General features: G+C 48.6%; 51 protein-coding genes and 1 riboswitch (2 of these 52 cut by a window edge). Of the genes, 18 read left to right on the top strand and 33 right to left on the bottom strand.

Going from position 1 to position 57,671, the window contains the following annotated elements; genetic code table 11:
• A protein-coding gene (locus BM334_RS09560; protein WP_092841169.1) for a S9 family peptidase crosses the window boundary here: on the top strand, positions 1-1,813 show its 3' portion. Its footprint begins 473 nt before the window's first position; 1,813 of the gene's 2,286 nt are visible here — the last part of the coding sequence; its start codon lies off the left edge, out of view; the stop codon is at positions 1,811-1,813.
• A 10-nt stretch (positions 1,814-1,823) separates the two neighbouring features.
• On the opposite strand, the gene BM334_RS09555 is transcribed toward BM334_RS09560, so the two are convergent.
• Complete coding sequence (locus tag BM334_RS09555; RefSeq protein WP_092841166.1) at positions 1,824-2,531, bottom strand: M48 family metallopeptidase; 708 nt, start codon at positions 2,529-2,531, stop codon at positions 1,824-1,826.
• Positions 2,532-2,684: 153 nt separating this feature from the next.
• On the opposite strand from BM334_RS09555, the gene gorA reads away from it, so the two are divergent.
• A complete protein-coding gene (gene gorA, locus BM334_RS09550; protein ID WP_092841164.1) occupies positions 2,685-4,037 on the top strand; it encodes a glutathione-disulfide reductase in 1,353 nt (450 codons plus the stop codon).
• A 32-nt stretch (positions 4,038-4,069) separates the two neighbouring features.
• On the opposite strand, the gene BM334_RS09545 is transcribed toward gorA, so the two are convergent.
• From BM334_RS09545 to BM334_RS09525, 5 genes are all read right to left on the bottom strand, one after another.
• Positions 4,070-4,744 carry a DNA-3-methyladenine glycosylase I gene (locus BM334_RS09545; RefSeq protein ID WP_092841162.1) on the bottom strand — a complete coding sequence of 225 codons (675 nt, stop codon included), beginning with the start codon at positions 4,742-4,744 and terminating at the stop codon, positions 4,070-4,072.
• Positions 4,745-5,008: a hypothetical protein gene (locus BM334_RS09540; RefSeq protein ID WP_092841160.1), complete on the bottom strand. Its 264-nt coding sequence runs from the start codon at positions 5,006-5,008 to the stop codon at positions 4,745-4,747.
• A 299-nt stretch (positions 5,009-5,307) separates the two neighbouring features.
• The gene (locus BM334_RS09535; RefSeq protein WP_092841158.1) at positions 5,308-6,795 is read right to left on the bottom strand and encodes a DUF3300 domain-containing protein; all 1,488 of its coding nucleotides are present in this window, start codon (positions 6,793-6,795) and stop codon (positions 5,308-5,310) included.
• A 119-nt stretch (positions 6,796-6,914) separates the two neighbouring features.
• Entirely contained in the window at positions 6,915-8,267 is a 1,353-nt protein-coding gene (gene gdhA / locus BM334_RS09530) for an NADP-specific glutamate dehydrogenase (protein WP_092841156.1), read from the bottom strand.
• A gap of 111 nt (positions 8,268-8,378) precedes the next feature.
• Entirely contained in the window at positions 8,379-10,892 is a 2,514-nt protein-coding gene (locus BM334_RS09525; RefSeq protein WP_092841153.1) for an ExeM/NucH family extracellular endonuclease, read from the bottom strand.
• 104 nt (positions 10,893-10,996) lie between these two features.
• Between BM334_RS09525 and BM334_RS09520 the strand changes: the two genes are divergently transcribed.
• Positions 10,997-11,437, top strand: a complete 441-nt coding sequence (locus tag BM334_RS09520) for a DUF488 domain-containing protein (RefSeq protein WP_092841151.1) — start codon at positions 10,997-10,999, stop codon at positions 11,435-11,437.
• Between the two features lie 2 nt (positions 11,438-11,439).
• A complete protein-coding gene (locus BM334_RS09515; RefSeq protein ID WP_092841149.1) occupies positions 11,440-12,135 on the top strand; it encodes a 2OG-Fe(II) oxygenase in 696 nt (231 codons plus the stop codon).
• On the opposite strand, the gene BM334_RS09510 is transcribed toward BM334_RS09515, so the two are convergent.
• Positions 12,124-12,573 (bottom strand): OsmC family protein, encoded by a 450-nt coding sequence (locus BM334_RS09510; protein WP_092841147.1) that lies wholly within the window; start codon positions 12,571-12,573, stop codon positions 12,124-12,126. The genes BM334_RS09515 and BM334_RS09510 overlap by 12 nt on opposite strands.
• Before the next feature lie 94 nt (positions 12,574-12,667).
• Here BM334_RS09510 and BM334_RS09505 point away from each other — a divergent pair, with 94 nt between their 5' ends.
• Together BM334_RS09505 and BM334_RS09500 are read left to right on the top strand one after the other, a co-directional pair.
• A complete protein-coding gene (locus BM334_RS09505) occupies positions 12,668-14,347 on the top strand; it encodes an NAD-dependent malic enzyme (protein WP_092841145.1) in 1,680 nt (559 codons plus the stop codon).
• Between the two features lie 68 nt (positions 14,348-14,415).
• Positions 14,416-15,411: a hypothetical protein gene (locus BM334_RS09500; protein ID WP_092841143.1), complete on the top strand. Its 996-nt coding sequence runs from the start codon at positions 14,416-14,418 to the stop codon at positions 15,409-15,411.
• 2 nt (positions 15,412-15,413) lie between these two features.
• Here BM334_RS09500 and BM334_RS09495 read toward each other — a convergent pair whose 3' ends face one another.
• Positions 15,414-16,622, bottom strand: coding sequence for an Nramp family divalent metal transporter (locus BM334_RS09495; protein WP_420849438.1), 1,209 nt, complete (start codon positions 16,620-16,622; stop codon positions 15,414-15,416).
• A 175-nt stretch (positions 16,623-16,797) separates the two neighbouring features.
• Between BM334_RS09495 and BM334_RS09490 the strand changes: the two genes are divergently transcribed.
• Together BM334_RS09490 and BM334_RS09485 are read left to right on the top strand one after the other, a co-directional pair.
• Positions 16,798-17,658 carry a universal stress protein gene (locus BM334_RS09490; protein ID WP_092841138.1) on the top strand — a complete coding sequence of 287 codons (861 nt, stop codon included), beginning with the start codon at positions 16,798-16,800 and terminating at the stop codon, positions 17,656-17,658.
• A 2-nt stretch (positions 17,659-17,660) separates the two neighbouring features.
• Positions 17,661-18,110 carry a methylated-DNA--[protein]-cysteine S-methyltransferase gene (locus BM334_RS09485; protein ID WP_092841136.1) on the top strand — a complete coding sequence of 150 codons (450 nt, stop codon included), beginning with the start codon at positions 17,661-17,663 and terminating at the stop codon, positions 18,108-18,110.
• Between the two features lie 15 nt (positions 18,111-18,125).
• Here BM334_RS09485 and BM334_RS09480 read toward each other — a convergent pair whose 3' ends face one another.
• A complete protein-coding gene (locus tag BM334_RS09480) occupies positions 18,126-18,623 on the bottom strand; it encodes a WYL domain-containing protein (protein ID WP_157981875.1) in 498 nt (165 codons plus the stop codon).
• A 218-nt stretch (positions 18,624-18,841) separates the two neighbouring features.
• Between BM334_RS09480 and BM334_RS09475 the strand changes: the two genes are divergently transcribed.
• The 3 genes from BM334_RS09475 to BM334_RS09465 all read left to right on the top strand — a co-directional run bounded on the left by BM334_RS09475 (position 18,842) and on the right by BM334_RS09465 (position 21,017).
• On the top strand, positions 18,842-19,138 hold the full coding sequence (locus BM334_RS09475) for a hypothetical protein (RefSeq protein ID WP_092841132.1): 297 nt from the start codon (positions 18,842-18,844) through the stop codon (positions 19,136-19,138).
• An 88-nt stretch (positions 19,139-19,226) separates the two neighbouring features.
• Positions 19,227-20,024 carry a hypothetical protein gene (locus BM334_RS13020; RefSeq protein ID WP_241970932.1) on the top strand — a complete coding sequence of 266 codons (798 nt, stop codon included), beginning with the start codon at positions 19,227-19,229 and terminating at the stop codon, positions 20,022-20,024.
• Positions 20,025-20,129: 105 nt separating this feature from the next.
• Positions 20,130-21,017 carry a MaoC/PaaZ C-terminal domain-containing protein gene (locus BM334_RS09465; RefSeq protein WP_241970931.1) on the top strand — a complete coding sequence of 296 codons (888 nt, stop codon included), beginning with the start codon at positions 20,130-20,132 and terminating at the stop codon, positions 21,015-21,017.
• Here the strand turns inward: BM334_RS09465 and BM334_RS09460 are convergent.
• The 6 genes from BM334_RS09460 to recC all read right to left on the bottom strand — a co-directional run bounded on the left by BM334_RS09460 (position 21,001) and on the right by recC (position 34,514).
• The gene (locus BM334_RS09460; RefSeq protein WP_092841128.1) at positions 21,001-22,281 is read right to left on the bottom strand and encodes an NAD(P)/FAD-dependent oxidoreductase; all 1,281 of its coding nucleotides are present in this window, start codon (positions 22,279-22,281) and stop codon (positions 21,001-21,003) included. The genes BM334_RS09465 and BM334_RS09460 overlap by 17 nt on opposite strands.
• 158 nt (positions 22,282-22,439) lie before the next feature.
• Positions 22,440-24,968, bottom strand: coding sequence for an acylase (locus tag BM334_RS09455; protein ID WP_241970930.1), 2,529 nt, complete (start codon positions 24,966-24,968; stop codon positions 22,440-22,442).
• Positions 24,969-25,042: 74 nt separating this feature from the next.
• Complete coding sequence (gene arfB / locus BM334_RS09450; RefSeq protein WP_092841123.1) at positions 25,043-25,459, bottom strand: alternative ribosome rescue aminoacyl-tRNA hydrolase ArfB; 417 nt, start codon at positions 25,457-25,459, stop codon at positions 25,043-25,045.
• Positions 25,452-27,392, bottom strand: coding sequence for an exodeoxyribonuclease V subunit alpha (gene recD / locus BM334_RS09445; RefSeq protein WP_092841120.1), 1,941 nt, complete (start codon positions 27,390-27,392; stop codon positions 25,452-25,454). The genes arfB and recD overlap by 8 nt, the downstream gene beginning before the upstream one ends.
• Positions 27,392-31,042 (bottom strand): exodeoxyribonuclease V subunit beta, encoded by a 3,651-nt coding sequence (gene recB, locus BM334_RS09440; RefSeq protein ID WP_092841118.1) that lies wholly within the window; start codon positions 31,040-31,042, stop codon positions 27,392-27,394. Before recB ends, recD begins: the two co-directional genes overlap by 1 nt.
• A 1-nt stretch (position 31,043) precedes the next feature.
• On the bottom strand, positions 31,044-34,514 hold the full coding sequence (recC, locus tag BM334_RS09435; RefSeq protein ID WP_157981874.1) for an exodeoxyribonuclease V subunit gamma: 3,471 nt from the start codon (positions 34,512-34,514) through the stop codon (positions 31,044-31,046).
• A gap of 168 nt (positions 34,515-34,682) precedes the next feature.
• On the opposite strand from recC, the gene BM334_RS09430 reads away from it, so the two are divergent.
• From BM334_RS09430 to BM334_RS09415, 4 genes are all read left to right on the top strand, one after another.
• The gene (locus BM334_RS09430) at positions 34,683-35,213 is read left to right on the top strand and encodes a protein tyrosine phosphatase family protein (RefSeq protein WP_092841114.1); all 531 of its coding nucleotides are present in this window, start codon (positions 34,683-34,685) and stop codon (positions 35,211-35,213) included.
• Positions 35,214-35,287: 74 nt separating this feature from the next.
• The gene (gene trhO / locus BM334_RS09425) at positions 35,288-36,217 is read left to right on the top strand and encodes an oxygen-dependent tRNA uridine(34) hydroxylase TrhO (protein WP_092841112.1); all 930 of its coding nucleotides are present in this window, start codon (positions 35,288-35,290) and stop codon (positions 36,215-36,217) included.
• A gap of 81 nt (positions 36,218-36,298) precedes the next feature.
• Positions 36,299-36,772, top strand: a complete 474-nt coding sequence (locus tag BM334_RS09420) for a Dps family protein (protein WP_092841110.1) — start codon at positions 36,299-36,301, stop codon at positions 36,770-36,772.
• A 74-nt stretch (positions 36,773-36,846) separates the two neighbouring features.
• The gene (locus BM334_RS09415) at positions 36,847-37,044 is read left to right on the top strand and encodes a DUF3185 family protein (RefSeq protein WP_055438931.1); all 198 of its coding nucleotides are present in this window, start codon (positions 36,847-36,849) and stop codon (positions 37,042-37,044) included.
• Between the two features lie 66 nt (positions 37,045-37,110).
• On the opposite strand, the gene BM334_RS09410 is transcribed toward BM334_RS09415, so the two are convergent.
• The 6 genes from BM334_RS09410 to ubiD form a co-directional block, all read right to left on the bottom strand.
• Positions 37,111-38,436 carry an MFS transporter gene (locus tag BM334_RS09410; RefSeq protein WP_177215076.1) on the bottom strand — a complete coding sequence of 442 codons (1,326 nt, stop codon included), beginning with the start codon at positions 38,434-38,436 and terminating at the stop codon, positions 37,111-37,113.
• A 23-nt stretch (positions 38,437-38,459) separates the two neighbouring features.
• Positions 38,460-39,200 (bottom strand): phosphotransferase, encoded by a 741-nt coding sequence (locus tag BM334_RS09405; protein WP_157981873.1) that lies wholly within the window; start codon positions 39,198-39,200, stop codon positions 38,460-38,462.
• Positions 39,201-39,223: 23 nt separating this feature from the next.
• The gene (gene pnuC / locus BM334_RS09400; RefSeq protein WP_092841105.1) at positions 39,224-39,790 is read right to left on the bottom strand and encodes a nicotinamide riboside transporter PnuC; all 567 of its coding nucleotides are present in this window, start codon (positions 39,788-39,790) and stop codon (positions 39,224-39,226) included.
• A 36-nt stretch (positions 39,791-39,826) separates the two neighbouring features.
• Entirely contained in the window at positions 39,827-41,911 is a 2,085-nt protein-coding gene (locus tag BM334_RS09395; RefSeq protein WP_092841103.1) for a TonB-dependent receptor, read from the bottom strand.
• A gap of 56 nt (positions 41,912-41,967) precedes the next feature.
• A riboswitch (TPP riboswitch) is annotated at positions 41,968-42,086 on the bottom strand.
• Positions 42,087-42,111: 25 nt separating this feature from the next.
• Complete coding sequence (gene fre, locus BM334_RS09390; protein WP_092841102.1) at positions 42,112-42,810, bottom strand: NAD(P)H-flavin reductase; 699 nt, start codon at positions 42,808-42,810, stop codon at positions 42,112-42,114.
• A 2-nt stretch (positions 42,811-42,812) separates the two neighbouring features.
• The gene (ubiD, locus tag BM334_RS09385) at positions 42,813-44,300 is read right to left on the bottom strand and encodes a 4-hydroxy-3-polyprenylbenzoate decarboxylase (RefSeq protein ID WP_092841099.1); all 1,488 of its coding nucleotides are present in this window, start codon (positions 44,298-44,300) and stop codon (positions 42,813-42,815) included.
• A 117-nt stretch (positions 44,301-44,417) separates the two neighbouring features.
• Here ubiD and BM334_RS09380 point away from each other — a divergent pair, with 117 nt between their 5' ends.
• Positions 44,418-45,407: an endonuclease/exonuclease/phosphatase family protein gene (locus BM334_RS09380; RefSeq protein WP_092841096.1), complete on the top strand. Its 990-nt coding sequence runs from the start codon at positions 44,418-44,420 to the stop codon at positions 45,405-45,407.
• 6 nt (positions 45,408-45,413) lie between these two features.
• Here BM334_RS09380 and rho read toward each other — a convergent pair whose 3' ends face one another.
• Both rho and trxA read right to left on the bottom strand, forming a co-directional pair.
• A complete protein-coding gene (gene rho / locus BM334_RS09375; protein WP_092841094.1) occupies positions 45,414-46,679 on the bottom strand; it encodes a transcription termination factor Rho in 1,266 nt (421 codons plus the stop codon).
• 232 nt (positions 46,680-46,911) lie between these two features.
• Positions 46,912-47,238, bottom strand: coding sequence for a thioredoxin TrxA (trxA, locus tag BM334_RS09370; RefSeq protein WP_092841092.1), 327 nt, complete (start codon positions 47,236-47,238; stop codon positions 46,912-46,914).
• 88 nt (positions 47,239-47,326) lie between these two features.
• Here trxA and rhlB point away from each other — a divergent pair, with 88 nt between their 5' ends.
• Both rhlB and BM334_RS09360 read left to right on the top strand, forming a co-directional pair.
• A complete protein-coding gene (rhlB, locus tag BM334_RS09365; protein WP_092841090.1) occupies positions 47,327-48,595 on the top strand; it encodes an ATP-dependent RNA helicase RhlB in 1,269 nt (422 codons plus the stop codon).
• 9 nt (positions 48,596-48,604) lie between these two features.
• Entirely contained in the window at positions 48,605-49,528 is a 924-nt protein-coding gene (locus tag BM334_RS09360; RefSeq protein ID WP_092841088.1) for a Ppx/GppA phosphatase family protein, read from the top strand.
• Between the two features lie 3 nt (positions 49,529-49,531).
• Here the strand turns inward: BM334_RS09360 and hemB are convergent, their stop codons facing one another.
• The 10 genes in view from hemB to ubiE are tightly spaced (at most 17 nt apart) and all read right to left on the bottom strand, a layout consistent with a single transcriptional unit that may run on beyond the window.
• Complete coding sequence (hemB, locus tag BM334_RS09355) at positions 49,532-50,539, bottom strand: porphobilinogen synthase (protein ID WP_092841086.1); 1,008 nt, start codon at positions 50,537-50,539, stop codon at positions 49,532-49,534.
• 13 nt (positions 50,540-50,552) lie between these two features.
• On the bottom strand, positions 50,553-52,352 hold the full coding sequence (locus tag BM334_RS09350; RefSeq protein WP_092841084.1) for a sensor domain-containing diguanylate cyclase: 1,800 nt from the start codon (positions 52,350-52,352) through the stop codon (positions 50,553-50,555).
• Between the two features lie 7 nt (positions 52,353-52,359).
• The gene (locus tag BM334_RS09345; RefSeq protein WP_177215074.1) at positions 52,360-53,139 is read right to left on the bottom strand and encodes a TatD family hydrolase; all 780 of its coding nucleotides are present in this window, start codon (positions 53,137-53,139) and stop codon (positions 52,360-52,362) included.
• Positions 53,139-53,660 carry a hypothetical protein gene (locus BM334_RS09340; protein WP_092841080.1) on the bottom strand — a complete coding sequence of 174 codons (522 nt, stop codon included), beginning with the start codon at positions 53,658-53,660 and terminating at the stop codon, positions 53,139-53,141. The genes BM334_RS09345 and BM334_RS09340 overlap by 1 nt, the downstream gene beginning before the upstream one ends.
• Before the next feature lie 3 nt (positions 53,661-53,663).
• Positions 53,664-54,398: a twin-arginine translocase subunit TatC gene (gene tatC, locus BM334_RS09335; protein WP_092841078.1), complete on the bottom strand. Its 735-nt coding sequence runs from the start codon at positions 54,396-54,398 to the stop codon at positions 53,664-53,666.
• The gene (gene tatB / locus BM334_RS09330) at positions 54,391-54,783 is read right to left on the bottom strand and encodes a Sec-independent protein translocase protein TatB (protein WP_092841076.1); all 393 of its coding nucleotides are present in this window, start codon (positions 54,781-54,783) and stop codon (positions 54,391-54,393) included. Before tatB ends, tatC begins: the two co-directional genes overlap by 8 nt.
• Positions 54,784-54,788: 5 nt before the next feature.
• Positions 54,789-55,004 carry a Sec-independent protein translocase subunit TatA gene (gene tatA, locus BM334_RS09325; RefSeq protein WP_092841074.1) on the bottom strand — a complete coding sequence of 72 codons (216 nt, stop codon included), beginning with the start codon at positions 55,002-55,004 and terminating at the stop codon, positions 54,789-54,791.
• Positions 55,005-55,021: 17 nt separating this feature from the next.
• The gene (ubiB, locus tag BM334_RS09320) at positions 55,022-56,659 is read right to left on the bottom strand and encodes a ubiquinone biosynthesis regulatory protein kinase UbiB (protein ID WP_092841260.1); all 1,638 of its coding nucleotides are present in this window, start codon (positions 56,657-56,659) and stop codon (positions 55,022-55,024) included.
• Between the two features lie 2 nt (positions 56,660-56,661).
• Positions 56,662-57,276, bottom strand: coding sequence for a ubiquinone biosynthesis accessory factor UbiJ (locus tag BM334_RS09315; protein WP_092841072.1), 615 nt, complete (start codon positions 57,274-57,276; stop codon positions 56,662-56,664).
• A protein-coding gene (ubiE, locus tag BM334_RS09310; RefSeq protein ID WP_092841070.1) for a bifunctional demethylmenaquinone methyltransferase/2-methoxy-6-polyprenyl-1,4-benzoquinol methylase UbiE crosses the window boundary here: on the bottom strand, positions 57,276-57,671 show its 3' portion. Its footprint extends 360 nt past the window's final position; the window shows 396 of its 756 coding nt (coding positions 361-756); the start codon falls outside the window, past its right edge; it ends in the stop codon at positions 57,276-57,278. Before ubiE ends, BM334_RS09315 begins: the two co-directional genes overlap by 1 nt.

Below are 57,671 nucleotides of genomic sequence, written 5' to 3'. Positions count from 1 at the left end.
ACTGGGCGGCCAAGCTGAACCCTCTACCTTGCAATTTGCCAAGTTTGACTCACAAGGCAATCGTGTTGCCTACGTGATGAAAAACAACATTTACGTGGAAGAGCTTGCAAATTCACGCATTACTCAGCTTACGCAAGACGGCAACGACACCATCGTCAATGGTACTTTTGACTGGGTGAACGAAGAAGAGTTTTTCTTACGCGATGGTTTTCGCTGGAGCCCTGACGGTAAGTCTATTGCTTATTGGCAGCTAGACACCGAAGGCACCCCGTTGTTTACCATGATTAACAACACCGACGCGCTATACCCAACGTTAAAACAGTTTCCGTACCCAAAAGTCGGTGAAACCAATGCAGCAATGCGTATTGGCGTCATGCCCGCAAGCGGCGGTAAAACCACTTGGATGAAGGTACCTGGCGACGCCCGCCAACATTATTTAGTGCGTATGCAGTGGGCGGGGAATAGTCAGCAGCTACTCATTCAACAATTAACCCGCTCGCAAGCGGTCAATAAGGCGTTTCTGGCCAACGCTAAATCAGGCGCCGTACGTGAACTTTTGCAAGAAACCACCGACAGCTGGGCTGAATATGTTGACGACGTACAGTTTATTGACCAAGGCCAAGCATTTACTTGGTTAAGCGAGCGCAGCGGCTTCCGCCACATTTATGTGGTGCAACGCGACACTGGGCGACTAAGCACCATCACCCGCGGTAACTGGGACGTCATTGAAGTACTACAAATTAATCCAAAAACCGGTTGGGTGTACTTTATTGCCTCACCAGAAACCCCACTTGAGCGCTATTTGTTCCGCGCTAGCTTAGACGGCAGTGGCAAGCTTGAACGCTTAACGCCAGACCAGCCTGGCACGCACAGCTATCAGCTTTCTGCAGACGCGAAATACGCCGTGCATACTTTTACCGACGTGAACACCATGCCGGTGGTGGACATGATTAGCCTGCCCGATCACCAAAGCATTCGGGTTATTAAAGACAACAACCAAGCACAAGATGCATTTGATAAGCTCAAACGCGGCGTGTTTGAATTTTTTCAAGTTGAAGCACGCGATGGCTTAAAGCTTGATGGTTTTTTGATGAAACCTGCCGACTTTGATCCCAACAAAAAATACCCCATTGTATTTTATGTTTATGGCGAGCCGTGGGGGCAAACCGTCAGCAACAGCTGGGGCGGTGAACGTTTTATGTTTCACAACTACTTAACCCAACAAGGTTATCTTGTTGCCTCCGTGGATAACCGTGGAACACGCTCACCCCGAGGCTTTGAATGGCGCCGTTCAATTTATAAAAACCTCGGTGTTGTTACCGTGCGCGACCAATACGATGCGCTGCAAGCCATGCTCGATCGCTGGGCATTTATTGATGCCAATCGTGTGGGTATTTGGGGCCATAGTGGCGGCGGTTCGCAAACCTTAAATGCGCTGTTCCGCTACCCAGACGCTTACCATGTGGGTATGGCGTTAGCACCAGTTCCTGATTTGACCTTGTACGACACCATTTACCAAGAACGTTATTCAGGCTTGCTACCCGAGTCAGCAGAAAGTTACCGCGAAACCTCGGCCATTACCCATGCCCAAAATTTACAGGGCGACTTGTTGCTGGTGCACGGCACCGGCGATGACAATGTGCATTTTCAAGGCTCAGAACGCTTAGTGAATGAATTGGTAAAACATGGCAAGCAATTTGATTATTTTGCTTACCCTAATCGCACCCATGGTATTACCGAAGGCGAAGGCACAACGCAACACTTACGAACCATGATGGTTGAATTTTTAAAGCAAAACTTACCGGCGAACTAAGCTCTTTGAGTTACACTTGGTAATCTAAGTAATCCGCGTTAAGCACGGTAATGCCGTGCTTGCGCAACCACACTTCCGCATCTTGAAAGTTTGGCGAATGCCGCTCAACTAACTGCCAAAACGCTCTGCTATGGTTAAACTCGCGCAAATGACACAGCTCATGAATAACCACGTTGCGCACTACCCATTCTGGCGCTATCCAGAGTTTCCACGTGAATTTTAATTCGCCCTGACGCGTACAGTGCCCCCATTTGCTACGAAAATCGCCCACCGACCAACCACTTGGGTTCAAGCCATGCTGCTCGGGCCACTGCGCAAAGAATTCATCAAGCCAAACGTGCGCCTGCTGTTTATACCAAGCCACAATCGACAGCCGTGGCTCTCGGTCGGCATGACTACGCGGCGTCATGGTAGCGATAAGCTGTGCGCCTTGGCGCGTTACCTGCTTACGGCTAGCATGCTCGACCACTAACTGCAGCGGCTCACTTAACCAACGCAGGCGCTCTCCGGTTTGCCACTGCCGACGCTGCAACCGACCTAATTGTTGCTGCTGCCGCGACAAGTGACGCTCCACCCATTCACGCTTCTGCTCTACAAACTGCAGAATGGTCTGTTCGCTCATGTGCCACGGCGCCTGCACCACCAGCTCTCCGTGTTGCACTTTTAAGGCTAAATGACGCCGCCGTTTGCTGCGATTAATGGTATAGCTTGAGGTCATAAATTAAGGTCATCGATTAAGGTCATCGTTTTTTTCGGCTCATTTTTGGTCACTTACCGCTCGGGTTGCATTGCACCGCGTGGCAATTTCGGCGATCATAGTCATCTTTATGGACTTAATTCAACACGCTAGCATGTCTTAGGAGTAAAGCACATGACTCGACATTACGATTACCTGGCAATCGGCGCCGGCAGTGGCGGCATTGCATCAGCTAACCGCGCGGCCATTCGTGGCGCTAAAGCCGCTGTTATTGAAGCAAAAGCGGTTGGTGGAACCTGCGTTAATGTTGGTTGCGTACCGAAAAAAGTCATGTGGTATGGCGCTCATATTGCTGAAGCAATTAAATACAGCTCGGCTTACGGCTTTAACGTTGAACAAAAAGGCTTTGACTGGGCCACGCTAGTGAAAAACCGCGAAGCCTATATTGAGCGCATTCATGGGGGCTACAAACGTGGCTTTGAAAGCAACGGTGTCGAATACATTGAAGGCTTTGCCCGCTTTGTTGACGCCAACACCGTCGAAGTGAACGGCGAGCACATTACCGCTGACCACATTACCATTGCTGTGGGTGGTCGAGCGATGATTCCTGACGTCCCTGGTGCCGAATATGGCATTGACTCAGATGGCTTCTTTGCAATGAATGAGCGCCCTAACAAAGCTGTTGTGGTTGGTGCTGGTTATATTGCGGTAGAAATTGCTGGGGTATTACACGCCCTTGGCAGTGAGGCGCACCTGCTGGTTCGTGGCGACCGCCCGCTGCGTTACTTCGACCATGATATTACTGACGCCCTGCTTGAGCGCTTAAAACAAGACGGCCCAGAGCTACACACGGGTTGTATTATTGATCGCGTTGAAAAACAGGACGACGGCTTACTCAGTGTCTATTGTGAAAATGGTCAGGTTATTGAAGGTATCGATTGTTTAGTTTGGGCCATTGGTCGTGAGCCAGCAACGGATAAAATTAACTTAGCAGCAGCTGGTGTGCAGGCTGATGCGCATGGATTTGTTCGTACCGACAAATACCAAAACACCAATGTAAAAGGCATTTATGCGGTTGGCGACATTACCGGTGAAGCACAGTTAACGCCGGTTGCTATCAAAGCAGGCCGTTTACTTGCTGAGCGTTTGTTCAACAAAGACATGCCAGACGCGCACATGGACTACAGCTTAATACCGACCATTGTATTTAGTCATCCAACCATTGGTACTGTGGGCTTAACGGAAGCTGAAGCACGTGAAGTGCACGGCGATGCTGTTAAAGTCTATAAGTCTCAATTTGCAGCCATGTATAACGCAGTTACACCACATCGCGCGCTCAGCACCTTTAAGTTAGTGTGCGCGGGCCCAGAAGAGCGCGTCATTGGTTTGCATGGTATTGGCGAAGGCATGGATGAAATTTTACAAGGCTTTGCGGTCGCCATGAAAATGGGCGCAACCAAAGCTGACTTTGATGCCACAGTGGCACTGCACCCAACGAGTGCAGAAGAGTTTGTCACCTTGCGATAACCACGACAGGCGTGCGGCTTAACCCCGCACGTCTATCCCCGTACATCTATCGACATCGACAAAATACGCGACAAATGGCTATATGGCATGCCGGTTTCAGCATGCCATTGATTAAACACGCGTTGAATTTGCTCAGCACCACGCTTGCTATAGGGCGAAGCATCTAACAAATTGTGATTGCGCAGTGCCGTTAAATTATCAGGTGTGAGTAAATATCCATCCCAGCCTACTCGACGCAGCACATGCTGGGCGGCGGTGCCACCTAAACGGGCTCCATGCTTTTTCAAAAAAGCCAATAACTTATGTTGTTCGGCACTCGGCCAGTTCGCTAAGAACTCTCCAAAACTGCCATGTTGCTCTGCAACCTCAACAATCATGCGTGCATTAAGCGGAACCGTAGCGATTTTTTGTGGGTTGCGAACAATCCGCGTGTCGCGAGCTAACTCGTCAAGCCGCTCTGGAGGCACCTGCTGCCAGTATAGCGGCACAAACCCGGCAAACGCGGCTTCAAACCCGGCCCACTTGTTTTCAATAACTTGCCATGCAAAGCCCGCCCGAAATACACAACGCGTAATTTCAGCAAGAAAACAGTCATCACCAATGCCCCGAATGGCATCACCCGTGGCAAGTACAGGCATCCGCTCCAGCACCGCTTTGTTGCTGCCGTGCCGAGCGATGGCTTGATCATAAAAATATTGAAATTTCATTTATTCTAAATAATAGGCGGTTGCATGAACAACCGGAGTGCGCTGTGCCGGAATAGAGCTGACGGTTTGGCCATCATAGAGCCCACCCGTGACCCCGCCTGAGGTGGTCTGTTGATACTCGACTTTGTCGATAACCAACACATTCGCACCGAGCCTTGCCGCTTGAACGCGCGCTCGTTCAATTGCATACAAGCGCTTGCTTTCATCGGTTTCACGTACGCCGTAGCTAAAATTTGTAGTGATCTTTGCAATCGGCTCAGCCATTGCGGGTGCTCTTTCAACGAGTTTGACGTGATTAGACTCTATGGCGGGACGTGATTGACCTATCATCTCTACACCGCTATTCGTGCTGCAGCCAGTTATGACTAGTAGTCCAAAAAATAGAGTCGATATGACTGCGGCTCTAACAACCAACATAGTGCCCCCTTTGGGTAAAGTCTCTTCGCTTGAGGCGCTAAAACCAATAAACGAAGTTGGAAAGCTAATAGTATTTAGCTTTCCAACCACAATAACAACCGAACTTAACGCATTGAATCGGTGGTTTAACCGATTCGTTGCGGCAACTAATGGTCACGATTATGACCGCGCACCGGAGTGACGCTATTTTGATTTCGTGACGGCCGCGATATTACCGGAGCAGCCCGTTGCACCGGCTTTGCCACCTGCGGCTGACGCACCTGCGGTTGACGTACCTGCGGCTGACGCACTTGCGAAGGGCGAGGGCTTGGGCGTACCACTTCCGGTTGGCGAACAACTGGATTACGAGCCTCTGGTTTACGGACACCTAGATTCCGAATTTCGGGTTTGCGAACATCTGGCGTCCGAATATCAGGTTGACGCACTACTGGCAAACGCGTTTCTGGCTGACGTACTACTGGGCGCTCAATGCGCGGCGGCTGTGTTCTTGGCTTCTCAATGCGCGGACGCTCAACCTGCGGTTGCTGAACAACGCGTTTATCAATTGGTTTTATCGACCGCTGCGGTTGCTTCATACGTACCGCCGGCTCGCGCAATTCACGTTTCACCGATGCAAATTTAGGCCGCGGCTTGGGGTCTTCAATTCGCATATTCGGTACCGGTGCATCTCGATTAACACCACGTGCACTAAGTACCGGTTGAACAACCTCGCCTTGCACCATATGGTACTTCGGTTGCCGTGGCTGCAAATCACGGTGGCGATACTCAACACCGCGACGATGTCGTGGATTGTGGTTCCAACGCTTACCGTCATGTCTGGTCATGTAATAGTCACGACGTTTTTTCGGCGGCGCCGTATAGTAATGATGATTAATCACTACATAACGTTGTGGCCAGAAAAAGTGACTAAAGTAAAAGCGCGATGGCACGTTATAACTAATACCCCAATAAATGCCAGAACCAATACTGACGGTTAGCGACGGCCGTGACCAATACACCGGAGGATGATTGTGCCACCACCACGAGCCATAAACGACACGGGTATCATAATGAGGAACATAAACGACTTCACGGCGAACGTTCTCAATCACAATAGTGCGCTCAGCACGCTCAACACTAACGTGTTTGTTCGACTTCAAATTGCCGGCATCATAAGCATGCTGACGCAAGGTTTGAACCCGATCGAGAACATCTTCTTGTTGCGCCAAAAATGCTTCGCCAATAGCTTGAGTCCAGGTTAAGTCTTCACTCATTTGTTTGAGTACATCTGGCGTCCCCACCAGCGCCTTAACGCTGTCATCCCATGGCTGCTCAGTTGCAAGCTCTAAAGCCTGTTCAGGTTGCAAATGCTTATGCTTCTGCGCCCACCGCTCAGCCTGAACTACTTCCAACGGATAGGTGGCAGCAATCAAAATGTGGGTTAATAAGCTATCAGGATATAACGCCACCGGGGCTAGTAAACGGTCAAGCTCAGCTTCTGAATAGTAAACAGCGTTTGCCTGTGCACTGTCTTGATAGGTTTCAGCGTAAGCAGGGGTTGCTGCGGTAGTTAATACCACCGCGCCAGTTGCCCATGACAGGGCTAGAGCCAAGGCCGACAGGCCGGCGCGTTTCTTCAATTGAGTGTTATGCATGCTTCATGCCTCCAAACGGCAGATAGCTACAACTGCTATCAGTTACTAGTTTAGTCGCTTTTTTAGCCAATATAGTTGCATGCACCACCAATATTTTTGTAAAGATTGCGTTAAACGCCCTAGACTAGGCCTTGTTCAAGCATGGCGTCGGCTACTTTTCTAAAGCCAGCAATATTCGCTCCAAGTACCAGCTGGCCTGGTTTACCAAACTCTTCTGCAGTACGTGAAATATCTTTGTATATGGTCTTCATAACCTGCTGCAAGCGCTCATCTACTTGCTCAAATGTCCAGCGCTGCATACTAGCGTTCTGCGCCATTTCAAGCTGACTAGTAGCCACACCGCCGGCATTTGACGCTTTACCCGGACCATAAGCAATTTGGCTTTCTTGCACCGTGTCAAAAGCTGATTCTGTGAGCGGCATATTGGCGCCCTCAGTAATGGCTATGCAGCCATTTTCGAGTAGGCATTCAATATCAGCACGCGTTACTTCGTTTTGTGTGGCGCAAGGAAACGCCAAGTCGACCTCATAGCGCCAAACTTGATGTCCATCAGACGGATAATCTTCGCGTGGGGTATAAGTTGCTGAAGAATGTGTTTCTAAATACTTTTCTAAGCGCTCGTTGCGTTGCTCTTTAAGCTGTTTCACTAGGTCTAAATCAATACCTTGATCGTGATAAATGGTGCCAGATGAATCACTGCAGGTGACAGGTTTGGCCCCTAGTTCATAAAGTTTTTCCATGGTGTAAATGGCCACGTTACCTGATCCTGAAACGGCACAACGTTTATCCTTAAGGTCGTGATCTCGATCAGCCAACATGTAATTGGCAAAGTAAACACAGCCATAGCCAGTTGCCTCCTTGCGAACAAATGAGCCACCCCACGCTAGGCCCTTACCTGTAAGCACGCCATCGAATTGATTTGCTAGGCGTTTATATTGTCCAAACAAATAGCCAAGCTCGCGAGTTCCAACCCCAATGTCACCAGCTGGCACATCCGTGGTTGGCCCTATATGGCGAAATAGTTCACTCATGAAAGACTGGCAAAAGCGCATAATCTCGGCATTTGATTTACCTTTAGGGTTAAAGTTCGCGCCCCCTTTGCCGCCCCCAATGGGGAGCCCAGTCAAGGCATTCTTAAAAATTTGCTCAAACCCTAAAAACTTGATGATCGACCCATTCACACTTGGGTGAAAGCGCAGCCCGCCTTTGTATGGCCCTAATGCCGAATTGAACTCAATGCGATAGCCTTTGTTGACTTGCACTCGCCCTTCGTCATCCATCCATGGCACCCGAAACATGATCTGCCGTTCTGGTTCTACAATGCGAGCAAGGATAGCTTGCTCGCGGTAATGTGGATTTTGCTCTAGCAGCGGCTCAAGACTTTCCAAGACATCTTCCACCGCTTGATAAAACTCAGTTTGTGCTGGGCTCGTCTGCTTTAACTCTTCGATGGTGTCGTGAATATACGTCATGTTGATTCCTTATCGGTAACGCCTACTTTCTTATACTCACGTTAGTCTTATTTAGCACAAAAAAAAAGCGCTTGGCCAAGCCAAGCGCTTTATCTCAACTATATTCTAGGCTTATACGCGACGGCGCACTAAACCTAAGAACAAGCCACTTAATACCAACCATAGCGGGAATGAACTGCTAGTGGTCGCATGGTCAATGTTCTCATGCTCTTCTTCTTCAGCAGGCGGCTCTTCCACGTCTGCATCACCGTCACCTTCGTCAGTAGGGTCGTTCGCTACTGTTGTGAATGCAACGATAACTGGGTCGTGGTCAGAACTACGATACTGATCAGGCGCGTAGTAAGTTTCTTCTAAACCGTTTTCTTTGTATTCAAGGTTATAGTCGAAAACTTCTGGCTCGTCAGCGTTAATGTGCCAAGCTTGTGCTGCCACAACTTTCTCGGTTAGTTCTGCTGATGCGAATGCATGATCCAAGCTACCTGACTCATTTTGGTAAACATAAGTATGTGTCGTTGCGCCATCAGCAAAGTCAGCTTTCAAATTGCTGAAACCACCAGCGACCATAGCAGCAATTGGGTCTTCCATGGTATACGCGTTCATGTCGCCCATAACCAAAACATCAGCAACAATACGACCAGTCGGATCACCAGCTAACCATTCTTGCATTTTCTCTACCGCAGCAACACGGGTAGCGTTCCAGCAGCCTTGGCCGTCATCAGCATCGGCATCACCACCTGTGGCAGAACCACAGCTTCCTTTAGAACGTAAGTGCGTTACCACAAAGGTAAACTCGTCTTCATTCACAAGGTCTTTGAACGTTTGTGCAACCGGTGGACGGTTACCATAGTCAAATGGTTCGGCAGTTGTGAAAACACCTGTACCAGTTGCTTCTACACGGTCAGTACGATAAACAATCTGGTTTGTGATTGCATCAGTACCAACACGGCCACCGAAGTCTACAAATGCCCACTCGCCTGAACCTTCAGCATTCAATGCTGCAGTTAACTGCGCAATCATGCTATTTTCGCCGTTACCGTCGTTTTCAATTTCGGTTACACCAACAACGTCAGCACCTAAACCGATAATTGCAGCAACAGCTTTTGGCAGTTGACGCTCATATTCCATCACGTTGGTTGCGCCACGCTCAGTTGGGAAACCACCGCCTTGGCCGTCACCGTTGAACAGGTTCAATACGTTGAATACTGCAACGCGTACATCGCCTTGTGCCGCTGCATCAGGCTCTGCCGTACGTGGGTTTACGTCAACAAATTGCAGGTCGACCGTTGGCAACAAGCGATATTCACTGAAGCCGTAGTGAATAATACCTTGGGCGTTGGTAATTTCAGTACCTAAACGCAAAGTATTTTCAGCGCTTAAACCACCTGGAGGGAATGGCACTACTGCTGGGCTTGCGCCACCTTGGGCGTCGTCAATTAAGAACTGACGGCTGTCTTTAAGCGCTGCGTAAGCATTCGCTGCATCGCCTGGCTCAGCAATTTCAGTTGGGCTCATGATGCGCTCATCGGCTACCCAAAACTCGCCATATTGCGCGATAGTTTCGTTACCCGTTACAACCAATGGGTTAGCAGAAGCAACCAACATGCCTTCAAAGCGCTCGAATTCATCGCGCGAGCTTAATGGCAACTCTAAAACCGCCGGCGTTACAGTCGCACCTTCAGAACACACCACAATTTCAGACACAAATGAAAGCTGAGTCGCGTTGTAGTATTCAGCCACTTCACCTTGTAGGCGAACAACTTGGCCAACAGTTGGTGCAGTGCCTTCTGGCAAGTATACAAAAATACCTTCTGAGCTATTTGGATCAGCATCGTTGTCCGCATCTTCTTCTTGCAAGAAGAAACCATTCAGCGGTTTTGCGCCATCTGTGTAAACGCCGGTAACAACGGCTTCAACAGTAACAACTTCGTCAACCAACGGACTTGCAGCACCGCTTTCAGATAAGCTACTGCCTTGCACTTGGTGAATAAATGTAGCTGGGTCGCCACAAGCGCCAAGCTCAGGTGATGGCTCTGGTTCTGGCTCAGGTTCTGGGTCTGGTGGCGTGCTACCGAAACCATTGTGAGAACCTAAGTTGCTAATATCGTCAATTGGGTATGCATCCCACTCAACATCAGGGAGAAATTCGTCGGTGACATCAGTATCACCAGCCGTAACGGTTGATTTGCGACGAATCGTTTGGTTCTGCATCGATACGCCATTGCTTTCCCATGCAGTACCTGGGTCAACACCGACTTGGCCCATGGCATCAACAACGTCTGCGCCATTTTTAAATACGATGGCATCATCGCCGTTGTAATATAAGTTGCCGGTTTGGTTTGCTAAAGCCAAAATATCAGCGTTAGCAGACGGGTGGGCAACAACATAAATGCCATTTGCGTCTAACGTACCTGAAAGCTGAATTGTCTGGCTAGCAGATGTGCCACCATTTGAATAAATTTCAATGGTATAAGTGCTCAAATCAACCGCAGTATCACCCGGGTTAAAAATTTCTAAAGCTTTATTATTACTCGAGCCTTCAATGTGCTCTGATAGAAACAGTTCTGCACTTGCCGTACCTGACACCAGCAGGGCCGAAAGTGCAATTGCTAGATTGTGGCGTTTCATAATCCATTCTCTTATTGTTGTGTAATCCCAAGACGACGGGTTGATCACTATAACTTATTTCAGTTAACAATTTAATGACTTTTTGTGACAGCAAGGTGACAAAAATGCAGAAAAATTACACAGTACTTTTCAAGCGCGCTTATGACAAGGCATGCGCAGAAGATGGTCAACGCATACTGGCCGATCGACTATGGCCTCGTGGTATTAAGAAGGACGATCTAAAGCTTAACGATTGGTGCAAAGAGTGTTGCCCGTCCAACCAATTACGTAAAGATTATCATGCTCAAAAGCTAGACTTTGAAAGTTTTGCAAGTGCGTATTTTCAAGAGCTTGAGAGTAATCCTGACGCCTTGATTCCGCTTATGAAGGCGGCCAGAAAAGATAAGGTAACGCTTATTAGCGCAGTAAAAGCGTTTGAGTATTCACACCTTCCAGTGTTAAAACATGCGCTACTTAAAGCATTAGAACAAGAAGACAACGAGGCCGACGGTGATGCACTGAGTTCACCAGTTTGTTTCGGGAACGACTTTAATTATTGGGGATAGATGTGAGTAACGATTTTATTGAAGTTTACGACGATGCGTTGCCCGCTGATTTTTGCGACCGCTTTGTCGAGCTGTTTGAACGCAGTCCACATAAACAGGCTGGTCGCACTGGGGGCGGCGTCGATACCGAGAAAAAACTGAGCGAAGATTTATACTTGAACCAACATCAAGATTACGCTCGTGAATTACAAACAATATGCGACGTCACCACCAAATATGCACTCGAGTATTTTAAAAAGTACCATTTTGCATTAATCGCGCCGGTCGCACTGAAAGTTAAGCATCCTAAAACCGGTGAGCCCGTAAATTTAACTCATGAAAACTTCAATGAAATTGCCGCCGGAAATGAGCAAGCTTACATGCAATTGTTATATCGACTTGGTCCTATTCAAGCGCAGAAATACCTAAAAAATCAAGGCAACTATAACTACTGGCACTGCGAAGTTTACCCCGAAAAAAACAGCGTTGAAGCATTACACCGTAGCTTATTATTTATGTTTTATTTAAATGACGTGGAAGACGGCGGAACCACTGATTTTTACTATCAAAACCGCAGCATTCAACCGAAGCGCGGACGCATGGTTATTGCGCCCGGCTATTTTACCCATACCCACCGAGGTACGGTGCCAAAGTCTAACGACAAGTACATTTTAACCAGTTGGATTCTGATGAACTCCGGCAAACAACTATTCGGGTGATTTGAGCACTTGCCCAGCATCATCCAATACGGTGACATCAACATGAATGCCGTTGCGGACGCTTTGGGTAACGACGCAAAAGTTTTCAAATTGCTCTAACACACGGTCGAGCTTATCAATGTGCTCGGCCGCTTGGCCTAAATTAAGCTCCACCTGCATCGCTGCAATACGCAAACGCCCATCAACACGCTCCATATCACCTTGCACTTTGGCGGTGACTTGACCTGGGTCACCCTTATATTTGCGAATAGCGAACATCAAGCTAGCAGCAAGACAATTGGCAACTGCAGCAGCAAGCAACTGGCTTGGCCCAGGCCCTTCGCCATGACCTACCGGTTCGTGTTCATCGGTAATGATTTGTCCAAACTCGCCAAAATCAACTTCGAATTTATAATGTTCGAGCAGTTTTAAATTCACCACAAAAGCCGGATTTTCCATGTCTTCCTCCGTTTAATCTGCAATAATATACAGTTCATTCAATGAGCAATTGCCCCTATTCAATACGTGACACCAAGCGCAAGGAGAATGATTCATGAAGAATCCGCTGTATATTCCTTATGCAGGCCCTAATTTGCTAGAAACACCGCTGCTTAACAAAGGTAGCGCGTTTACCCGTGAAGAGCGAACTGCATTTAATTTAACCGGTTTGCTGCCTCCTCGCTACGAAACGATTGAAGAGCAAGTGCAGCGCTGCTACATGCAGTATTCAAGCTTCGACACTGCCATTAACAAACATATTTATTTGCGCGCCATTCAGGACAATAACGAGACTTTATTTTATCGATTGCTACAGCAGCATCTTGAAGAAATGATGCCGATTATCTACACCCCAACTGTAGGCGATGCGTGCGAACAATTCTCTGATATATATCGTAGTTCACGCGGCTTATTCATCTCTTACGAAGACCGTGATCAAATGGACGATATTTTGCGCAACGCGACTAAGCGCAAAGTGAAAGTAATTGTCGTTACCGATGGTGAGCGCATTTTGGGGCTTGGTGACCAAGGTATTGGCGGTATGGGCATACCTATCGGCAAATTGAGCTTGTATACCGCCTGCGGTGGTATTAGCCCAGCTTATACGTTGCCAGTTTGCTTAGATGTCGGCACCAACAATGAAAAACTATTGAATGACCCCATGTACATGGGCGCACGCCACAAACGTATTAATCAAAACGAATACAATGCATTTGTTGATCGCTTTATGGTTGCAGTACGCCGCCGGTGGCCAGAAGCAATGGTGCAGTTTGAAGATTTCGCACAACCTAACGCGATGCCAATTTTACGTAAATATCGTGATGACTATTGCTGTTTTAATGATGACATTCAAGGCACGGCTGCAGTGACCGTTGGTACGCTGTTGGCAGCCTGCCGCAGCAAAGGCGCACAGTTGAAAGATCAAACAGTTGCCTTTGTTGGCGCTGGGTCTGCCGGTTGTGGTATTGCTGAGCAAATTATCCAGCAAATGGTCGCCGAAGGTCTTACCGATGAGCAGGCTCGTCGGCAAATTTTCATGGTTGACCGCTTTGGCCTACTTACCGAAGGTATGAGCGACTTGCGAGACTTTCAACAAGCCTTAGCTCAGCCTTTAAGCAACCTTTCGCATTGGCAGCACAGTGGCGACTACGCATCATTACTGGATGTTATGCATTGCGCTAAACCGGGTGTTCTCATTGGAGTCTCAGGCCAGCCGGGGCTGTTTACTGAACAAGTCATTCGTGCCATGCACCAGTACACCGAGCAGCCCATCATATTTCCGTTATCGAACCCTTCTCGACAAATAGAAGCACATCCAGCTCATGTGGTTGAGTGGACCAACGGCGACGCCATCATTGCCACCGGCAGCCCATATGATGCAGTTAAGTTTCAGGGCCAGGAATACCCCATTGCACAATGTAACAACAGCTATATTTTCCCGGGTATTGGGCTTGGCGTGATTGCGGTGAAAGCGCGAAGCATTTCTGACGAAATGTTAATGGCAGCAAGCAACACTTTGGCTGAAGCTTCACCGCGGGTGCTCGGCGAGAGTGATCACTTACTTCCTGGTATTACCAACATTGCCGAACTGAGTAAAAAAATCGCTTTCAATGTAGCCAAAGTTGCTCAGCAACAAGGGCTAGCACTAGAAGTGAGTGATGAAACCTTACAGCAGCGAATCGACGCCAACTTTTGGAAGCCACAGTACCGTCGCTACAAACGCGTTAGTATTTAACTTTTCTTAACTAGCCGAATTCGACTTTTCCTTGTATCTTCAATATATAACAGATGCAAGGAGGTCGAATGCGTTTGGCCATTGCACTGCTGCTACTGGCGGTTATACCAACAGCTGGAGCACAGTCTCAAGAGTCACCACCGCCATCACAGTCAACGTCTGAAGAGTCGCAAGCAAAAACGGACCGCGACGACGCAGCAATGATTGACGACTTTCGTGCGGGCTTAACAAATTCGGTCAATGCCACTGCAACTTGGCTTGACTCTTTCTTTGCCGATTCTATTAATCCTGACGACTATGACACAGCTTCAGGCAGCCTAACGTTAACGCCCGAGTGGGACGAACATGACGGCTTTGAGCTGGACTCAAGTTTTCGTGCACGGGTTGTTTTTCCGCATGCCGAGCGGCGTTTCTCCGCCATTATTGGGCGCGCCGATTTCGATGATTTTATTAACGACACACAACAAACGCGACCAACCGTCATTCGACGCGATCAATCTGACGAAGAATGGATGGTTGGGCTCGGCTTTGACCCATATGTGCAAACCAATCACAGTTTGTCTTTTGGCGCCGGGGTACGTGGCGGGTTGAATATGGACCCGTACGTTCGTGCTCGTTATCGCTATGAGACCATTGTTGACGACAATGCCGAACTACATATGCAGTCAGTGGCTTTTTGGCGTGATAGTGATGGCTTTGGCGTTGCACAAACCTTTGAATATGACACGGCATTTTCGCCCAAATGGTTCGGCAAATCATGGTTTCGTGGAACCTTCGCTGAGCGAACCGAAGGCGTACGTTGGCAAGCTTCGCAAAAACTGTATTACATGTACCACCACGAACGTGCGGTGGGTGCTGATGTTTGGTGGTACGGAGAAACAGAGAACGCTGTGCCCATGCGTGACTACGGCATTCGTGCACTGCACCGCAGCCGATTCAGCCGCGAGTGGTTATTTTTAGAAGGCTGGGTTGGCATGCACTGGCCGCGTGATACGTTGGCCGATGATCGTCACCCACGTTGGATTGTTGGCATTGAAATAGAAATGCTATTTGGCGGTGATTAAGCTTATAACCAGCCTAAGCCAGCAGCAATACTCCTTCCCCCTAAGCCAATAGCGACAGCGCAAACTATACTGCCCAGAATATTTTGTCGAAGCGAATTTCGGTATTCGCCCAAATCGCGATGATTGCACACCCAAACTAGGAACAGAGCCATAACTGGCAACAACAAACCGTTGGCTACCTGCGCAAACAATATAACCTCGATGGGCTTCAGACCTAACGACGCAATAATAACGCCAACACTTAATATACTAAGCCAAATGGCACGAAACTTTTTGTCTTGTAAGTTATTTGAGTACCCTAGCACGCCGCTAAGCGCATATGCCGAAGCCAACGGCGCTGTTAGTGATGACGATAAGCCGGCCGCAAATAAGCCGGTTGCCATAAACAGCGTGGCGCCATCACCAAACAAAGGCGTCATGGCTTTACCCAAATCTGCCGCACTTTCTATGTTTATTGCTTGACCAAAAAACGCTGAGGCGGCTGTTGCCACAATAGCCATCGAAATAAGCCCGCCCAACGGAATCGAAACATAGATATCCTGTCGTGCTTGCTGCAAGTCTTCTGGCGAGTGCCACTTCTGTGCACAACTCGATGAATGTAAAAACAAATTGTAAGGCACAACCGTAGTACCGATGAGAGCCACCACCATAAGCAGGCTTCCTGATGGAATAGACGGTACTAATAATCCGCTGAATAAATCCCCCCAATTTGGTTCGGTGAGAATAAAGGTCGCCAAAAAGGCAAGACTCATTAAAAGCACTAAACCAATCAATACGTTCTCAATGACTTTATAACTGCCCTGCCAGAGTACTATCGCAGCTAATACGCCCAGAATAAGTGGTATCCATTGGCCATCAATGGGCAACAAATCGGCTAATCCCATGCGGGCACCACTAATATTTCCGCCCTGATACACACTATTGCCAATAATAACCGCAGCAAAAATAAGCGATACGACTAACCATCGAAGCCCTGGGTGAGCGATTGCTGCACGAATATTCTCACCGAGCCCTTTGCCTGTAACAACGCCAAGTCGCGCCGCCATTTCTTGTAAAATCATGGTCGCTAGAACTGAAAACACCAATGCCCACAAGAGCGCATAACCGAAGTTAGCACCCGCTAACGACGCTGTAACCACAGTTCCTGGCCCGATAAATGCTGCCGCTACGAGGGCTGCGGGCCCCATGCTAAAGCGTGATTTCTGTTTCAAACTGCACCTTTTGGGTTGTTTCGGTTTGTTCTTTCAAAATAACTTGTTCGTTATTCGACTTCAAAGACATCAATGAACATGTCATTATCATGCATGAGTCAATGCACGAACTGGTTCAGTTATGCCAATATAAATGCCACTGCCAAAATAATGGGCTACAAGGAGAATAATAACAATGACAAATGTAGTTGCCTGTATTGATGGTTCACGGGCCACCGGTGCCGTGTGCGATTATTCCGCATGGGCAAGCTTACAAATGCAAGCGCCCCTCACTCTGTTACACGTCCTTGATGAAGGCCGTTACCCCGTTACAACCGACATGACCGGCAACATCGGTTTGGGCAGTCGCGAAATCTTGCTTGACGAACTTGCCGAACTAGACGCACAACGCAACAAACTAGCCCTGCAGCAAGGGCACCATATGCTTGAAGCTGCGCAAGTTCGTGCGCGTAAAGCCGGTATAGAGCAGGTTACTATGCGTCAGCGTCATGGTGATTTGAGTGACACGCTGCTCATGCTTGAGCACGAATCGCGGCTTTTTGTATTGGGTATTCATGGCCAAGACAGTAGCGAGCAAGAGCGTGAATCACGTCACATTGGCAGTCATCTTGAAACCGTTATTCGATCTGTTCACCGCCCCATTTTGTTAACCCCCGAAAAGTACCAAATACCGCAAAGCGTACTGTTTGCCTATGATGGCAGTAAAACAACCGAGAAGGGCATCGACATGGTGGCCAAAAGCCCATTGTTTAAAGGGCTGCCAATTCATATCGTCATGGTAGACGTCGACACTGAAGTCAATCAAAAGCTACTTCTTGATGCGCAAAAGACATTAGCAAACCATGGTCACGAAGTAACGGTTGCACTGATTGCTGGTGAGGTTGAGCCCGCGTTGCATGAATACCAACATCAGCACCAACTTGATGTTTTGGTCATGGGTGCTTATGGCCATTCGCGCATCCGCCAGTTTTTAGTCGGCAGCACCACAACGAGCATGATAAATAACAGTGAAACGCCGGTGCTGATACTGCGTTAATTATGTTTCAATCTACCTTGCAATCGCCTTTAGGGCCAGTTACAGCAACCAGCGAAAACGGTAACCATATTACCGATGTCTCTTTTTGTGCTCCCCTCTGCCAAAGGGCTTGCACCGTTACCGAGCAGGCTGCGCAGCAGCTTCTTGAATACTTTAATGGCAAGCGATTAATCTTTGACTTGCCACTTGCCCCTGCTGGAACGGATTTTCAGCAACAGGTATGGCAGGCATTACTAAGCGTTTCGTACGGCCATACCGCCAGCTACGGCGATATTGCTCGTTTGATAAAAAACCCGAAAGGAGTGCGAGCCGTGGGGCTGGCAAATAGCCGCAACCCAATCGCGATTATCATTCCTTGCCACCGCATTATTGGCGCTAACGGCACGCTGACTGGCTATGCTGGTGGGCTCGATAAAAAAGAATGGCTATTGCGCCACGAAAACGCCCTATAACAGCTCAGGGGGTAGTTATTTTTTGTGGCCATTATAGCTGGCATGCATTCGCCGAATGTGCCCTTCAATTTCATCGCGAAGTTGTTTGGGCTCCAAAACTTCCGCATGCTCACCACAACTTAGTATCCAAGCTACTAGCTCGTTGCTAATCGCCACTGTGGCGGTAACAATAAAGTGCTCGCTATTCATTTCAACAACTTGTTGCGGATGCAGAGGGTTGTTCGTTAACAGGTTTGATAGGCTTGCCGCACACTTTAGTTTGACTTGTGCGACCGCACTAGGGCGGGCGTGGTCGGCTAAATTTAAAAACGGTAGCTGCGGTGCACTTTGCGCAATACTCCAGCCATAAGGCTTAGAGCGCTCATCCGCGGTTAACGGGAACACTTCTGAAAGCTCAATCAAATTGCGCTGTATTGTGCGAACACTCACGTCAACGCCTTGTTCATAAAGGCGCTGTTGCAATGTCTTCGCGTCAATTTTGTGTGGCTGCCGAGGCACATGGCGTAACATCATTAGGTATCTTAATACGCTCTGCACTGACTTGCTCCTTGTCATCTGTGTCACTCGATAGCTTACCGCTAACTTGCGACAAATCTTGTCGCAGCAATTACTTTTTGTAAAACAACCGCAAAATAATACTATGCCACATTGTATAGTGACCGTGCTAAAGCTTTACTTACAACAGTAAAGCCTTAAAACTTAAATAACACGACTCACAGGAGTATTTCGCTATGACTCGCAAACTAACCTTATTATCGGCATTGGTCGCCACTACTTTTGTTTTAGCGCAGCCTGCACTGGCCCAGTCGCAATCGTCGCAACAAGGGCAACAAACCGCTGAACAGGCCAAACAAGAAGCAGCCAAAAAGAAAGCGGAGCGTGACGCGTTGCGTGAAAAAATGAAAGCCGAGAAAGAAGCACTGCAAAAACAGCGCGCTGAACAAAGTGAAAAATTAAAGGCTAAGTCATCGGATGAGAAGAAATCCGGCGCAAAAGCTGAAAAAAAGGACGATGATGGCGATAATTAACGCCAACTTTATGACAGGTTAACGTGGAACAATTAGCTTCACATGAGCAGCAATGTTTAAATTGTCAGCAGCCTTTGCAAGGTGAATATTGCCACCATTGCGGACAGCATCATCGGGTTTATATTCGCAGTATATTCGCCGTACTTGGCGATTTAATGGGCGAATTGGGTCACTGAGACTCGCGTTTTTATCGAACCTTGCGGGGACTATTTTTACGCCCGGGGTTTCTTTCGCTCGAGTTTATGCGCGGCCGACACGCCTCATATGTGCCGCCCTTGCGGCTATAGACAAGGGCATTATTACTACCGACGCTAATACCGCAGATGCCTTAAACTCAGATGCTGCCGTCGGTATTGTTGCCGCTGAAGACCTACGTATGGATTTGCCATTTTTGCCAGCAGAGGAACAAGCCCGCATTAATGAGCGGCTTCGGTTTTTGGTCAAAAACCCGGATATTTTCACCCAACGCATTATTCAGTTAACACCACAAATGATGTTGTTGATGTTGTTGATGCTGCCGTTTTGGGCTCTATTCTTAAAATTAATCTATGTATTCCGACGTCACTATTACTTGGAACATCTGACTGTTGCGCTACATACCCATGGGTTTATTTTACTGTCGCTAATGCTTGCTGTTGGCGCAGCAGAAGTGACAACCGCGCTTGCTTCATTAACTGGTATAGAATTCTTGAGTCGCCTTGGAAGCTGGATTGATTTTAGTATCTTCACTTGGATGTTTATCTATCTGTTTCTAACCCAAAAGAATTTTTATCAACAAGGGTGGTTGTTCACGGCCGTAAAATTTTTGGTTTCAGGCTTTGCTTATAGCCTTTTGTTGCTCAGTGTTTTCGTTATCACCGTGGTTTACAGCGTAATCACTGCCTAAGTAATCAATGTGGGCTGTTGTGGTAGGGTTTGTTCAACGACACAAGCGGTATATACTTAGCCTTAATGTGGTTTTATAGCCCGTATGTTTAAGGATGAAAACGTAATGCACGTGGATACCCCAGTCACGTTACCAAACCTTCCCGGCATGTTTGTGCGCTCACTATTTACAGTGGCGCGCAAAGACCAAGAAGCCGCAGAAGCGAATGTACTCAATGCTGAATTCCGCGCTCCGGCATTTCCTGCTGAATTGGTACAACGCTATCACGATGCATTTGGCGGGTTTATCAGCCCTATTCCTCTCACGCTGATTTATTGTTTAGCGCAGCGGGTGCACTTAGCGCAAATGCTTGGCGAACATTTCCCATGGCCAGCGCCTGGCCTAGTTCATGTTAGCAATCGTATCGAGCAATTACTGCCGCTCGACCCCGACGAGGGCTTTCACTTAAAAGCCTCTATTCAAGTGCCAGCACGCGGACCAAATGTGTCGCCACGTCGTTTACGCCCGGTATTTATCGTTGAGTTTTGGCAGTCGGAACAGCATGTTGCAACTTGCGTTAGTCAATATCAAGTTATGCCGAAGCAGCCGGAACGCCCTCGCAAACCAAAAGAGACGAAAATTGTTGATGCTCCCAACGGTGACTGGCACTGCATGAATACCTGGCAATTAGATGCCCAAACCAGTCGCAGTTACGCGCGTTTATCCGGTGACTTTAATCCAATTCATTTGCACCCATTTCTGTCGCGCTGGTTTGGTTTTGATCAGCCAATTATTCATGGAATGTACATGTCCGCTCGGGCTCAGGCGGAAATTGAACGCAGTATGAAACGGCCGATTACAGCTATCGATGTAACATTTAAGCGCCCAGTTGAATTGCCAGCTAATGTGTCTTTATGGTACTGCCAAACAGACGACAATACCGGCAAATACCAAGTGTGCGGTGCTGAAGACAACCTTCAGCGTCTTGAAGGGACGGTTACTTGGGCGGTTTAAGGCGCTCTATACCCATAAAGCGCAGTGAAATCTTCTCATAGATCGGCTCTGACGTGCCGCGCCAGACTTTATACATAAAATATTTTTCAAAGGCCACTTTCGCCCAATGAACCCAACGACCGCTACCCGTCCAATTGCGGTTACGCGGCGGGTTTTGTGGGATTGCGAGAAAAGCGGCACCGGTATTTCCCATGTCAGCCAGACACAATGCACTTAAGGTTGGTTCTACCAAGGTGTTGCTCTGGGCCATTAACGCTTTCATATTCTCGACAATGGCCGATGTCATCGACTCTATCATCAGCCCAGTTTTTGGTGCACCTACCGGCACTGCTGTTGCTTCGATGGGCGCGATAGCCACACATACGCCAGCCGCAAAAATATTCGGGTACTTTGGCGAGCGCTGATGCTGGTCGGTTATGACAAAGCCTTTTGGGTTACATAGATCAGGCACCGCAGCAACAGCTGGCGAACCTTTGAATGGCGGCAAAAACATCGCATGTTTATAGGCTAGTTGCTGCGTTGTCAGCACCTGCCCCTGTGCATCAAGTTCGTCAAAATGACAGTGGCTATCGGCAAATTCAGTGACTTTGGCGTTACAAATCCACTTAATACCGTGCTCGCGGAACTTGTGCTCCATAAAGCCTTTTGAGTCACCAACGCCACCTAACCCCATATGGCCAATATAAGGTTCTGGGGTGATAAAAGTGATGGGTACTTGATCACGAATTTTTCGTTTTCTAAGTTCGTATTCTAATGACAATACGTACTCGTATGCTGGGCCAAAGCAACTGGCCCCCGGTAACGCGCCAATAAGCACAGGCCCTGGTTGTTCATATAATGCTTGCACATCGTCATGGGTTTTTACGGCGTGGTCAACGGTACAAACAGAGTGACTACCTCCAGCCTCAGGGCCCGCGCCTGGTACATTTTCCCATGCAAGTTTAGGCCCCGTGCACAACACTAAATAGTCATAGTCTATGTGTTCACCGGAGTTCAGTTCTAAACTGTTTTGGTCAGCGTTTATGGTTTTTACGCCGGCGGCCGAAAAGTTAATATCACGCTTGTGAAATAGCTCGCCAATCGGCATCACGACATCTTCGCGCTTACGCGAACCCAATGCCACCCAAGGGTTCGAAGGCACAAAATTAAATTCACTACCTTCGCCAATCACCAGAATATCAGTGCCTTTAGCCAGTTTTTCTCTGAGTTCGTAAGCAACTGACACGCCACCAAGCCCTGCTCCAACCACGACAACTTTAGACATAACGCTACCTATTTGATGTTTTTTTGAACAGCTTAACTATGGTTGGAAGGTTATATTTCGTCAATAGCTAAAATAAGCTTTCGGTATGAAATTGTTCTAACGCAAAGAAAACCTTCTCCAATTAGAGAAGGTTTTTAGAAGTTAGTCAGCCACTGCTTTTAATTCAGCGAGTCGCCCGTCAGATTCAAGGTTGTTACCGCGTTCGCTTCAATATCGCTGTTGCTAAAGTGCAACGGACGAAGCTGCGGCTCAGATGAATACAGTAAAGTCTGATCAATATAATGATCTGAACCTATATTTGAGCTTTGCGAATAACTTAATAGACCGTTAGCAACTGGGCCATCTTCGGTAAATTCCATCGCAAACATCCAGCTTGAGCCATAGGTAATGTGATACCCGCCCGCTGCGGCACTCAAGTCGCTACCTGGCAGTAACGGGTAACGATGACGCGGTAACACGGTACCGTCATTACCCATATTGCTGCGGAACACATTGAAACCACCTTCGACATTGTGCGCACCGCCCCAAGGCAGTTTCTCCCCTGATGGCGTACCATCGGGTAGGCTACGCTCAACAAACTGTACGCTACCTAAACTAGCTGCAGGGTCTAAACCCGCGTTTATAATGCGCTGTTGCGCGGTTGCTAATTGCTGCAACACCGTATCGTTTACTGCAAGCGTATTTGGTGTCGTGGTTGGTTGCGCTGCATCGTATGCAATCTGCCACTGCGGATCACGATTAAATTCGAAGGCAAACTCACGGAACATCATGGCACCTTGGCTAGCAAGGTTCATGCGACCATCCCACAACCCTAGTGCTTGACACGCAGGAGTAATATCAACCGCACTGCCATCTGTCATCGTTACAGGTGTAGTTCCTTGTGCTTCGCATTGGGCCAATAAATCAGCTAGTACAGCTTCACCCAAGAAGTTTCGGTTACCAATAAGGCGATCAATCAAGTCTTCACGCGTGAAACGGCCATCAACCGAGCCGCCTTCGGCTAGCATTTTTTGCCCCAACCGCGAACGCAGTGACTGCTGATTTCCAACAGGGCCCCAAAGCGGCGAAACCCCACTAATTGGTGCTGCAGGGTTAGTTAACCAAAAACTATCGTTTGAATTCTGCACAAAGTCGGTACGCTCAAGCTGAGGAGCCTGCGCAAACGGTACTGTACCCTGTGGCATATAGAGGCTATCGTCACCAGGGAAAATAAACAATCCAGCCTGTTGTGTCAGGGCTTGATAGAGCGGATTGGCGCCCCACTCTGCTAGTGCTTCTGGCACGATATTAGGTACTGACGAGCCATCGGTAAAAAACGCTTGGCCATGTTTATCGACCGCCATCGCGTTGTTGAAAACAGTGCCGGTATAGTCCACAAAAGTTTGCTTATATTCCTCAATACTCGATGCCATATTCATGCCCAACCAATGGTCAAACAAGTCATAGTTTGGCAGGTTGGCATCATGCAACGCATAAGCAACGGCTTGGCCAGTTTGGTCGGTACCCCACGGCAGTGCATTTGGAATGACAATAACTGGCCCAAACTCACTGTAATAACTCGTTTTGCGCAGCGTCATGCTACTTTCAGCCCCTGTCGCCACCTGAATTTCGTGAGTTTTAGTGGTCATAGGTACACTTTCACCGTCGAGCATATAACTGGTGCCGCTTGCGTCATTTGGGTCTAACGTTAGGCGATGAACCGTAAAGCGTGACGCAGTCGAAAACGTATGCGTCCACGCCACGTTTTCATTAAAACCAATATTGATAACACCTGGCATTCCCGACAGCGAACCGCCCACCACTTTTAAGTGACCAGGCACTTCAATACCAAACTGCCAAAAACGCTGATTCCCAGTGTGTGGAAAGTGCGGGTTGGCAATCAGCATGCCCTTTTCTGACGCACTAAGGTCACTACCAATTGCCCATCCGTTTGAACCAGCTTCGGTTGGGTTGGTGTCTGGAATACCAACGGTCTCGGGGTCAAAGGCTAAGGTAACGGGCTGGCCGTCTTCCGCTGTGACGAAGCTTTGATTGCTTGGTACTGCCAAGAATAACGGACCGGTAAAATTAGCCGCACCTGGCAACAAAGCAACGCCTTGCGCATAGGTCATGAGGTCAATTGGGCTAATATCGCGCACCCAAGGTTGACCCGCGCAGGTTGGGTCCATATCAGCAACTGGCGTTTCGTTGATATATTTATTGTAGCCCGCCGCATAACCAGTCATTAACGCTTGTGCGTGCTCACTTATTTGTGCAAAGCCTGCTTCAGCGTTATCTCGAATACCGAGTGTCAAAAAGCCGAAGTCAGTGAGTAGATTCTCTGAATCGCCAGAGCCTGGCACCGCATCGGGCCCGAAGAAGCGCGCGCGCTGCGAATTAAACTTCACAATTTGGTCGGCCAAAATACACAAGTTATCTTGCGCAAACGCAAAGCCAACACCGAACCCTAAGCTCTCCATGTTATCGGCTTTAACGTAAGGCACACCGTAGTCGGTCCAAGTTACATCAACGTCCAAATTGCCATTTGGTGCAAATGCCACTAAGCCAGTTGGTTCGGTTGGTGGTGGTGTTCCCGTGGCAGGTGGTGGCGCATCGTCCGAGCTGCTACCACAGCCAGTTACAGCAAAGAGACTACCGCTGAGCACAAGCACCGCCAACGACGTGCGGGTAAAGTTGTTCTTTTTCATATGCATACCTACTTGTTGTTCGAATTATGTTAGCAGAGTATGGCTTGGACAGGTTGGAGCTGCAAGTTCAATAATTAATCAATCTTGCCACGCATGGCTTTAATTGAACTGCGCTTTTTCTTCGCATCAATGCGTTTTTGCTGGGCTGCCTTCGAAGGTTTGGTTGCTATTCTGCGTTTGCGCGTTACGGTGACACTCTTAACTAATGCGACGAACTGCTGCAACGCCAACTCTCTATTTTGCAATTGGCTGCGCGTTTCTTGGCTTTTGATGATAATTTTCCCACTTTGCGTAATGCGATGATCACGCAACACCAGCAGTCGGCTTTTATATAGTTCGGGTAGCGAACTTGCATTGATATCAAAGATTAATTGTGCAGCCGTAGACACCTTGTTGACATTTTGCCCTCCAGCCCCGGACGAGCGTATAAATTGCCACTCAAGTTCCTGTTCAGGAATAGTCACGCGTTGTGAAATAACGATATCAGGCATCGGTTAGCCCCCCGTTGCGGATGACTCGACGCTGCACAGCTTTGAGAACAAGTTGTGGCTGCGAGAAAATTAACGTGAAATGACTTTTCGCGCGCGTGATGCCGGTGTACAGCAGTTCTTTCGTCAAAATAGGCGCATCCGCTGGCGGCATAACCATCACTGTGTGGTCAAATTCAGAACCCTGCGATTTGTGTATGGTCATTGCATAAGCCGTATCTATGTTTGTTAAGCGGCTGGGCAAAATCCAGCGCACATCGCCTTGAGGGTTCAAAAAAGCCACCCGTAGCGGTTCTCCTGCGCCACGTTGCAAAACCACGCCAATATCGCCATTGCGCAAGTTCAAACCATAGTCGTTATGCGTCACCATGACTGGCCGCCCGATAAACCAACCGTGTTGCTGCGACTGGTCAGCGTGTAACCAGTAGGTCACGCGTTGATTAAAGGCATGCATACCCCAGTCACCTTCACGCACCGCCGTAAGTAATTGGAACGCCCCTAGCTGGGTCAACACCGCTTTGGCCCATTGATTCAACGCCTCGTCGGTTTGCTCTGTGGGCCTTGCGCTTATCAATTGCTGCAGTGGTGCGTAGCCATCCATCACTAGTTGTTTAATTACCGCGGCATCGGCACGGGAACATGGCAGTGCATGAATATTGTCGAACTCTGGGTATTGCTGCGCCATGATCTTGCTATCGCGCAACCATTGCTGCAGCCATTCGGCACGCTGCTGATTCACCTCAAATGCTAGCTTGCCAATGCCTTTTTCCGCATCAAAGCGGCGACTTTCATGAAACATTGTGGTGTGCTGCAAATACGGCCACTGCGAGCCGTTGTTATCTATTTTTTCAGCGGGTATTTGACTCGCTGCAGTGGCGTTAAGCCACTGCGCCAGTTGCGGCGCATAGTGACCATGCTCGGCGCCTTCACAAAGCTGACCTAGAATAGCGCCAGCTTCTACCGACGCCAACTGGTCTTTATCGCCCAGCAAGATCAACCGCGCCTGCGCTGGCAATGCCGCCACTACGGCGGCAAGCATTTCAATGTCCACCATAGAAGCTTCGTCAATAATCAACACATCGGTATATAACGGATTATGCGCGTTATGTCGGAACTGCCGCGTATTCGCAACCGTGCCCAGTAGTCGGTGTAGTGTCACCGCTTCAGTGGCTAAACCTTCTGCAAGTACATCAGCAACTGCTGGAATGGCCCGTAAATTTTCCAATTCTGTGCTAATCGACTCGGTCATTCGGGCGGCAGCTTTGCCGGTTGGTGCGGCTAATCGAATCCGCAACGGCTGTGGCTGCTCTCTGAGCTTTTGCAAGGTCGCTAATAGCCGCACCACCGTGTAGGTTTTGCCTGTGCCTGGTCCGCCGGTAACTATTGTGAATAAGCTACGCATGGCCATCGCGCATGCAGTGCGCTGCCAACTAATACGATCGGTAGCGCCGAACAAAGCATCAAGCACCTGCTGCAACTGCAGGGTATTTACCTTAGGCTGGGTTTGCATGCGCTGCTTCAGGTCATTTTTAATACGCTGTTCATAGTCATAATAACGGCGTAAATACAACCGCGAGCCAACGAGTACAAGTGGGCTATTGTTGGTGTTCACCGCAGCGCTTTGTTGCAGCTGCGTCAAGCACTGCTCAAGGTGACCTAGCTGCGGCTGTGCGGCAAATACTTGAGCGGGGTCGTCACAAGCCTGCAAGCTTTCTTGCTGGGCATGCTCAGGGGGCAAATTCAAAGTAGTCTTCGGATTGTGGTATAGCTGCGCAAGCTCTAAACATGGGTGCCCTTGGCCTAACTGAAAACTCGTTAGAGCCGCCATAAAAGCCACTGATTCAGGCTCACCTAACTGCTGCAATTGTTCAGCTAAGCTCAAGTCAATCGCGCGAATCCAGCCATGCTTATACCATAGTGACAAGGTATGCATCATCACAGACTCTCCTTGAGCTCAAACTGACTAGCCAACTCTTCAATAAGTTCTCGCGGTGGCCTATCGTAAAAGGCGCCAGCCTGTTCACTATGAACGCCTCGTAGAAATAAATACACAGCCCCACCAATGTGGGTGTCGTAGTCGTAGTCACTACCTAAACGCACACCCAGTAATTTATGCAAAGCCACCAAATAAATAACGTACTGCAAGTCGTAACGACTGGCCAAAATTTTCTCGCGCATAACTTCGGTGGTATACGCAGCTTCGTCGTGGCCCAAAAAGTTCGACTTATAATCCGCCACGTAATAACGCCCTTGGTATTCGAACACTAAGTCAATAAATCCTTTGAGCATACCGTTTAGCTTCATCGGTAATACCTGCGGCCTATCAAATCCTGTCAATACCTGTTGCTGCACGGTTTTATCAAGTTGTTCGGCGTGAATATTCGCGGCGGGAAACCAAAATTCAGGTTCAGCTTGATAATTTTGTAAATCAGCCAGGGCCAAGCGTGCTTCACCAGCAGCAAATGGCACCGTTAGCATGGCCTGTAACCAACTGTCTAATACCTGCTGAAAACTTGCCCAAGGCTCCAGTTGTGCTCGCTGTTCAACAAATTGGCGCCGATAGTCAGCATCTGCGGCAAGTCGCGAAAAACCTTCTCTGGCGGCATCTTCAAGCAGGTTGTGCAAATAGGTACCGGCTTCAGCCCCCTTTGGAAACGCATGAATGGTATTTAACGCCGGCGACTGATTGAGTTCGGGCTGGGTATCGTGGCGCTCCTCAAGTGCATTTTGCGCATCAGTGCTGTCGGCAAAAACAGCCGTCGTGCCAACCCAGTCGCCGTACTTTAAAGCGCTATAACTTGCCACCCACCAACTTTCGAAACCATGGGGCTGGGGCATTTCGCAAAACTCAAAGCGTTGTGCAACTTGCGCGGGCGGTTGGTACACTGTTTGAGGCAATAATTCAGGCACAAAATTTTGGCTGCAGTGTGCGGGCAGTTGCAGTTGCTCAAGATCTAGCTCCGCACCACCACCTAAAAGATAACCTAATGCCGTGTCGTTAATTGTTTTATAGGGTGCAAGGCCAATATAAGTTGCGAATTGTGCGCGAGTGACAGCGACATATAGTTTCCGAATATCTTCTTCTAATCGCTCCTGATCGAGCTTGGCCACAATCTCTGCGTTACTGTTATCAAACGCGATGCGAACGTCCCCCTCGGGGTTGTGATAGGTAGCCGGGTAACGTAAGCGATAATTAGCTGGGCTAACGTAAGCAACAAATGGCAGAAAAACGATGGGGTACTGTAACCCTTTGGATTTGTGGATAGTCACCACTTGAATAAGCTGGCTGTCGCTTTCTAAACGTACCTGTTGCTCTTTCGTGTCCGTACGGTTGTTTGCTTCTTGGGCAAGTTCAATATGCTCTTGTAAATAACGCAGCAAGCCGGCCATGCCTTCAGTAGTTGCAGCGTGCTGCTGCAGCAGTTCAGCAAGGTGCAGCAGGTCGGTTAGTTGGCGCTCACCTTCGGGCACTTGAAGCAGCTGCGACGGTACATCATAGTCATGCAGCAAACGTTGAATCATGGCCAGTACACCCGAACGCTGCCAGCGTTGATGATAGTCAAGCATGCGCTCGGCAAAGGCATCCCAGAGCAATTCATTGTTGAGCGTTTGGTCAATGTCACTTAGGGTTAAATTCAGTAGGCGACTCAACAAAGCAGCGCGCAGTAAGCTTGGGTCACGTGGCTGTGCGCACGCTTGCAAAACGCGCAGCAATTCAACTGCCATCTGGCTTGCAAATACCGAATCGCGGTCGGACAAATAAACGCTCTGTAAGCCCCGTTGGCGCAGAGCATCACGCACAATTTTAGCCTCACTGGCTTTGTTCACCAAAATGGCAATATCGCCGGGTTGCAGCTGTCTAAATTCACCGTGTTTGGCAAACCCTGTGTTCCGGCTGTGCAGCATTTGCACAATACGCTCCGCCTGCCACTGCGCTAAGGTTGCGTGCAAGGTGTCTTTGTTGGCGTTATCCGTATCAAGCGCCGTATCAAATTGCATAGCGCTCGACGGCGCGCCATTTTCAAGCCACTGTGTTTTGAGTCCATTGGCTTGAACCGGAAAAAACGGCAACGGGTCATCACCGGTGCTTTTGTCACGAAAGTGAAATGGCCCCCGTGGCGCGTCTTTTGCGTGTAGAAACAAAGCATTGCTCGCCGCCACCATCGTTTCCGTTGAACGGTAATTGGTGGCCAGAGTGTAATGGCGCCCATGCGTAGCACGTCGCGCCTTTAAATACGTATGAATATCGGCATTACGAAACGAGTAAATGGCTTGTTTCGGGTCGCCGATAAGAAAAACACCAAGATCTTTGGGGGTGTTTTGCAGTGAATACACGCGGTCAAAAATGGCGTATTGAACTGGGTCAGTGTCTTGAAACTCATCCACCATGGCAATCGGAAATTGCGCGCGAATGGTTTGCGCCAGCGCATCGCCAAACTCACCATACAAGGCCGCTCGCAAGCGGGTTAACATGTCATCAAAGCCCATTTCAGCACGCTGCTTTTGCAGTTGTGCAAAACGCTGCTGTAACCATTGAGCGGCATGCTGTAGCAGCCCGGTGCGCGGCCGTGGCAATCCATCATAAGCAGCCTTAAGGTCTTGTAACGTCTGCCACAACGGGTGTTGCGGTAACTCTACTTTTAAGCCATTCGCTTGGAGGTCTTCTGGCGCCAGTTTTTGCCACGCCGTGTCCGGCTTGAAGGTGGGCAATAGCGGTGCATTGGGCTGCCCTAGCTGGCCCGCCCATTCACGAATTTGAGCAAACCACTGACTGACCGAGCGAGCTTGTAGTTTTTGCCCATTAAGCTGCTTATTCGCACGCAGCTGGTCCAGCAATTGCTCGCATTCATCGGCCCATTCGGCCCAAGCAAAACCGTGAAACTTATCACGCACTTGCTGCTGAGACGCAACAAGTTGAGCAAGCAATTCTGCCGGTGCAATAGCCGTTGTCGCCTGACCATGACTGCCAATCCCTTTGGCCGCATCTAACAACGCCCCTGGGTGAGCAAACTCGTCGCTGATTAATTGGTATTGTGCAAGTGCATGCTCAGGCAACACACTCACAAAAGTACGCCAGTAATCTTGGCTTACTTGCTCCCACATGGCTGCGGTATCGGTGTTCAGCTGTTGTGAAAACAAACTGCCGCTGGCAAACGCATGCTCGCGCAACATGCGGTTACACCAGCCGTGAATGGTATGCACGGCGGCTTCATCCATCGCTTGCGCTGCTAGGTCGAGTAAGCGCCCATAATGATCATGTTGGTCGGCCGGGAAGTCTGCTTTTAGCTGCTGCAAAAATGCGTCATCAACATCAATATCCCCCCGAAAATAGGCGGCAGCCTCGCTTAAGTTAGCCCGTATTCTGTCGCGCAACTCTTCTGTTGCCGGCTCAGTAAAGGTCACCACTAATAACTTATCAGGAGTAAAGCATTCGCTGGCGCCATGGCCAAGCACCAAGCGTAAATATAGTGCGGCAATGGTATAGGTTTTACCGGTGCCAGCGCTGGCTTCAATCAGACGACTGTTGTTTAACGGAAACGTTAACGGGTTCAGTATATTCATGGCGCTACTCGGCGATGTGTCCATGTTATTCGGCCTCCGTGCTAGTAGCCACTAAAGCTTCCAATAGTGGCCGATAAATCGCTTCGGCAAACGGCTGCTGATGGGCAGCGGCGCAAACGTCTTGATAGGTTGGGAAAAACCGTGCCAGGTAAACCGCTTTACGACTATGCGGTTGTTCTTGGTAACCACCGATGTCATAGAACTCGGCAACTTTCGCATGTTCCACATGAAAGTCGGCACTTGCTAATGCCTCCGGCCAAATTTTGTAGTTTAATTTGAGTCCTTTAATAACCATGTCAAAGTCAACCGCTAACGGCTGCTGTAATGCTGTGGCAACCCACTGCAACAAGATATTCAATTGCGACTCAGCTTGAGTGCTTGTCATTGGCGCTAACTGTAACGCCCCTTCACGCCCAACGACCTGAGTGTGAGTGGCATTTTTGCTGTTCAGCAACAGGTGTTCAATCCACGCTTTAATGGCATACTTTGGCCGTGCGGAAGCTGCTTTGGTACTATCAACCACCACTGAGGGTGTCACGTGCAAATTTAACCACTCACCACTGATATCACGTCGCAAATGCTGAAACGTCGCTTCAACTTCATAGCCTTGAGCACCGGTAAAGCTAACCTGAGTTGCGGGCAAGGCATTGGCATAGCGACGACTGAGCTGCGAAACTCGCTCGAATACCTGTTCTGCGTTATCGCTTAGCTCTTGTTTGATAACAAGCCCGGCGGCACCTTCAGCTACTGCCCCAGCACGCTGCAATTTCGCTAATGCCAATTGCAAGGTACTTTGTGCTTCTTGTTCACTACCGCCATTAAGTATCACCGGCAGCGCGCTATCGAATAGCTGGGTTAATAATTGCCAGCGCTCTAATTGATCAAGCGCAAAGCTTTCATCGTCTTGCAAACTTAACTGCTGGTGCGAAAAATAAGTTTGCAAACGTACTTGAGTAAACAACCGAGCCGGTTCACGGAAGAAGTCCGTTAAGTGTTTCACACTAAACGGGCGCTCTGGTTGATAGGGGTCTAGCACTTGGTGAGGGGTAAACTCTAAGGTGCCACCGCGTGCTGGTTGATGCACTACATGCCATTCGCGCGCATACGTGAACAGTTGCTGAACCTGCGGCTGCTGTGCCTCAAAATAGGCTTCATGAAATGGCTGTAAGCGATGCTCTAGTACCCAGGGTTGATTATTTGACCTAGCCCCATACACACGTTGTATATGTTCCAACAACTGATTTACCACCACCGCTGGTGGTTTTTCAGTGTTGTCGCGCACACTGCGACCCTGCCAGCTTATGTGCAAAAATTGCTGTGCCGACAAAATAGCTTCTAAAAATAAATAACGGTCATCTTCGCGTCGCGAGCGATCTCCTGGTCTTGGTTTTTTTGCCATAAGGTCAAAATCAAAGGGTTTCTGAGTACGCGGATAATCACCGTCGTTCATACCCAGCAAGCATACGCATTTGAATGGTATGGCCCGCATTGGCATTAAGGTTGCGAAGTTAACGCTACCTGCCATAAAGCGCTGGTTTAAATTCAGTTCATCTACCCCGGACAGCCAGCTCTCAAGCACTACTGTTAAGGTTAGCGGCGTGTCTAATGCTGCACTTTGAATGACGTCTAACCAGCTTTGCAAGCGTTGCTGCAAGCGGTTTAGCAGCACCAGATCCGCATCATCTTCAGGCGCAAATAGTTGCTCGAGTAGCGAATTTAAATAGCTTGCCCACTGTTCTGGTGTGCGCTCTGCACAACCCTGTTGCGAGTGCGCTAGCAAAACATTGATGAATTGCTGCAGGCCACCAACAGTGTCAGCTTCAAGCCCCCCCACATCGCCATATGGTTCAATGCCCTGCCAATCACTATGTAAGTGTTCACTACCGCCCAATGCATAGCCAAGCAGCATACGTTGCAGCCCAAATAACCAAGAGTTCTTATCGCTTGCAGGCAAATCAAGCTGCTGCCGGTGGCTTGCATTTAATCCCCAGCGCACGCCGGCACCGTTGGCCCAACGTTGTAGCTGCGCCAACTGCTCAGCCCCAAGACCAAAGCGCGCTTGTACTGCTTCTACCTGCAATACATCGAACAGCTCACTTGCACTAGCGCGCTGCTGATTAATCGTTAATACATATTCCAAAGCAATAAGTATAGGGTGCCGATGTCGAGCACTTTGGTCAGCCAAGCTATAAGGAATATAGCGCGGATCATCGCGGTCTAGACGCCCAAACACCGCTTCAACATGAGGTGCATAGCGATCAATATCAGGTACCATAACCATAACATCACGCGGTTTCAGCTGTGGGTCATTTGCGAAACGAGCAAGTAGTTGGTCGTGCAAAATTTCAACTTCACGCTGTGGACTATGTGCGCTGTGAAACTGAATTGCAGTATCATCGAGTGTTTTGTGTTGCCAAAATTGCTGAGCTTCATGGGCTGAATTGAGTTGCAGTATATCGTAACGCAGAGCGTCAAGAACCGAAGGCTCAGGCGGCAATTCATGCTCAAATAAATCTAACTTTAATGTCGGAAACTCACTGCGCAGCTCTTCAGTTTCGTCAAACTGGTCTAGCATGCGAATATAATCACGGCCTTGCTTACCCCAAGAGGCCAGTAACGGATGCGCCGCTAAGTGCAGTTGGTCCGCAGCTAAAGTTTCTAACTTAGAATTCTCGCGGCGCTGCTGCCGAGGCTTCACGTAATGCTTATAAACATCACCGCCATCAATAATGTCAGCCCAGTAGTATTGACAAGGGTTATGCACACAAAGAACAACTTGGGTAAAACGACTAATAGCGCGCAATACCTCAAGGCTTTGCTTTGGCAAGCTAGAAATACCAAACACCACCACGCGAGGTGGTAATTGGCTTGGTCTAGTTGCTGTGCTGAGCTGTTCGCAAGCTTGCACAAATGTTTGATGCAACAAAGCACGGTTGTTCCATTGTTCATCGCCAACGTCAGCCAACACGTATCGCCATAACACCGGCTGCCAACGTTGTTCGTCTGGCACTTTTGAAACATCTCCTTGAGCCCAGTCGCTCAACCAATCAGCACGGTAAACTTGGTATTGGTCGTACAAGTCAGCAAGGCGCTCACACAGCTGGAAACACTTCCGCGAGTCAGTGTCATCAGCCATGTAACGTCGCAATGTGGAGAACTCAGGTTCCTGCAAGTGCTTCGGTAATATCCGCATTAGGCGCCAAGTTAAGCGATCTTTATCAAACGGCGAATGACGAGGTAAGTTATCACCAAGAACAGCACGATAGGCTTGCCATTGGAAGCGTGCCGGTAGCATCACGTCAAGCATAGCGGCAATACCAAGGCCTGCGGCTAAATGCTGCTTCAACCACTGCGCAATACCATTTGATTGCACTAATACGGCTTCATTGGCCAACGGTGGTAGCGGATATTGTTGCTGAAGAGATACAACAAGATCGGTTAAGTCCTGTAACCGATGACTGTGAGCAACAATAAATCCTGGGGTAAGATCGCGCATGACGGGTCCTCTGCATGGTCTGCTTCTCATCCTACCCAAATACTGCCTATGAAACCAGCGCAGTAGTTACCGAATTATTGATTTAGCAACTTGCGAAATAGGCTATTTTCTCTATAGTTATCCCTACTTAATCACTTTCAATAACTTTCAATAACGCTAGGAGTTTTTATGCGATTTCTATCAGCCTTAAGTGCCAGTTTCGTAGCCCTTGTTTTACTTTCTGGCTGTAATCAAGGCGAACCTTCCGTTAACAGTATTCCTGTTGAAGTCGCTGATGTATCTAACATTCATCATCCCAATACCGAGCACTTTACTGCCGGTCAGCCTACTGAAGCGCAACTAGCTACTTTCGCCGAGCTTGGTGTAACCACTGTTGTTAATTTACGCGGCGAGCAAGAGATGGCCGATATTAATGAAGCCCAGTGGACAAATAATTTGGGTATGCGCTATTACCATTTACCGGTTGCCGGTGGTGATGACCTTACTCGCGAAAATGTGGCTGAATTTCACCGTATTATGAGTGCCAACGAGGGTGAAAAAACGCTCTTACATTGTGCTAGCAGTAATCGCGTGGGGGCCATGATGGCGCTGCGCGCCGCTTGGTTTCAAGGGGCGTCAAAGCAAGAAGCGCTAGTCAAGGGTCAAGAGTATGGCATGCGAAGCCTTGCCCCTATGGTTGAAAAGCTGCTCAGCGAATAATTTTATGCTAGAATGCGCGCGCAATTTTTGACCTCGGATTTGCGATCCGAACCGCCAAAAGAAGGAAGTAATTGATGTATATTTGTGCCGCGCTCTACAAATTTGTTGAATTCAACGACTTTGAGGCTTTTCGTGAGCCACTCTACAACTGCATGATAAACAACGAGGTCAAGGGCACCTTATTGCTCGCTCGTGAAGGTATCAACGGTACTATTTGTGGTACTCGCGAAGGTGTTGATAGCGTACTTGCGTTTATTCGCAGTCGCACTGAATTTAACGACATTGAGCACAAAGAGTCGCCAAGCGACACGCAAGCGTTTTACCGCACCAAAGTAAAGCTGAAAAAAGAAATCGTGACCATGGGCATTGACTGGGTAGACCCGAAAAACGTGGTCGGCACCTATGTCGATGCCAAAGACTGGAATGACCTCATTCGCGACCCTGAAGTGTTGCTGATTGATACGCGCAATGATTACGAATATGCCGTAGGTACCTTTGAAGGCGCTATCAACCCGAAAACCGACTCTTTTCGTGAGTTTCCACAGTATGTGAAAGACCACCTTGACCCAGAAAAACACAAGAAAGTGGCCATGTTCTGTACCGGTGGTATTCGCTGCGAAAAATCAACGGCTTACTTAAAGTCTATTGGTTTTAATGAGGTTTACCACCTAAAAGGCGGAATTCTAAAGTACCTTGAAGAAGTTCCTGAAGAAGAAACCACCTGGAATGGCGATTGTTTTGTGTTTGATCAACGCGTGACCGTGCGCCATGGGTTAGAACAAGGTGAGTATGACCAATGCTATGCCTGCCGTATGCCTATCACAGAGCAAGAAAAGCAGTCCGAGCATTATCAAAAAGGGGTAAGTTGCCGGCATTGCTTTGATAAAACAACGCCCGAGCAAAAAGAACGTTTTGCCGAACGTGAAAAGCAAATTCAGCTGGCTAAAAAACGTGGTGAAGCACATATTCGCGATGGCAAAGCCGATGAGGCTAATCGAGTTTAAGCGTTGTCGCATACCCCTTGAATTGGTCTATACTGGTACCTATATACAAGCTATAAATTAAATCCAAACAAGGGGTTAAACATGCAACAGCTAAACGTTATTGGTCTTGATCAACATCATGCAGAACAATTGGCAGAGCGCTTAAATCAGCTACTGGCAAACTATCAAGTGTTCTACATGAACGTCCGTGGTTTTCATTGGAATATTAAAGGCAAAGAGTTCTTCGAGTTGCATGTTAAGTTCGAAGAAACCTATAACGATTTATTGCTGAAAGTTGACGAAATTGCCGAGCGTATTCTTACTTTAGGCCAACGTCCGTTACATGCTTACTCAACGTACATTAAAGCCAGCGAAATCATTGAAGTAAAAGATGTACACGACGGCAAAGCCTGTGTGCGCGAAATTCTTGATAGCTACCGTGTCGTGATTCGGTTACAACGCGAAATTCTTGAAATTGCCAGCGACGCCAACGACGAAGGCACTGCATCACTCATGAGCGATTACATTAAAGAGCAAGAAAAAACTGCTTGGATGTTAACTTCTTATTTGGGTTAATTCGCTATCTCAGTAATTTTTGCTAAGCTGAGCAAGTAGTACCTTAATCCATGAAAATAAAAAGGAAACATTCGATGAACAAGATCATTGGAATCGTTCTATTAGTGGTTGGTGTTATTTTGCTGTATTTCGGTTGGGAAGCGTATAACTCGGTAGCTTCTGAAGCGACTCAAGCTATCACTGGTGAAACCACCGATGAAGCCATGTGGTATTTAATTGGCGGTGCTGTGGCCGTCGTGGTAGGGCTATACGGCGTTATTCGAGGCAAGTAACGACTTGGCTTTAACCGTAACTATTTGTACTTGAAAGCGAGCTCATTGAGCTCGCTTTTTTATTACTCAGTCTTGTTGCACATTGGGTAAACTAAATGCCCGCACCGCTGCAACAAAGCCCAAAACAATCAGTAACCCAATAACCGCTTCAACACCAACCAGTTGGTCGAGTAGCCCCAGTAAAATACCGAGCAATAAAACCACCCCAATAACGGTGTTTGAAACAGCAGTGTACTGCGCCCGATTGTCTTGCGTAGCCATGTCAACCAAATAAGTTTTTCTTCCTACCCTTGCACCGTGATGAGCCACCGCTGCCGCAAAAATAATAAAACCAGACAACCATTGCTGCGCTAATAAGTTGGGCTGCCACATATATAACCCTAGCGCCAATGCCATGACTAGTGTGGCTAATAGTGCGGCAGCGGCCATCACATGGTTGCTCGCGCTATCTGACCATTTTCCCCAAAAACGTCCAGCTAACATACCGGCAAGGCCACTTGCCAGCATTAGTCCACCTAAGCCCGTTAAGCCACCATCACCGCTGCGCTGAATCATCACCACTATATAGGGAATAGCAAACGCTGACGCCACCAGCAGCGCACGAGTAAGAACAAACTGGCCGAAATTTTTGTCTTGCCATAACAGCGCAATCGATTTCAGGGCTTCTATAACTGCGTTACCGCCGCCTTCAGTTGCGCCTGGTACTTCTGGCACTTGTGCATAAATAATCGCTGCCGCAACCCACAACAGCGCCGCAAAACTAAGTAAAACGACAAATATCCAGGCATCGCCGTCACGTTGCGTGTCCGTTAGGCTTGGCGCAATTAAAATGGCAATTGCTGTTAACAATGACAGCGTACCCGCTACAGACGCGGCCAACCCAGATAAGCGGCCGCGCCGAGTTTTTGAGATGGTTTTACCTTGTACGTCTTTTATGGCAACCGAGCACACGCCGCGAGACAAGCTAAATAAAGCCAACAAAATAACAATTGCCCAGCCAAAGGTTTCCCCTTCAGTGGTGATAATGGCAGCCACCATGACCAACAAGCTCAGCGCTTGCCCAATACTGCCCGCCACCCAGAACCATTTGCGCACGGGAGTTTCACGCATACGTTGGGCAATAAACAATTGCGGTAATAACGCCAGCGATTCCCGCAATGGAACTAACGCTCCGATGAAGGCACTGGGCGCACCTAAGGCAGTCAGCATCCACGGCAGAACTAACCGTGCACTCACCAAAGAATCACCAAGTTTGGTTAAAGTTAGCGCCCACAAATGCGCCATAAAAGCTTGGGGTTGGTCGTTACAGGCACTGTCTGGAATGTCTTTGCACACCCGAGCATCTTCGTCTTCTGCTAGGTAGCCGTACATGCGGTCGGTTAACTTTGACATCGTCACTCCTTGTCACTGAGGGCTTAAACGTGGTGATGCTGCAAATGATGGTGTAGCTCATACCAAAGCTGACTGATAATGTTCGACAGCTCAAGCCATTGCGCTAATTTATCACTGTCTATTTGCTCGCCTGAAGCCCCTTCGTAGGCATTGATAAAGGCTCGACGTTCGGCAAATTCAAGTTGGTTCACCTGAATTGCGTTAGCTAAGTCAAAATAACGATCGCCCAGCCCTGCATATTCCCAGTCAATCACAATCGGCTGCTGCGCCAAGAACACATGATGAAAGGCTAAATCATTGTGACAAAACACCGCATTCTTACCAAAACTATCAATAAGTTTGCGTTGTTGTTGCAAGCGCTTCTGAAATTGACGCGCTCGATCAGGCTCATACTCGGCTAAGTTATCGCAGTAACGTTGTAACCGCGTGCGCAGCGACCACACCGGCACGTCAACTTGCAAACGGTGAATATGCGCACTCACTTCACCAAGCCGCTGAATTTTGGTACCCATTGATTTTCTATCATGAGCTAAATCTGGAGCTTCAATAAAAGCCTGTAATAACAAGCCTTGCGCGGCGTCATAATGCAAAATTTGCGGTGCAATACCATATTCGGCTAATTGCTGTTGAACGTTAACCTCTTGATCGCGGTCAAGCCCATAGGGGTGATCAAAGCGAAAGTGCTTCAACACATACACGCCGCTAGTCGCTGTTATTTTGTAAACATCATTCGCGACACCGCGTAAAAGCGGTTCAGTTTTCATGACACCATGTATAGGTAAATTCGTTAGCCAGTGTTGTTGCATACTTCCTGTTGACTCCGGCGCCAGCTCCACATTGCATATAAAATTAGCACAATATAAACGGCAAATAGCCCGCTCGTTTTTTCAAAACCTTTAATAGCATATAGATAAATATACACACTATCGATCACTAACCAATAAAGCCAATTTGAATATAGTTTGCGGGTAAGCAACCAAGTCGCAAATAAGCTAAAAATCGTGGTAAAACTGTCCAGCCATACTTGATCTGCAGCTGTGTAGCGCTGCAACAATAGTGCAAATACGCTAGCTACACCAGACAACACTATTACAGCTACAGCATGCCAACGCCAACTGTAACCGGTTTGTTCAATAGCCTCGCCGGTGGCAGCACCATAGCGCCACTGCCACCAACCGTAACCGGCCAAAACTACATAAAATGCCTGTAGCGCTGCTTCCATATAAAGCTGCGCGCCTAACATTAAGTAGGTATATATTGCGCAACTTATCGCCCCTGCTAACCAGCACCATAGTGACTGGCGCGCCGCTAACAACAAATAAAGCAGCGCTAGTAAGACTGCGGTTAACTCCATGCTGTCGGCTCACTTGCTTGCATGTTGCTCATGTCACTACATCGCATAATTAAAAGTTATTCCAATGCGACGCGGTTCGCCCCATTGCACATAGGTTTTTGGTGCATATTCAATGCGAGGATCGTTACCGAAATAAAAACCGCGCGTCGCATAATCTTTATCCGTTAAATTACGCCCCCAAAAGGTTACCGTCCAGTGTTCAAGTTGCCATACAAGGTTGGCATGCAACAACGTCATCTTATCGCTCTGACTATTGTGTGAGTCAGAAAAATAAAAACTGTCTTTGCTGTCTATCTGCACGGTTGCGCTTAGGTTGTTTTGCAACTGCCAATTCACCCCAGTATTGACCTGATAGCTTGGTGCTTGGGCTTGTTCACGCCCACTCATATCAACGCCGTCTTCGGTGACAAAGCCGCGAATTTCGCTATTTAATAAACCAATATTGGCAAACCAGTTTAATTTTTCGTGTGCCTGCCAGCGTAGCTCTACCTCGGCTCCTTGGGTTGTTCCGCCATCGGCATTATCAATAAAGCCAATAAAGGTTTGCTGACGGTTAATCCAACTTTTTAACTGGACCTGCTCGCGACGCTGATGAAACAGCGCAACATTCACTGCTAGCCTATTGTCCGCGCTCACATACTTATAGCCAAACTCAATGCTGCTTAGGTACTCAGGGGCAAAATTCGCACGTGCTCGTAAGTAGGTTTCAAGCTCAGGGTTGTCACCAACTTTACCGAGCGCCGCACCGTTTACGCCACCAGCTTTATAGCCGCGAGACCAAGTACCATACCATAGTTGATCGGCGTACGGCTGATAGCTCAAACTCACGCGCCCGCCAAGCATGGTATCGTTTGGTTGCTCTTGTACCGCATTGGTATCAGCGTAATCATTACGATAGCGCTCAACGCGCAACCCTGTGGTCAATTGCCATTGTTCACTTAAGTAGTGGCTCAACTCACCATACAGGGCATGATGTGTGCTGTCATACTGGCTCTGAAATAGGGCATCGGTGTACGCGTCCCAATCAAAAAATGCGCGCTGCAGGGTTTCTTCACGCTGGTGACTATACCAACCAAGCACCCAGTCGGTGGGTAAACCAAACCAACTAAAAGGCTCGGTGCTGACTAGGCGTGCCTCGAAACTTTGGTCGGCACGGTCACGCCAATACGCATCTATTGATGAATATTCCCAACCTGGTGCAATACCCACGTAGCTCCAGTCTTCATCATAACTGTATAGCGTATCGGCGTTTAGCCAGCTATAGCTAAGCTCTAGTTCGTAGCTACTTGCGCCTAAATAAGTAGCGGCGAAGCGGCCAGCGTTAATACGCGCGTCGTCTTGCCCAGGTTGGTCAGAATAGGTTTGGCGAGTGTTATCTAATGAGAAAGCATCATAACCATTGTCTTGATTATAGTGATGCAAGGTGGTGCGTAATTGCCAATGCTGGCCCACGTCTGACCATAAATTGAAACGAGCCTGACGTTCCGAGCGCTGCTGTGTGTCGTCACGCTGCAAGTAAAGGTTTTCAGTGAACCCATCGTCACGCTGCTGATGAACACTCAAACGTGCGCGCCCCAGTGCTCCAAGTTCACCACCCGCAGCAAACCCGCCTTCAAGCGCGTTATAGTTGGCTGCACCAAGTTGCCAAAACCCATCAAACTTAGTACCCGCCTGGGCGCTTTCTAACACCAACATACCCGCCATACCGTCGGCACCAAAGCGACCACTCTGTGGGCCGCGGTATACTTCAACCTGGCTGATATCAAACAACGCAGCTGCTTGGCCTAAACCGCTGTAATTAATGCCATCAATAACGATACCGACCGATGGATTAATGGGGTCGACAAATTGACTGCGCTCGCCAATGCCGCGAATTTGCATAAACCGCGCACGCGAGCTGCCACTCGAAAAATTCACATTGGGTATGACATTAAACACGTCTTCAAGATGCGAGCCGTGGCGCGCGCTGATGCTGTCAGCCTGAAGTACCGACACGCTAGTTGGGGCTTGATGAACTTGCACGGCACGAAATTGCCCTTGAACTTGAATGCGTTCAACGGAATCGTTGTTATTTGTGGGCTCGGCGTTTAACGCCAATAAACTTACTACTGTTAGTAACATGGATTATTTCCTCAACACTTAGTCAGAAACAATCCGGTCGGGCAGGTCATGTAATGGAGTGATAGTGCTACCATCCCTACGCCAGTATTAACCGGATCAGGTGCAAAGGGTTCGCGTTTTGCATCTCAGCCAAACCAGCGTCATTGTCGCTGATGTGGCACCCCTTGGTAAAAATTGCGCGGCGAGTATAACAGAACTGTTTAGATAAACGCCAGCGCATCGCCGTAAAGTTGTGATAGCGGTAAGCCTTGCCCATGAAACGCGTCGCGAATGACGCGTACCATTTCAAAGCGCCCAGCCACATACACATCGGCTTCGTTTAAGTCGGTTTGCTCAGCCATAACCGCGTGGTGAACCAAGCCGGTGGTCCCGTGCCATTGTGCCGGCGCGTTTTCTACCACTGGGCAATAATGCAAGGGCTCATGTTGTGCAGCTAATTCACGTAACTGAGCGTCGTAGTACAAGTCTTCGGCATTACGGGCGCCCCAATATAAAGTGATTGGGCGCGTAGAGCCGCTGCGTAAATGCGCTTGCAAAATCGACCAGGTATATGAAAAACCGGTACCTCCAGCAATTAAGATAATAGGGCGTGCGCTATCTGCACGATAACTCGCCTGCCCTAATGGCACTTCAATGGTTATCTGCTGCTCGTCACGCATTTTGTTCAAAACTTCAAGCGCGTACGGATTATTCGCGGCTGCGCCAATGTGCAATTCAAGTTGCTGGGTACTTGAAGGGCACGATGCTATCGAAAATGGCCGCTTGTCGCGCTCGCCCATCACCACCTGCAAATACTGACCGGCTTCAAACTCAAGCGGCTCAGGTAGCTCTAGTACCACGCGATAAACCACAGGTGTGAGGTTTTCAATGCGACTAATACGGCATAGCCATTGTTTCATAATCAGTTGTTTTCCTTTGAATTGGCAAATATATCAAGACTATCCCACAAGTCATCGACACGCTGCTTTACCTGATCGTCCATCACAATGGGCACACCCCATTCACGATCGGTTTCACCCGGCCACTTATTGGTGGCGTCCATCCCCATTTTTGAGCCCAACCCCGATACCGGCGAGGCAAAATCTAAATAATCAATGGGCGTATTCTCAATTAATAGCGTATCGCGGGCTGGGTCCATGCGGGTGGTCATGGCCCAGATCACGTCCTTCCAATCACGTGCGTTCACATCGTCGTCACAGACAATCACAAATTTAGTGTACATAAACTGGCGTAAGAAGCTCCACACGCCCATCATGACGCGCTTGGCGTGGCCCGAGTACTGCTTTTTCATGGTCACAACAGCCACGCGATAAGAGCAGCCCTCGGGTGGCAAATAGAAATCGACAATTTCTGGAAATTGCTTTTGCAACAAGGGCACAAACACTTCGTTCAGGGCAACACCGAGCACAGCAGGTTCATCTGGCGGTCGGCCAGTATAGGTGCTGTGATAGATGGGTTGCTTGCGCATGGTAATATGGGTGACCGTAAATACCGGAAACTCATCCACTTCGTTGTAATAGCCCGTATGGTCGCCATAAGGCCCTTCGGGGGCAGTTTCGCCTGGGGCAATATAACCCTCTAAAATAATTTCAGCGTGGGCCGGTACCTGTAAGTCATTACTGACACACTTGGCCACTTCAGTTTTACCGTCGCGTAAGAGGCCGGCAAACGCATATTCCGATAAGCTATCAGGCACTGGCGTCACGGCGCCCAAAATAGTGGCTGGGTCCGCCCCAAGCGCTACAGCTACCGGGAAGTTCTCACCCGGATGTGCGCGTTGCCACTCTTGAAAATCTAGTGCACCACCGCGGTGTGACAGCCAGCGCATAATCACTTTATTTTTGCCCAGCAATTGCTGGCGATAAATGCCTAAATTCTGGCGCTCTTTATGTGGCCCTCTGGTGACAGTAAGCCCCCAGGTAATGAGCGGTGCAACATCGCCTGGCCAGCAGTGCTGAATGGGCAACTTGGTTAAGTCAACGTCGTCGCCGCTAACGACGACTTCTTGGCATGGCGCTTTTTTCAATTGTTTCGGCGACATGCTCAATACTTTCTTGTACATCGGCAGCAAATTCAACGCATCACGAAAGCCTTTCGGTGGCTCTGGCTCTTTCAAAAAAGCCAATAACTTACCGACATCGCGCAGTGCGGCAACCGACTCTTGCCCCATACCTAAAGCAACCCGCTCGGGTGTACCAAATAGGTTCGCTAGTACCGGAATATCGTGACCCTTGACGTTTTCAAACAGCAATGCAGGCCCGCCCGCTTTGAGCGTACGGTCTGATATTTCAGTGATCTCAAGATAGGGATCAATTTCTTGCTGAATACGTTTTAATTCGCCGCGTTGTTCTAGCAGTTGAATAAAGCCACGTAAGTCTTGATATTTCACACTTGCTCTCGCTATGTTGTGCAGGCCAAGAAGTAAGCGCGCAGTATAAATGTTTTTGATATAGTTTTCAGCGTTAGCTGTTCAACCAGCGTTAACTCATTTCATAGGGATATTGCCATGCTGGCGTTTTGGATCATAAGCGTAATCACAACTTTATTGGTCATCACCACCTTGCTACCGCGTTCTAAGCGCACGGTGTGGTGGGTTCGTGTGTGGGACTTTCCACGCCTACAACAAAGCGCCGTGGCTTTACTGTTACTTATCTTCAGCGCCGTACTATTGCCGGCCTCAGCTTGGTCGACGTGGTTAGTGGTGAGTGTGCAATTAGGCTGTGGGGCATGGCATTTTTGGTGGATATTCCCCTATACCCCCTTGGCTGCGAGAACGGTAAAACGCTACCGCCGGAAGCGCGACGAAAAACATGTCGACGAGCATATTCGGTTGCTCACGGTGAACGTACTAGAGCCCAATCGAGATGCTGTTGAGTTAACCCAAATTATCAACAACGAGCGCCCAGACATCATTGTTGCCGTGGAAACAGACGAATGGTGGGAAGCGCAATTTAGCGATATTGAAGACGACTTACCGCATGTTCTTCGCCGACCACAGAACAATTTGTACGGCATGATGGTGTATTCAAAGTGGCCGGTGACCAACGTCGAAATTTGTGAACTGGTGCAAGAAGGCATCCCGTCGATGCATTTCGATTTACAGCTACCGACGCGCACGGTGCGCATGCATTGTGTGCACCCAGCACCACCTAGCCCAACTGAAAATTACAAATCAAAACAGCGTGATACCGAGCTACTACGTGTTGCGAAGCGCGCCAAACAAGAGTCCGGACCGGTTATTGTGACGGGAGATTTGAACGATGTGGCTTGGTCGAAGTCGACCCGGGCGTTTTTGCAAGAAAGTAAGCTACTGGACCCACGCATGGGGCGTGGCATATACAACACCTTTCACGCGAAAATTCCGCTGATGCGCTGGCCGTTAGACCATGTGTTTCATAGTGAGCACTTTATGTTGGTTGAGCTCAAACGGCTACCGCCGTTTGGCTCAGACCACTTCGCATTGCTAACTGAATTAGCGCTGCGCAAACAAACCTAACCGTGTTTAGCTCTTCTGGCGTTTCATGGCCTCGAAGAATTCGTCATTGGTTTTGGTCATTTGTAATTTATCAATGAGGAATTCCATCGCCTCCGTTTCGCCCATTGGGTGAACGATTTTGCGTAGAATCCACATTTTTTGCAGCTCTTCTTGCGAGGTTAATAATTCCTCACGACGTGTACCCGAGCGGTTGAAATCAATAGCTGGGAAAACACGTTTTTCGGCGATTTTACGGTTTAAGTGCAGTTCCATGTTACCGGTACCCTTAAACTCTTCGTAAATCACTTCGTCCATTTTTGAACCGGTATCAATTAGCGCCGTTGCAATGATGGTTAGGCTACCGCCTTCCTCAACATTTCGCGCCGCGCCAAAGAAACGCTTCGGTTTATGCAATGCGTTCGCGTCCACACCACCGGTTAACACTTTGCCTGAGCTAGGAATAACCGTGTTGTATGCGCGCGCTAAACGAGTTATAGAGTCGAGCAAAATAACCACATCTTTTTTGTGCTCAACTAAGCGCTTGGCTTTTTCGATGACCATTTCAGCCACTTGAACGTGACGGTTAGCTGGCTCATCAAACGTTGAAGCAACCACTTCGCCTTTTACCAGGCGATGCATTTCTGTGACTTCTTCAGGGCGCTCATCAATAAGCAATACCATGAGCACGCAATCAGGATGATTTGCCGCAATGGACTGTGCAATGTTTTGCAGTAGTAATGTCTTACCCGCTTTTGGCGGCGCTACAATCAAACCACGCTGGCCTTTGCCAATTGGCGAAGCAAGGTCTAACACCCGTGCGGTAATATCCTCCGTTGAGCCATTGCCACGCTCCATACGCAAACGTTCGTCAGCGTGCAGTGGGGTCAGGTTTTCAAAGAGAATTTTATTACGGGAGTTTTCAGGCTTGTCGAAGTTAACTTCGCGGATCTTTAGGAGGGCAAAATAACGTTCGCCTTCTTTCGGCGGTCGAATTTTTCCAGATACCGTATCGCCAGTGCGTAAATTGAAACGGCGAATTTGGCTTGGCGACACATAAATATCGTCAGGGCCGGCTAAATAGGACGAGTCCGCCGAACGCAAGAAACCGAAGCCATCTTGCAAAATTTCAAGCACGCCATCGCCATAAATGTCTTCGCCGCTTTTTGCGTGCGCTTTCAAAATAGCGAAAATAATGTCTTGTTTGCGCATCCGCGCCATGGACTCAAGGCCCATAGTTTCTGCGAGCTGAACCAGCTCGTTTACAGGTTTATTTTTTAATTCTGTTAGGTTCATAGGGGGGTTATGACTTTTTGGCCAATGGAAATAGTTAAACGTAATTTAGTTAAAAACGACTCGGGGTTTTGACTGCACGGCTGCCGGAAGGCTGGCAACCTGAAGAAAAGTTATGCCAAGAAAAGTAACACTTAAATTGAAAAACGTCCAGTTTTTCAGCGCAAATTGTGCAAAAGCACAGCAAAGGTTGTTGCTGATCAACGCACAACAACCCGCTGAAACTTACCGGCAATTAGATGTTTTGTTCAATGAACTCAGCCAGTTGCGCTTTTGACAAGGCACCTACTTTGGTTCCTGCCACTTCGCCGTTTTTAAACAACAATAAAGTTGGAATACCACGAATACCATACTTTGGTGGGGTTTGGTTATTGTGGTCAACGTTCAGTTTACCAACAGTGATGCGATCGCCAAATTCGTTTGCGATATCGTCCAAGATTGGCGCAATCATTTTACAAGGGCCACACCACTCTGCCCAAAAGTCTACTAGAACTGGCTTGTCTGAATTAAGAACATCGCTCTCAAAACTTTCATCACTTAGCTGAACAATTTTGTCACTCATGATAATCTCCGCTGCTGAATTCGCGTGAAATAATAAAACCCTATTATTTCTGTTTTTGAATGTTAGCGCAAACTGATATGCTTACGCCATGAGTAAAACACACTTAACAGAGACACGCTTCGCCGATCTCGACCTGCACCCGCAGGTATTGTCCGCACTGCAAAGTGTTGGATTTGAACATTGTACACCGATTCAAGCATTGAGCTTACCGATTGCATTAATCGGAAAAGATGTTGCTGGGCAGGCTCAAACCGGTACAGGTAAAACCTTGGCGTTTTTGATTGCCACGTTCACGACGTTGCTCAACAACCCGCGTACTGGTGACAAACGCTATCCGCGTGCCATTATTATGGCGCCGACGCGTGAGCTTGCAATTCAAATTGCCAACGATGCTGAGCAACTCGCACAACACTGCGACATGCGCCTTGGCATTGTGTATGGGGGCGAGGGTTACGATTCTCAACGCCAACAACTTGAAGAGGGCGTCGATATTCTTATCGGCACCACCGGCCGCTTGATTGACTATTACAAACAAGGCATTTACCAATTGGATAAAATCCAAACGGTGGTGCTTGATGAAGCCGATCGCATGTTCGATTTGGGCTTTATTAAAGATATTCGTTACATGTTCCACAAGATGCCACCCCCTGGCGAACGCCAGAGCTTGCTGTTTTCAGCCACCTTGTCGCAACGTGTGCAAGAACTTGCCTATGAGCACATGAACTCACCAACCAAAGTTGAAGTTGAGCCGCTGCGCAAAACGGGCGAACGCATTACCGAAGAGCTGTTTTATCCGTCGAAGCAAGACAAAATGAAGTTATTGCTGACGCTGATTGAAGAAGACTGGCCAGACAAAGCCATTATTTTCGCCAACACCAAACACGTTTGCGAAAAGCTGTTTCAATGGCTTGACGCCGACGGCCACCGAGTGGGCCTGTTAACGGGTGATGTTCCGCAACGCAAGCGCTTGAAAATTCTTGAGCAGTTTACTGAAGGGGAACTGGACTTCTTAGTCGCTACTGACGTAGCCGCGCGTGGTTTGCATATTCCTGAAGTAAGCCATGTGTACAACTACGACTTGCCTGACGACTTTGAAGACTACGTGCACCGCATTGGCCGTACAGGTCGTGCTGGCGCAAGTGGCAAAGCGGTGAATTTAGCCTGCGAAGAGTACGTGTATAACTTACCAGCCATTGAAGAGTATATTGGGCATAGCATTCCGGTGACAAAATACGACCCAACGGCCCTGTTAAGTGATTTAAAAACGCCGCGCTCGAGTCAGCGCCGGCCACGTGGTGGTCGTCGTGGGGGCAATCAGCAACGCCGCAGTGGCGGTAATCGCAAGCCGACAAGGTAAACAAAGACAATGCAGGACGCACGCTTTGCCGCAATCGATTTAGGCTCCAACAGCTTTCATTTGATTATTGCTACGGCAAAGCGTGATGGCCATTACCGCATTTTAGCCAGACACCGACAAAAAGTTCGGCTCGCCGATGGCTTTGACCAGCACATGGTCGTTAGTGACCAGGCCATTCAGCGCGGCCTCGACTGCCTTAGCCACTTCGCCACATTACTGCAAGGTATAGCACCAGAGCGGGTACTTTGCGTGGCAACCGCAACACTACGAAAAGCAACCAACAGCCAACCCATGCTCGCTCGCCTTGAGCAAGCGTTGGGGCATTCCATACAGGTTATTAGCGGTGAAATCGAAGCCGAGCTAATTTATCAGGGCGCTACCGAGCACTTATTACACAGCCAACAGCATGTGCTAGTACTCGATATTGGCGGCGCCAGTACTGAGGTTATTGTAGGCCATGGCTGTCAGCCAGAGCACCTTGTCAGCCTTGATATGGGGTGCGTTACTTGGCAAAACCGGTTTTTCGGTGAACAAAAAATTTCGCAAACCAACTGTGATGCAGCTATCGCCGCAGCAAAAGCCACCCTTGAGCCGCATAGCAAGCGCTTTTTAGCTGCACATTGGCAGCACGTTTGCGGAGCTTCAGGCACTTTTCGAACTCTTTACGACATGCGCACGCGGCCTAAACGGCCCATTACCTTAACCTGGCTACATGAGTTATTGGCGCAGGTTATCGCCTTAGGGCAGGTAAAAAAACTGGGCGAGTTAGGCATTCGCGGCGACCGCCAACCGGTGTTTGTGGGTGGGCTTTGTATTCTTATCGCCTTGCTTGAGTGTTTGGCTATCGAACAGGTTGATATTGCGAAGGGTGCGCTGCGCGAAGGGCTATTGGTGCGAATGTTAACGCGACCCAATAGCCCACTCGCAGACTAATTTTTAACCCTGCTGATTACGCAACTGCTGCGCTGCGTACTTGGCAAAATACGTCAAAATACCGTCAGCACCGGCGCGCTTGAAGCCTAATAATGACTCCATAATTACCTCATGGCTTAGCCAACCGTTAGCGATGGCCGCCTGCATCATGGCGTATTCCCCGCTAACCTGATACGCAAAGGTTGGTACTTTAAACTGGTCTTTCACGCGGCGTACAATATCCAAATACGGCATACCCGGCTTCACCATCACCATGTCGGCGCCTTCTTCAATGTCTAAGGCCACTTCATGCAGTGCTTCGTCACTATTAGCGGGGTTCATTTGGTAAGTCTTCTTATTGCCACCTTTTAGATTGCCAGCCGAGCCCACCGCGTCACGGAACGGCCCATAGAAAGCCGATGCGTACTTGGCCGAGTAGGCCATAATTTGTACATGAATAAAGCCGTTTTCTTCCAACGCTTCGCGAATAGCACCAATGCGTCCGTCCATCATGTCCGAAGGTGCAACGACATCAGCACCAGCGCGTGCATGTGACAACGCTTGACGCACGAGAGCCTCGGTAGTGATATCATTTTGCACATAGCCATCGTCATCAATAATGCCGTCTTGACCATGGGTGGTAAACGGGTCTAATGCCACGTCAGTAATCACGCCAAGCTCTGGCACTGCAGTTTTTATGGCACGTACGGCGCGTTGCGCCAAACCTTGGTCGTCCCACGCTGCTTCAGCGGTAAGCGATTTGTCCGCAGCCGGTGTCACCGGAAATAGCGCCACCGCTGGAATGCCCAGCGCTGCAATTTCTTTGCATTCGTCAACCAGCAAGTCAATGGATAGGCGCTCTACGCCGGGCATTGACGCCACTTGTTGGCGTTGCTGCTCGCCCGGAATGACAAATACGGGATAAATAAAGTCCGCAGCGCTTAATTGATTTTCAGCCACCATACGACGACTAAAGTCATGCCGGCGTAAACGGCGCATACGACGAAATGGGAAATGACTGACATGCTGCATAAATTGTCCTTCACTAGCTAGTTAGGTTAGATGACGCTCGCTCACGTTCAGCAATCACTCGAATTTGATCACGCCCCGCCCCTTTGGCGCGATACAGGGCTTCGTCAGCGGCGGCCAATAATTGTGTCGGCTGATCATAGACCCCAGGGGAGCCAACGGCAACACCAATGCTCACTGTAATGTGCATTGGCCCATGATCAGTGTCAAAAGCGTGTTCTCTAACTGCCTGCGCTAACTTAACGGCAAGATCACGGGCGCCTACCTCGTCGGTATCCGGCAATAATAACGTAAACTCTTCACCACCGTAGCGGTACAAAGTATCGCTGGCACGACGTAAAGTGCGTTTTAACACCTGGGCAAGGTCGATAAGAATCTGGTCACCCAATAAATGGCCAAAACTATCGTTTAACGCTTTAAAATGGTCTATATCAAGCATCATCAAGGTTAAATGCGAGCTATTTCTGCGGCAGCGACGAAACTCGCGTTTAAACTCTTGGTTTAAAAAGCGTCGATTATACAAACCGGTTAAACCGTCTTCGTTGCTACGTTGCTCAAGTTCTTGATTGGCCTTTTGCAAACGCACCATCACCCGCTCTAATTCAACGGTACGCTGCGAAACCATATCTTCAAGTTGATGGTTGATTTGTTCTTTAAGTGCTAACTGCTCTTTACGGCCATCATTAAAGCGAATGGCTAGCGCCCAGGACAATAAAAGCACTTCAAACGCCGACGCTGCCATAATGCCGTAACGCTGCACAAACACCGACTCAAACAGGCCTAAATAGCCCAAGGCGTTAATACAAATCGCTCCAAGTAGGGCACTGAGGGCTAGGGTATAAATACGCGCATAGATTAACCCACGGCGCCACAACACAATGCCGCTGCTAAGCAAGAACGTACTCGACACAACGGCCAAAATAAGTACAAATGGAATCAGCGTGGCGTAGGGTAGAAATACACTTAGCACAAAGGTGATGCCATAAACCACCATAAAGCGACGCAGCCATTTATGAATGGTCAAACTGTGAATTTTGGTCTGCAATACACCCATGGTCACTAAGGTGGCGAACATGATCATAATACTGCCAATCATGGTGACAATTCGATCTTGCAGCCATATCCAATTGGGCCACAAATATTGATAACCCACACCGTCTAACCCGGCCATCAACAAACCAATGGATAGCGTATACGCTGAGTAATTTAAAAAGCTAATTTCACGCGTCACCAAAAAGTTGGACAAATTGTAGATAGCCATACACAACAGCAGCCCGAAATAGAGCCCTGTCGCGGCAACTTGATATTGGTTGGCTTCCATAAAATCAAGCGGCTCCCACAGTTCTAGTGGAAACCTTAGCGAACTTTCGGTACGCACACGAATGTACACATCGTGCGCTGCATGGGTAGGAACGGGAACTACAAAGTTTTTATTGTGTACCGGGCGTTCAGCAAACGGCTGCTGGTCCCCCAAAGAAATCTTGTGAATCACCTGGCCGTTACGAACAAAATACGCGTCTATACTATCGAGTAGGGGGTAACCCAAGTACAATATGCGATCAGCGTCGCTCGCTTCAATGTGCATACGAAACCAATAGGCTTGCGGTGTATAACCAAACGAAACCGCTTCGCCTTCCGGAATTGTTCTCCACTGTTGCAGAGGGGAATCAATCAGCTGCGTCAGAGAAGTATTCGCAGACTCTGCTTGATAGTAAATTGTCGGTTTTATCGGCTCTGCTTGGGCCGCGGGAAGCGCAGCCCCAAGCAGCCAAACCACCAGCACAAACATCAACTGGTGGAAAACATTTAATTTCATAGCATCCCTATTTTGCAAAAAAGCTAACGCTGTTTTGCCAAGTTTGGGCAGCAATTTGGCTGACTTCCTGTTGTCGTAGCTGCGCCAAAAACTCGCCGATAGCCGGCAAGTAACAAGGCTCGTTTTGTTTTATTCGTGGCCGTACGTGGCGTGGTGCTAAAAATGGTGCATCGGTTTCTAATAACAACCGATTCAGCGGTATATCCAACACTGCTTCTTGCAGTTCTTTACCACGCCGCTCATCGCACAACCAACCTGTTATGCCTATATAACAACCAAGTTCGAGGTAAGGTGCAAGCTCTTTTTTTCCGCCAGTAAAACAATGAGCGAGCATTTTGGGTATAGCTGACTGATAACGCGCAAGTAATTCGCATTGCTCAGGTTGTGCGTCACGCTCATGCAGATAAACCGGCAGACAAAGTTCTGCTGCAAGTGCTAACTGAGCTTCAAACACCCTAAGCTGTGTCGGCTGCGGCGAGTAATTGCGATTAAAATCTAGACCGCACTCACCAATAGCCACCACACTGGGATGTTGCGCTAAAATCGCCAGTTGCTCAATGAAGTCTGGCGCTGCCGCTGCTGCGTCATGAGGATGAACGCCAACTGTCGCGAGTAATTGTTGAGGATATTGCTCACATAACTGAACGGCAGTGCGGCTCTCGGCGACATTGGTGCCGATAACAAGCATTTTCTCAACCCCGGCTTCGCTCGCTCGCCGAAGCACCGCATCAACATCCCGAAAGAGTTTACTGTTGGTTAAGTTTACGCCGCTATCGAACCAGCGCATTATTTAATTCGTTTTACCTGAGTACGACGATTTTGGCCATCTCGCCCAAGGTAATAAGACGACATTAACCCACGCTCAAGATAGTATTTGCCCGATGTATCAATTGCAAAGCGCTCAGACGATACTTGCTGCCAAACTTGACCAGTACTCGTTTCAAACCGCAATTTACCTAGCCCATTCTCGCTATGGCTAACAATAGTGATGTAGATTTTATCTTCTTCGCCATCTTCGCCGTCGCTGTTGCGCGCCAAATGCTCACGGCCAAACTCGGACTCGTTTTTATTTTTGCCAACCGCACGGCCATTTCCCAATCCTTTGCCAGCGGCTTTAGCTGCGGGTGCATTTGCATCGGCAGTTGTCGCTGAGTTGCCAGCTGCTAAGTCATCAAAACACACTAAACGCTCTAACGGGTTTTTAATACTCGCACAAGCGGCTAGCCCATTCGTGATGTCTTGCGCTGGTGTCGAAGACGACCAAGTTAATGCCGCGACCACACCGGCTAATACGATAAACTGCTTCATTGATTACTGTTCCTGTTCTGTTTCGGGTTTCGGCTGATATAGACCCGCAATAACTAAGCCAAGTTCAAATAACAGCCACATCGGAATTGCTAGTAAAGTTTGTGAGATCACATCCGGTGGCGTTAATAACATCCCCACAATAAAGGCTATGACGATAATATATGGACGCTTGCGACGCAATGACTCTACGCTCGTGGTTCCGCTCCAACAGAGCAAAATAATTGCCACTGGGGTTTCGAATGCAATACCAAACGCCATGAAAATTGTCAGTACAAAATCTAAATAACTCGCTATATCAGTGGCTACCGTAACCCCTTCTGGCGCGGCAGCAGCTAAAAAGTTAAGCGCTAGTGGTAACACCACCAAATAAGCAAATGCGACTCCTGAGAAAAACAGCAACGTGCTACTGACCAACAGAGGAATGACTAAACGTTTTTCTTTTTTATACAAGCCGGGGGCAATAAACGCCCACAGTTGCCACAGTAAATAGGGAATAGCGAAGGCAATTGAAACGACAAAGGCAAGTTTAAATGGCGTAAAAAACGGCGTCGCCACGTCGGTTGCAATCATCGTTGTACCTTGCGGCAAGCTGGCGATCATCGGCGCTGCTAACCACTGATATAACTCGTCTGCAAATGTTGCGGCAATTGCAAAAACCAAGCCCACGGCGATCACTGCATGCAGTATTCGACGACGAAGCTCAAGCAGATGGTCGATAAGCGGAGACTGACTAGCCATTGTTGTCAGTACCCGTTTCGTTGCTCGACTTGTGTTGTTTAGCCGGTACTTCGGCACCTGCTTTAGAACGCGTTTCAGGCTGGCTGTCAGGCTTGGCATATGGCCGTTGTACTTGTGCCGCAGCTGAACGTAACTCTGCAACCGAGCGCTGCAACTCTGGGGGCAGCTCGTCCATATTTAATTGCTCGGCTTTTTTTAAGTGCTCATGTAATTCTTTAATGCGCAGCTCGTGTTTTAACTCCGCTTGCACATGACCGGAAAACTCACGCACTTTAGTGAAGCCTCGCTGCATTGATCGCAAGGCGCCTGGCAAGCGTTCAGGGCCCAAAACAATAAGCCCCAATACAGCAATTACCAATAGCTCCCAAAAGCCGATATCAAACATTCTGTTTATTTATCTTCTGGCTTTTTTTCAGTGCTGTCGTTGGTTTTGCTTTGCTGTGAAGAATCAAGCTGTTTTGGTTCTTGCTCGTCTTCACCAACCGACTTTTTAAAGCCTTTTACCGCTGAACCTAAATCTGACCCAATATTACGCAAGCGCTTGGTGCCAAATATCAGCACAATAATGACCAATACAATTAATAACTGCCAAGGGCTAATACCCATAATCATTCCTCATCAAATTAATGGCTACGACGCCATGCAAAGAGCCCACTAGCAACTGTTAAAACAGCGCTGCCGACGACCATCCATATAGACTGTTGGCTAATCCATAATAACGTCGTACTAATCAACAAACCGCTTGTTAACACGGCCCACCACAACGCACGTGTTTGGCGCAGCTGTGTTTCACGCAATTGTGTTAGCAGCTGCTGCTGAGCGTTTGCATGCGGCCGCTGTTGTTGTAAATAATCATAAAGCAAGGTAGGCATTTCAGGTAATTTTTCTGCCCAGTACGGCGCATTTTCTTTAACGGCTCGCACCACAGCACGCCAACCTAGTTGCTCTTGCATCCAACGTTCTAAAAACGGTTTTGCGGTTTGCCACAAGTCAAGTTGCGGATATAAAGTTCGCCCGAGCCCTTCAACGTATAACAAGGTTTTTTGGAGTAATACCAACTGCGGCTGCACTTCCATTTCAAACCGGCGGGCGGTATTGAACAAGTTGACCAGCACATGCCCAAATGAAATATCTGCCAGCGGCTTATTAAAGATTGGCTCACACACTGTACGAATCGCCGACTCAAAGTCTTCCACGTTAATGTGCGACGGCACCCAACCTGAATCAACGTGAAGCTCGGCAACTTTGCGGTAGTCACGATTAAAAAACGCCAAAAAGTTTTCGGCTAGGTAACGCTTGTCTTCGCGATTCAAGGTCCCAACAATGCCAAAATCAATGCCTAAGTACTGCGGATCTTCAGGGTTTTCGCGTGACACGAAAATATTGCCTGGGTGCATATCGGCGTGAAAAAAACTATCGCGAAATACTTGGGTGAAAAATACTTCAACGCCGCGTTCCGCGAGTTTCTTCATATTTACACCAAGGGTCATTAAGGTATCAACGTCACTCACTGGAATGCCATCAATGCGCTCCATGACCATGACATTGTGACGGCTGTAATCACTGTAAACCGTGGGAATATACAATAACGGCGAGTTTTCGAAATTACGCTTCAGTTGAATCGCGTTGCCCGCCTCACGCAGCAGGTCAAGCTCATCAAGCAAGGTCTTGCGGTATTCTTTGACAACTTCTTTGGGTTTTAAGCGTCGCCCATCGGGCAAGTGACGCGCCAATACGCCAGCCAAGGTTTCCATTAAGCGCAAATCAGCATCAATAGAGGTGCGAATATCTGGGCGAATGACTTTAATAACCACATCTTTGCCGGCATCATCACCATGCTTCAGCCGCGCGGTATGCACTTGGGCAATAGAAGCTGAAGCCAATGGCTGCACCGCGAAGTCATCAAAGGCTTCGTCAATGCTAACTAGCTCTAATGCTTTTTCGATAAGCTGTTGCGCGTGTTCGCCCGGAAAGGCTTTCACCCGGTCTTGCAGCACGGCAAGCTCATTGGCAATATCAGGCGGTAATAAATCACGCCGAGTTGAAAGCATTTGACCAAATTTAACCCACACTGGGCCAAGGCTTTCTAGCGCAAGCCGTAGGCGCGCCCCTGCCGGTTTGTCTTTGTGCTTATTGGGCATCCAAAATAGCGCATAGCGGCCTACCCGAAGGCTCCAAGGCAACCAACGCGCTGGAATAATTTCATCCAGCCCATAGCTCAAAAACGTGCGAGTAATTTGATAAGCGCGCTGTAACCGAATACTCACGAGGTTTTCCTTTTGTTTACTGCTGCCACGTTGCGCTCAAGCCGATCAACGGCGGCGCGCAATTGCTGCAACGCTTCGCTAAAACCAGTGAACTCAGCTTGGCTAACCAGTAGTTGCTTTTCTTCCACCAGTACATCGCGAACCCAAGCTTTCTGGTCAGCCATCGCTTGCTCTAGCCAACGCCGGCTACGCTGAAACGCCTGGCTTAAAAAGTGTGCCGGCACATCACCAATACGCTGTGCCAGTTGCTCTTGCCAGTCAATGTCTAACGCCACAAATAGCTGTGCAAATTGCTGCGCCAGCATTGGGTCACCTTCAATATCTAGGGCATCGGCTTTAATAAGCCGAGTAATGTTGGCGGTGTCGCGCAGCTCCGGCAGCACGGCTAAACGCGTTATAATGTGGCAATCGACAGGCTCGTTATCAACCCAACTAAAAATTAACTGCTGCGAACAAACCTGCAAGGTGAAGGGTTTACCCAATTCACTTAAGGTTACGCGCAAGCGTCTGTCCGCCAGTTTATGCAGGCGTGCAGGCGAAGCCTCGTCTAGGCTTAGTAAGTGATTTGCAAACGCCTCTGCAGCGGCTGTCGGTAACACGGTAAACAACATTAGAATTTGAACCCGCGATGCAGCGCCACAATACCGCCGGTTAAGTTGGTATAAGTCACTTGATCATAACCCGCGTGTTCCATCATGCCTTTGAGCGTTTCTTGGTCTGGGTGCATGCGAATGGACTCGGCCAAATACTGGTAACTCTCGGCATCACCGGCAACCATCTGGCCCATTTTGGGCAAGACATTAAACGAGTAAAAATCATACGCTTGGTTGAGCAACGGCTGCACTGGTTTTGAGAACTCCAAGACTAATAAGCGCCCGCCTGGTTTGAGTACACGAAACATCGACTCAAGCGCTTTTTGCTTGTCAGTGACATTACGCAAGCCAAAGGCAATAGTAATAATATCGAAACTGTCATCGGCAAACGGCAATTCTTCGGCGTTCGCCTG

Origin of the sequence: Pseudidiomarina donghaiensis (assembly GCF_900116895.1) — a bacterium.
Classification (GTDB): Bacteria; Pseudomonadota; Gammaproteobacteria; order Enterobacterales; family Alteromonadaceae; genus Pseudidiomarina; species Pseudidiomarina donghaiensis.
This window is presented reverse-complemented; position numbering and strand designations above follow the sequence as displayed.

What these genes read in the sequence shown, in the direction of transcription:
- BM334_RS09345 (WP_177215074.1), bottom strand. Translation starts at nt 53,139, where the DNA reads ATGCGCTGGTTCGATAGCGGCGTAAACTTAACCAACAGTAAACTCTTT.
- BM334_RS09545 (WP_092841162.1), bottom strand. Translation starts at nt 4,744, where the DNA reads ATGAAATTTCAATATTTTTATGATCAAGCCATCGCTCGGCACGGCAGC.
- BM334_RS09410 (WP_177215076.1), bottom strand. Translation starts at nt 38,436, where the DNA reads ATGTCAAAGTTAACCGACCGCATGTACGGCTACCTAGCAGAAGACGAA.
- BM334_RS09540 (WP_092841160.1), bottom strand. Translation starts at nt 5,008, where the DNA reads ATGGCTGAGCCGATTGCAAAGATCACTACAAATTTTAGCTACGGCGTA.
- BM334_RS09510 (WP_092841147.1), bottom strand. Translation starts at nt 12,573, where the DNA reads ATGGAAAATCCGGCTTTTGTGGTGAATTTAAAACTGCTCGAACATTAT.
- gorA (WP_092841164.1), top strand. Translation starts at nt 2,685, where the DNA reads ATGACTCGACATTACGATTACCTGGCAATCGGCGCCGGCAGTGGCGGC.
- BM334_RS09420 (WP_092841110.1), top strand. Translation starts at nt 36,299, where the DNA reads ATGCAACAGCTAAACGTTATTGGTCTTGATCAACATCATGCAGAACAA.
- BM334_RS09405 (WP_157981873.1), bottom strand. Translation starts at nt 39,200, where the DNA reads ATGAAAACTGAACCGCTTTTACGCGGTGTCGCGAATGATGTTTACAAA.
- BM334_RS09465 (WP_241970931.1), top strand. Translation starts at nt 20,130, where the DNA reads ATGCACGTGGATACCCCAGTCACGTTACCAAACCTTCCCGGCATGTTT.
- rho (WP_092841094.1), bottom strand. Translation starts at nt 46,679, where the DNA reads ATGAACCTAACAGAATTAAAAAATAAACCTGTAAACGAGCTGGTTCAG.
- recD (WP_092841120.1), bottom strand. Translation starts at nt 27,392, where the DNA reads ATGATGCATACCTTGTCACTATGGTATAAGCATGGCTGGATTCGCGCG.
- recB (WP_092841118.1), bottom strand. Translation starts at nt 31,042, where the DNA reads ATGGACACATCGCCGAGTAGCGCCATGAATATACTGAACCCGTTAACG.
- tatC (WP_092841078.1), bottom strand. Translation starts at nt 54,398, where the DNA reads ATGGCTAGTCAGTCTCCGCTTATCGACCATCTGCTTGAGCTTCGTCGT.
- BM334_RS09350 (WP_092841084.1), bottom strand. Translation starts at nt 52,352, where the DNA reads ATGAAATTAAATGTTTTCCACCAGTTGATGTTTGTGCTGGTGGTTTGG.
- BM334_RS09525 (WP_092841153.1), bottom strand. Translation starts at nt 10,892, where the DNA reads ATGAAACGCCACAATCTAGCAATTGCACTTTCGGCCCTGCTGGTGTCA.
- trhO (WP_092841112.1), top strand. Translation starts at nt 35,288, where the DNA reads ATGTATATTTGTGCCGCGCTCTACAAATTTGTTGAATTCAACGACTTT.
- BM334_RS09555 (WP_092841166.1), bottom strand. Translation starts at nt 2,531, where the DNA reads ATGACCTCAAGCTATACCATTAATCGCAGCAAACGGCGGCGTCATTTA.
- BM334_RS09315 (WP_092841072.1), bottom strand. Translation starts at nt 57,276, where the DNA reads ATGTTGTTTACCGTGTTACCGACAGCCGCTGCAGAGGCGTTTGCAAAT.
- BM334_RS09340 (WP_092841080.1), bottom strand. Translation starts at nt 53,660, where the DNA reads ATGAAGCAGTTTATCGTATTAGCCGGTGTGGTCGCGGCATTAACTTGG.
- BM334_RS09360 (WP_092841088.1), top strand. Translation starts at nt 48,605, where the DNA reads ATGCAGGACGCACGCTTTGCCGCAATCGATTTAGGCTCCAACAGCTTT.
- gdhA (WP_092841156.1), bottom strand. Translation starts at nt 8,267, where the DNA reads ATGACGTATATTCACGACACCATCGAAGAGTTAAAGCAGACGAGCCCA.
- BM334_RS09380 (WP_092841096.1), top strand. Translation starts at nt 44,418, where the DNA reads ATGCTGGCGTTTTGGATCATAAGCGTAATCACAACTTTATTGGTCATC.
- tatA (WP_092841074.1), bottom strand. Translation starts at nt 55,004, where the DNA reads ATGGGTATTAGCCCTTGGCAGTTATTAATTGTATTGGTCATTATTGTG.
- BM334_RS09460 (WP_092841128.1), bottom strand. Translation starts at nt 22,281, where the DNA reads ATGTCTAAAGTTGTCGTGGTTGGAGCAGGGCTTGGTGGCGTGTCAGTT.
- BM334_RS09505 (WP_092841145.1), top strand. Translation starts at nt 12,668, where the DNA reads ATGAAGAATCCGCTGTATATTCCTTATGCAGGCCCTAATTTGCTAGAA.
- BM334_RS09430 (WP_092841114.1), top strand. Translation starts at nt 34,683, where the DNA reads ATGCGATTTCTATCAGCCTTAAGTGCCAGTTTCGTAGCCCTTGTTTTA.
- trxA (WP_092841092.1), bottom strand. Translation starts at nt 47,238, where the DNA reads ATGAGTGACAAAATTGTTCAGCTAAGTGATGAAAGTTTTGAGAGCGAT.
- pnuC (WP_092841105.1), bottom strand. Translation starts at nt 39,790, where the DNA reads ATGGAGTTAACCGCAGTCTTACTAGCGCTGCTTTATTTGTTGTTAGCG.
- fre (WP_092841102.1), bottom strand. Translation starts at nt 42,810, where the DNA reads ATGAAACAATGGCTATGCCGTATTAGTCGCATTGAAAACCTCACACCT.
- recC (WP_157981874.1), bottom strand. Translation starts at nt 34,514, where the DNA reads ATGCGCGATCTTACCCCAGGATTTATTGTTGCTCACAGTCATCGGTTA.
- hemB (WP_092841086.1), bottom strand. Translation starts at nt 50,539, where the DNA reads ATGCAGCATGTCAGTCATTTCCCATTTCGTCGTATGCGCCGTTTACGC.
- tatB (WP_092841076.1), bottom strand. Translation starts at nt 54,783, where the DNA reads ATGTTTGATATCGGCTTTTGGGAGCTATTGGTAATTGCTGTATTGGGG.
- BM334_RS09475 (WP_092841132.1), top strand. Translation starts at nt 18,842, where the DNA reads ATGACTCGCAAACTAACCTTATTATCGGCATTGGTCGCCACTACTTTT.
- BM334_RS09395 (WP_092841103.1), bottom strand. Translation starts at nt 41,911, where the DNA reads ATGTTACTAACAGTAGTAAGTTTATTGGCGTTAAACGCCGAGCCCACA.
- BM334_RS09535 (WP_092841158.1), bottom strand. Translation starts at nt 6,795, where the DNA reads ATGCATAACACTCAATTGAAGAAACGCGCCGGCCTGTCGGCCTTGGCT.
- BM334_RS09490 (WP_092841138.1), top strand. Translation starts at nt 16,798, where the DNA reads ATGACAAATGTAGTTGCCTGTATTGATGGTTCACGGGCCACCGGTGCC.
- rhlB (WP_092841090.1), top strand. Translation starts at nt 47,327, where the DNA reads ATGAGTAAAACACACTTAACAGAGACACGCTTCGCCGATCTCGACCTG.
- BM334_RS09480 (WP_157981875.1), bottom strand. Translation starts at nt 18,623, where the DNA reads ATGATGTTACGCCATGTGCCTCGGCAGCCACACAAAATTGACGCGAAG.
- BM334_RS09415 (WP_055438931.1), top strand. Translation starts at nt 36,847, where the DNA reads ATGAACAAGATCATTGGAATCGTTCTATTAGTGGTTGGTGTTATTTTG.
- BM334_RS09500 (WP_092841143.1), top strand. Translation starts at nt 14,416, where the DNA reads ATGCGTTTGGCCATTGCACTGCTGCTACTGGCGGTTATACCAACAGCT.
- BM334_RS09455 (WP_241970930.1), bottom strand. Translation starts at nt 24,968, where the DNA reads ATGAAAAAGAACAACTTTACCCGCACGTCGTTGGCGGTGCTTGTGCTC.
- arfB (WP_092841123.1), bottom strand. Translation starts at nt 25,459, where the DNA reads ATGCCTGATATCGTTATTTCACAACGCGTGACTATTCCTGAACAGGAA.
- BM334_RS09520 (WP_092841151.1), top strand. Translation starts at nt 10,997, where the DNA reads ATGCAGAAAAATTACACAGTACTTTTCAAGCGCGCTTATGACAAGGCA.
- BM334_RS09485 (WP_092841136.1), top strand. Translation starts at nt 17,661, where the DNA reads ATGTTTCAATCTACCTTGCAATCGCCTTTAGGGCCAGTTACAGCAACC.